A 56,282-nucleotide genomic window follows, 5' to 3' on the forward strand; every position below is an offset into this window, starting at 1 on the left:
GTGGGCCTCGCTGCCCTTCAGCCGCAGCCAGGTGTCGTGCAGCGCATCGCCGGCATCCTCCGCATTGCCCAGCTTTCGCGTCAGGCGCTGTTTGATGGATGTGTAGTGCTTGCCCAGGTAATTCAGCAAGAAGAGCTGCGTGCCGTCGGACATGGCTAGCCCGCCCCCGGTTGCCGCTCGCACTGCGGCCCGACATCCGGGGCATTCGGAGCAACCAGCATGGTCAAGCGCTGCCGCGTGATCGCCGCTGGCGGCAGGCGGCCGATGTGCACGGCGCGCAGCGTGTGCAGCAACGCGGCATCGCGGCGGGCATCGCCGCTGCTGCCGAGAAGACGCACGGCGCCGATGCGGCCATCCGGCTCCACGTAAAACTGCAGCAAGGAAGTATAGTTGCCCGGCCGGATACGCGCATCCGAGCACAGCGCTTGCCAGATACGCATCTGGACCAGTCCGGCGTAGCCATCCTCACGGAACAGCTCGGCCAAGCCATGGCGAGCCGATACGGATGCCGGCACAGCAGATGCCGCACCGGCCTCTTTCAGAATGAATGTCTGGCCCAGGCCAGAACTGCGCTTGTCCGCCGTCAGCCCCGTACCTTGCAGCAGGATGCGCAACGCTCCTTCGGCCGAGTGAAGGCCGTGTACCGGCGTGGAGATACGGGCATGAACGAGATCGCTGGGAAACAAGGCCGGTTGTCCGGTGGTGTCCGCATACTGGTTCAGTGCCGCATTCAGCGGCTGCGCCGGGATGTTGAAAGCAATCGCAGGCATAGCCGCATCAGCAACGGGATTGCCACGTGCAACTCCCGCGGGCGGCAGATCCGGAGAAGCGCCACGGGCGTCTGCCGCTGATCCGATAAGCCCACCCAGTACCCAGAAGAGCGCCATCGCGCTACAGCTCAACGCGCCGCTGTACACACGCCCGCAACGGTGCTGCAAGGGCCATGGCAGGAGGACGGAGCGAATCGGCAAGGTAGGCACACCATTCTGAAAAGGTGAATGGTGGCATTCAAATGTGACGGTGTCGTTACATCAATACCAATCAATCGCCGGGCTTGCAGAAGCATGTTGGGTTGACGGGGCAGATCACCAAGTCGATGGATGAGTTATCGGACTGACACGTCCCGGAATACGTTGACACTTTTTTGATGGAGAGAAAGAGTGCCAGATGTAGCAAGGGTGACGCTTTCCGCAACAGCATCGTTTTGACCTTGCCGGGGCTGCTGATAGCCGGCAGGGCGTCGGAGGACCATCCCGAAGTCATCGAACTGTGCGAGATGAGCCTGTGGTCCGAAAGCCAAGTCTGGCGGTGCCGCCCGGAGTGCCAGCACCTCCGTGATGAAAAACAAGATTGAGTCAGTATCGTTGGAGATGGGAGGGCTACCTTCGGAGATTTCGGAGCGTACGCTATAAAATCTTCTGTGAGCGATATCACCAATATCAGACTGGAGAGCATGCCAGGTGGTGCCGCCGGATCGGTACCGCGTTTGGCGGCACGGCACCCACCCAGTTCGCCAGCGACCCTGTGGGATCGCGATTCGCTGCGCGGCTTCTTCCAGCTTTAGCCCTTGGGCCAGCACCAGTTGATTGCCTAGGCCCGGAACTTCGGTGTATATGTCGTTGATTTCATGTTTTCACTCCCTTTCACAAGCCTATCAAATGACAGTGTCGACAATGCCAGGCTCGCTCAATAGTGAGGCGTCTCGCGGCCGGAGACGCCATGCGGTGTCTACATTGGCACAGTCTTTCAGAGGCGGTACAGACTGCCGGAGCCAACGCTGTCCACCGGCGTGCCGTCCGTGCAGCCGGCCATCGGCAAACCCTGCGCCCATCCTGCTGCCAGGGCATGCACGTCAAGCAAGGGATCGGACGCCTTGGCGCGCTCATTGCGAATGCGGCAGGTTTCAGGATCAGTGGCAAACAGACCGCGCGCGAAAACTCGACCCTGCTCGGCCAGCTTCGCGGTCTTCGGCCCGCGGATCTCCGCGAAGCGCAGCAAGGCATCATCGAGGCAGGCGTCCGTCCCAACCAGACACCCAGCCAGATGCCAGGCGTCTTCCAGCGCCTGACAGGCGCCCTGGCCAGATGTCGGCAACGGCGCGTGCGCCGCATCCCCAACGAGCAGCACATTCGCCCGGCTCCACGTGTGCAGCGGCTCCAGGTCGTGCACGGCAATCAGTCGGATGGCATGCTCCGGAGTCGCCTGGATGATGCGGGTGACAGGCTCCGGCCATCCCGCGAACAGACCCTCAATCTCCTTACGCATATCCGCTGCGGGCGTCGCCCCTGGCAATGGCCGTGCCTGCGCCGCCGCCCAGTAGACCAAATCCGGCCGGACCGGCACGCAACCGAAGCGATCACCCGCCCCCCAATAATCCTGAATCGCGATATCGCCCACTAATGCATTCTCCCCCTGCGCCACACCCACCCAGTTCACAAAGCCCTGATAAACTGGTGTGTTGTCCCCCGCGACGAACCTGCGTGCCACCGAGTCCATGCGACCATCGGCGCCGATCAGCAAATCTGGACGAATGCTTACCCCGTTTTCGAACCGCGCCACGGCTTTGCCGCTAGCATCAAGGTCGATCGCCACCGCCCGATGCCCGAATTCTACCGGGATCCCGGCCCGGGCCGCATGATCCAGCAGTACCGCCTGCAAGTCCCGGCGCAAAATTGTATGGGTCGGATGTCCCATGATCTGGTCTAGCAGCGCAATATCGATACCCCCCAAAGAATTGCCCGCGGCATCCCGACGGTGCATTGCCACCGGCCGGCCTCCCACTGCAGCTATGTCTTGCAGCAACCCTAGTTCCTCTAGCACAAAGCCAGCGTTGGGCCAGAGCGTCACGCCAGCCCCCATCGTCGCAGGCCCCGCCCGGCGCTCATATACCCGGGGACTGTACCCCTGCTTGCTCAAGGCAAGCGCCACGCTCAACCCTGCAATACCGCCGCCAAGTATTCCGATTTCCATGCTGAAGCTCTCCTATTCAATTCGTCCCGACGCGCCGCCGACGGCGATCCATCGGACGAGACGGCATCTTAAATTCCGCCACTGTGGAGTACTAGTATGTAAAAATGGGGAGCTTTCATACCTTAATCGGGATAATAATGCGCAATACCCTCGACCTCAATACAGTCCGTGTCTACGTGGCGGTCGTCGATGAACAAAGCTTTGCCGGCGCGGCACGCCTGCTGACCCTGCCATCTTCCAACGTCAGCCGCCACGTCGCCTCGCTGGAACGCATGCTGGGCGTCCGCTTGCTGGAACGCAGCACCCGCCACCTGCGCATGACGGAAGCTGGCAGGCTACTCTACGAACGCGCAAAACCCTTGCTCGACGCCTTACTCTCCACCGAGGAAGAGCTTGGCGCAGTGCAGCGTGAACTGCGTGGCCCCCTAAGAATGTGCATGCCAGGCGAAGCGCCAAGGCTGCTAGCTCCTATCCTGGCCGAATTCTGTAGCCTCCATCCCGGCATCGAACTGGAATGCGACACGCGCCTGACCGGTCTGGAAGCTCTCCGGGAAGACATGGACCTGTCCATCGTCTTCCATCGTGGGCGCCAGGATGACAGTACCTTCATCACCCGCGAACTCGCTACGCTGCCCAGCATCGTCGTCGCGGCGCCCGCCCTGCTAGCCAAAACTGGAACACCGCGCCACGTGCGCGAACTTAGGTCATTGCCTTGCATTACCACCTTGAGCGCGTTAAAGGGCCAGCCCTGGCAGTTTCTCGACGCCGCAGGCGAAATCGTGAAGGTATCTGTGCGTAGCCGCTATCGTGTTAACAGCGGAGAACTGGCATTGGCGGGCGCGCGGCAAGGCATCGGCTTCGCGATCGTGGCGGCCTATCCATGCCAGGAAGATCTTGCCGCGGGCCGATTGCAGGAAGTGCCGCTGGACATGTGCCCTGCGCCGCTGCAATTGCTTGGCGTGTACAGCCATCGGCATTCCGTGACTGCGCGGGTTCGGGCTTTACTGGAATTGATACAGGTGCGGTTGGAAGGAGTCGGGAGCGGCGCAAGATGAAAATCGCATTGAGGAACGCGCCCGAATAGCCGAATGTCTGCTCCGGGACTGCGATTTCCGTCGTTGGCATATTCCGCCCCAACGCTTGATCAGGCCTGCGCTCTTTGTAGTCAAGTCCTCGAATGAATGGCTAACTGTCAACTTTTGGCCGACAACCGAAGCACTACGAATCCCTCCAAACTGATTCGAACTCTCGATGGGAGATCGCAATGTATCCTGGCTCTGATAAATCGGGTGGAATTTCTGCTATCCCGCCAAATTCGTCACTCTCATGCTCGGCACTATAGCAAAGCAGCATGCCAGAAACATACTGCTCAATTTGTCGGGTAACCCATCCGGCGCTATCGACTTCAAAGTACCACCACGATGTTCCCCATGAATCGTACTGATCACCCCGATTCTCATTCCAGTGTCTCTTAGCGTACCCGCGCCCTGCGTCACACACATAAGCGATAGCAAACGATTCGTATGGCTGCAGGCTGAGGTGGTCGGTCCAGCTGTCACGCTGGGCATAGTTGCTGATCAAGCCTTGCCCGGCAATGCCGTGCAGCATTGCCGGCAGATCCAGTTCGACGTGTTCGCCGGAGAAGTTGTTGACGACAACCAGCTGTTGGCTCCCCAAGCTGCGCCGGTAGACGAATACCTGCGGGTGCTGCTCCAGCAATGGCAGGTATTGCCCGTAAACCATGACGTCCCAGTGCTTGCGCAGCTCGATCAGCTTCTGGTAGTGGAAGAAGATCGAATCGGGTTGTTCCAGCGCGGCCGCGACGTTGATCTCGGGGTAGTTCGGATTCAGCTTTAACCATGGCGTGCCACTACTGAAGCCGGCGTTGTATGTGCTGTTCCACTGCATTGGGGTGCGTGCATTGTCCCGCCCGTTGGCGTGGATGCCGGCCATCATCGTCTCCGGTGACACGCCGGCGGCCGTGCGTTCGTGGTAGAGGTTGAGCGATTCGATGTCGCGATAGTCGTCGATGGAATCGAAACGTACATTGGTCATGCCTATTTCCTCGCCTTGATAGACATAAGGGGTACCCTTGAGAAAATGTAGCGTGGTGGCCAGCATCTTGGCCGACTCAACCCGGTAACGGCCGGGGTCGCCGTATTTGGATACGGCGCGCGGCAGGTCGTGGTTATTCCAGAACAGCGAGTTCCAGCCGGCATCGGCCAGCTCGGTCTGCCACTTACTGATGATCTGCTTGAATTGGATCAGATCGAACGGCCGCGGCTTCCATTTCCCCTCCTTGGTATCGTGGGTCATAGTGATGTGCTCAAACTGGAAGACCATCGACAGCTCCTGACGCGCCGGGTCGGAATACAGCTTGGCGGTCTCCGGGGTGGCGCTCCACGTCTCGCCCACCGTCAATACATCGCGTGCCGCCAAGGTCGCTTGGTGCATTTGCTGCAGCAGCGGGTGCAATTGTGCGCCGTTGGCGATAACCTGCTGGTCGACCTGTTTGCCGATGAGATCGATCACATCCATGCGGAAGCCGCCGATGCCCTTGTCCAACCACCAGTTCATCATGCGATGCACCTCTTCCTGCACCTGGGGATTTTCCCAGTTCAGGTCCGGCTGTCGTTTCGAGAACAGATGGAAGTAATATTCACCGCTGGCGGCATCGTATTCCCATGCACTGCCGCCAAAAAACGAACGTTGCTGGTCGGGCGGGGAGCCATCGGCGCCTGCATTGCGCCAGATGTAGTAGTCACGGTAGGGGCTATCCTTGGATTTTTTCGCCTCGACGAACCAAGCGTGCTCGTCAGAGGTGTGGTTGACCACAAGATCCATCAGGATACGGATGTCGCGCTTGGCCGCCTCTGCGATCAACTGCTCCATCTCGGCCAATGTGCCGAATTCAGCGGCGATATCCTGATAGTCGGAGATGTCATAGCCGTTATCGTCCATCGGCGACCGGTACACCGGCGACAGCCAGATCAGGTTGATTCCCAGCTGTTGCAGGTAGTCCAGTCTGCCGATGATGCCGGCCAGATCACCGATCCCATCATGATTGCTGTCTTGAAAACTACGTGGGTAGATCTGATACACGACGGCGTTATGCCACCATTTCTTATCCAACATGATTATCTTTCTCGCTTATTGATTGGCGACACTGTCTTGCAACGTGCCTAGGGATCGCCGTCGGGTGCAAATAGGCAGCCAAGTTGGATCGCACTGTCGCTCCAACACCTGATTGACTGTTCCGCGCTAGCGTGGCGGAGTACCAGGCCCCTTGCATTCACGCTTGCATTTCTTTCGGGTAATGGTAAAAATCATGGTTTTAGACACGCTGGCTCTCAGGTAAAATTTAGCGCCTAACGGTGACAAGCGCGGACGGATCGAGCAAGCAGATACAATGATTTTGACGGACCGGGTTGAAAGATGATAGACGCCACGCAAATCCGACTCAATCCGAATCGCTGCTATAAAACCGTTAAAAATGCTAAAAAACATGGATTTATGGCCGAAAGCCGCCGGCCCCTTCATTCAAAACGCCCGAGCCGGATCAAGCGCAGTACATACGCCATCATCTGAAGGAATTTCTGGAACGTATGGTTAGCGGCAGAGTGGAATGATTTGAAGTTGAGCATCGGCCTGGTCACCCGCTTGATGGCGCGGTGATCCTGTTCGACGATGTTGTTGCGGTATTTGATTTGGCGCACCGGGATCGGCACGTCGCGACCGGCATTGACCGCGTCGATGGCCGCCTTGTTCGCACCACTCTTGTCCATCGAGACCTTTAGTCGGCCCCCCCCAAAAAAAACAGACGCTCGCCCGGGCCGCTTACTTCAGCGCGCTCTAAAAATGGAAGATTACCATGCCAACGGGGAAGGAATCGTCAGCGGGGATAAGCTGTTTCAAGCAATACCAAATGATTGCAAACAAGCCCATATTTTCGTAGGGGAAATGCAGGGGTGAAAACTCGCACCCAAGAAAAAGGCCACTCCGAAGAGTGGCCTAAGTCTTTAATTCTAATGGTCGGGACGGGAAGATTCGAACTTCCGACCCCATGCACCCCATGCTCGATGATACTTAGCCGGAACCCGCATGGATGCTACATTTAGGGGGTGAGTCGTATAATATACAGTACTTTTCGATAGGTACTCAAAGCCGCATGTTTCTGCGTTTTTTCTTCGAAAATTATACATTTTCTCGGCCGTTTTTCGCTCCTTCCCACATCATCCGCGCCGTACTCACTTCCGGGAAAAAGCCGCTGAAGCGGTGTAATGCAAACATCTAGGTTTTATGCGACTTCCACACACCTTGCAACAACCGTACCTACCAAGCTACCTACGCAAAAACGTCAGTACAAAAAAGTCCTAACCTACTCCTCCACAGGGACACCGCTCAACAAAACATCATGTTGCCAGTTGAGCAGGCAACTTTTTGATTTAGGTCAAATCATTGTCAAGCTTCAACCAAGATCAGCATCTACGTGAGAGACTGAGTTTGAGAACGGGAGTCCATGCCGTGCACGATAACAATACGCACCAACTAGACGGTTATACTTTTTCCATTACCACCGTCCGCCTGGTGGATGGGCGCTATCGAGGACAGATTTGGTTTTCGCAGCGAGGTGACAACGGAGTTGTCCTTGAACCAGCAGTATTTATCGAAACGCCAGGGGCGCTAAAATCAATCCAAGCAATAAGAGTCGAGGCTTCAGCCTATGCTAAGGAGCTGATACAGAGCGGCGCACTTGTCAGCATCCTGGGTACACAGATGGAAGACACAGCCAAAAATTATTACTCCTGAGCAACCTAACCCAAGTGAAAAAATTGATGTCGTCCATCATGATCAGTGAGGACTCCCGCACTTCTGTCAAAGTTAAAAAATAAAGCTATCAACTAAAGGCCGAAAGGCTTTCACTTGTCCCGTTCCCCCGAAAAGAAGACGCATAACAAACCTGATTCCTCCCTGATTCTTTCGCTTTGTACAATGCTTTATCGGCGGCCTCGACCAACTCAATAGGCTGGTTTTCTAAATGAATCGGAGAAAAAGCCTCCACACCGATACTTACCGTCACAACCCCAAGCGGATTTCCAGTATGTGCGATTTCCATCCCTTGAACAGCGCCACGAATGCTCTCGGCTACGGCCAATGTGCCGGCGAGATCAGTTCCTGGCAATAACACAACCATCTCCTCACCGCCATAGCGGGCCGCAAGATCCCCTGGACGGCGCATACTATAAGCCAGCACCTTGCCAATTTTTCTTAAACACTCATCGCCGGCCACATGACCGTAAATGTCGTTGTACTTTTTAAAGAAATCAACATCGATCATAATTAATCCAAGCGAGCTTTCTCCACGCTGCGCACGATTAAACTCCCCCATTAACGACTCGTCAAAATGACGCCGATTTGCCAGTCCCGTCAGACCATCCTGATTAGCAAGTCGAGATAAAGTTTCATTAATTAATTCCAACTCGATGCCGGCCAACATTAGCTTTTTCTCAGCTTTCGATCGTAGATTTATTTGCTTAACCATACGATATCCAAGGGAAGAAATTAGCAAAACCAATATTCCACCAACCATAAACTGTAGGTAAACATCACTGCGCCAATTTCTTAATATTTCATCTTGAGACAATGCGGCGGAAACGGCTAAAGGATACTCTTCTATCCTTCTATAGCTATTAATACGTGTAACACCGTCCAATCTTGACGTTATGGATGCCGTACCTACCGGCCCCTTGGAAAGATAATCCTTAAATAATGGATACTGCGATATATCTCGGCCGAGCATTTTTTCATCAAATGGCCTTCTTAGCAAAAGTATTCCTTTGCCATTTGCAATAAAAATCGCCCCTCGCTCGCCAATTGAAAACTTATCATAGAATACTCTAAAGTACTTCATGTCAATTGTAGCAAGAGCAACACCGCCAAAACTTCCATCAGGAAGATTAATGCGCCGCGACACAGTAATAATCCAGTCACCTGTTGACTTGCTGCGTACAGGGGGACCTATGTGAGGGCCACGTTCGGCATTATTTTTGTGATACTTAAAATATTCTCGATCAGCATTATTCAAACTCTTTAGCAACACTTTCTGAGAATTTACCAGCCAGCTACCATCTTTGGCATAAACGAACATTCCATGCAACTGGGGTAGCTCCGCCACACGCATAACCAGCAGGTCATGAATACGGGGCAGTTCAAGGTCAGAGGTTCCATCCTTTTCTATACGCTCTACCAACCCAATCAATGCGGTATCAGTTTCCTTGATCGTATCATAGGCATGCTGGGCTACCGACTGAGCCAGATTAGCACTTTCCCGGGCGGCCTCGCTTAGCTGCAAGTCTCTTGCACGCCATGCCATCCAGGCCTGAATTGCAAGAAGTGACATACAAACCACGACAACAAATGTGATCGCCAGCGGCAACAAGGAAAAGCGCTTGAAGCCCGAGCCCATCATCCGCGCCGGCAAGCTATTTGAATCAGCCATGGAACAACTCCCAGTTTTACGTGCATAAGAGTGTGCGCCGAATAGCGCTCCAAATACTCACGCATCGTAACAAATAAGATGTATAAAAGTTAAAAACAACACTACCACGTCACAATCTTCTCCATGCGGAGGCTTTTGTGTTTGATGAGCAAATTTTCGGGCTTGACGATAGATCGTCCATTCTGGTCACCTGCACCTCAAGAGGCAGGAATGGCGCTTGCACGACTTGGACAAAGGGTAGAGCAGCCCCTCTGGTGCGCAACGCCACAACGATCAGTCTCCGTGGGCGTGAGCCTCGCACGTATGGTGTACGACCGGTTCGAACGGTCCCCGGCGCGGTTGCGGTTCCGCCATTTCCTGATCGCCAGGCGGCTCACGTCGTAGCGCTCGGCCAATTCCCGCTGCGAGAGCGCCGAGTTGCGGATCTCTTCCCTTATCAGGTGTGTGTGGTGCTGGCTTACCTGTGAAGGGCTTGGATCATGCCGCTAGCGATGGGTGACAGGAATCAACCGTGTACCGTGTACTCAACTGGCGCCTGACCTTGAAGTAGGGCAAGTTGCGAATCGGAATACGATCACAAATTTCCAAAAAGTTAACATATTCCGCGTCAATGATTTATTTTCAAAAAAAATTATAAACGCGTGACAAAGTGCGCATTTATACGAAATTTTCAGGAGTATATTTTCCATTCTGAATTCCGATATAAAGTTTCACGAAATTTGTTTTTTCAAAAAAATTCTATTGGCAGAGCAGATTAATTATCTGACCTGATTTTTCAATTACGCCCCGGATTATTAAAAATTAATTTTAATTCCGTTTCCGTGAAATTAAATATCTATACTCAAATATGCAGCTAAGCATTGCCGCCCAATAGGCGGACAAAATGGAGCAATCCATGTATGACGAAGAGAGTACATGACATATTTCACTATCCCATAAATGATATTGTTAATATGATATGTATATATTGATTGTTATTTCAACCAAAGGAACATTGACATGGCTTCGACTAATTGGAATGATGGACGATTAATCACCCTCACCCCAGGTGATACCGCAACTTGCACAAATTTGAACAGTGGCCAGTTGTATGGCCTGATATTTTATAACTCGGCCTCTGCGGATACCGGCACTACTGTTTCTGTTGTCTGGAGTAACTCGCAACCGCCGGCTATCGTTCAGATTCCGGGCACTACCGGAAATCAGGGCTTGGCTTCGGTGTTATTCGTCAACGGCTCCGACACCACCACGATTTCGGCGGCCGTGCTGCAAAACAATCCCGGCGCGCAAGTACAATGCTATATCGCCAGCGTCAAAATGCCGACCAACACCGCCGGCATCAACAATCAGCAGCTGCCATCCGACGGTCAGGCGCACTCGTTCAATAAATTTACGCGCTACTACAATGTGATTGCTTCGCACTGGTATCAGGCCCAATTGCAAAGCAATATCAACCAATTTACTGTCATTCAATTCTCGGAACAATCCGCGAAGGTAACCGTGGTCAACAAGGTCGTCGACCCAACCATCTTGATACAAGCTGTCGGCATGGCCGTGAATCAATACAAGGTCACGCAGTCGGACTATCAAACCGTTGCGTGGTCACTGCAAGGTAACGGACAGCAAATGGTGTTCGTCAATACCAGTAGTGTCCAGGACGCTGCAAGCGCAACGATTTCACTGCAGTCGCTGAGCAGTATGTATCAGTAATCAGTAAGCTACTTTGACCACCTCGAAAAACCTGCTGCGCGTTGGGCCTTAGTCCTGCAGTGCTCGCCGTACAACAGTACGGCGGCACTTCTTGACCGTATCTGCCGCCGCTCGCTACGGTTATTCGAGGTTCCCATAGGCGGCCGCGCCGCTGGATAGCATCAGTTAATATATGCGCCATGCGGCTGCGTTACAGCCCCGCCAGGAAACAAAAAATACACTTCCCACGCCCATCACACCACCCGTACGAAAAACCGCTCAAAGTGCGTCAAAATGCGTCAAATCGCATGCCCCCTCTTCGCCCCGCCGCGCCAGTCCTCATGCGCCTTTGGCCATGGCGCAAATTTGAGTCAAAAGAGCCCTATATAGCGGGCAGGTGTGGAGGGGGGACAACTGCGCGCGCCGGGCCGAAATAGGCTTTTTTCTTGCTTTTGTAGCAATATCATTCGTCTGGACGTGAAAAAGCCGCCTCGTGGGCGGCTTGTGCGGTGGCTGGGGTGCTCTGGCGCGGCTAGGCTATCGCGTCCCCGCCCTGCCGGCTATCGCGGCGTGGTGCTCATCCTGGGCGGCCGGCTCGCGCCTTGGCCGCCTGCTCCTTGTCGTAGTCATCGCGGCAATCCACATCGCAGAACAGTAGCGCGGGCGCCAGCGCCTCGTCGCAGTAGTGGCAGCAGCCATGCGCCACCAGGGCGGGCCGGCCGCGCACGGCGGCCAGGCCGCGCGCCACTTCGGCAAAGATGATCTTGTCGGTGTTGTCGATGTGGTCGCTCATGCTGCGCCCTCCCCGCCCGTGGCCAGGTCATACGGGGCGAAGCGCACCACTTCCACGCCGGCCCACTCGTTGATGGCCATGAACTGCGCCTGCAGCGGCACCAGCTCGTTGCGCGCGAAGACGCGCGCGGCCGGTTCCACGGCGCCGAAGCCGCCGGCATTGTTCGGCAGGATGCCCATGAGCTGCGGCGGCACGCGGTGCGCGGCCAGTTGATCGTCGCGCGTGACGCTCTTGATGTTGAAAAATTCGTCCTTGGCGGCCACGTCCGACACGGGCAGGATCTGGATGCCGTCCTTCTTGCCGTTCGGCGCGTACATGAACAGATTCCGAAAATTGCCCGGCCCCTTGCTGTCGCGCATGGCCTGGCGCAGGTTGTCCACGTCCTGCGTGTTGGCGGCCGCGTCCGTCATGTAGAACACGAAGCCAGCGTGCGAGCCGTTCTTGTAGTACTTGCGGCGGAACAGCGTGGCCGCCTCGTTGAGCCAGGCCGATTGCAGGGCACTCAGGTACTGCGGCACGCCGTACAGCTCCTGATTGACGTCCGGCTCCATCAGGTGGAACACGCGGCCCTTGTCAAACTGGTGCACGGCCTGGTAGCCGTTGACGAAATAATAGGTATCCAGATCGACGCCGCGCCGCATGTATTTGGCCAGGGCGTGCTGGTACGCCAGCGCCTTGCCGCTGCGGCTGGGCCGATCTTCCAGGTAGGCATTGCCGAACGTCAGGAAATCCAGGGCCATGCGTTTAAACGCGTCGCGCGACAAATACTTGCTGGGAATCAGGGTGGACGCCAGCACGTTGGCCTTGAAGTGGATGGCGCTGCTGTGGTGCACGCCCGCATTGAAGGACTTGGCCAGGCCGGCCAGGTTGACGGGCGGCTCATACCAATGCCCGTTCTTCCAGCATTCGAAGCAGTCGAGGATATCGGCGTGCTCGAGCACGGGCGTCGGGTCGCCAAAGGAAAACGCCTCGATGCTGGCGGCGGCCGGCGCCGTGGCCGCTGGTGGTGCGCTCTCGGCCTGGCGGCCACGCGCGCGCATGTGTCGTGCTTTTCTCAAGAATAAATCTCCATGAAGGATTGGTGGTTGTCGGTGGTGCCTTCGAATGGCTCGTGATCGAGGGCGTGCATGCAGGCCCACGCCAGATCGGCGTGGCCGGTTTCGTCGCTGCGGCCTGCGACATAGGTCACGTGCCGCCCGCTTGGGGTGAGGGTTTTGTGGATGGCCATGAAGGACTGCGCGATGTCGGTCCAGCCGGCGTCAAACTCCAGCCGCCCCTTGCTGATGATGTTTTTGGCTTTTAGCACCATGCGGGTTTTGACTTCGGGCGAGTAATTCAGGGCCGTGACGGCCGGGAAGAAGCCGCGCACAATCGGCAGCACGCCGATGCCCATGCCGGTCGTGTCGATGCCGATGTACTCAACGTTGTAGCGCTGGGTCATCTGACGGATGGCGTCGGCGTGGTCCTCGAAGCTCTGCCCGCGCCACTGGTGGCGCTCCAGGATGCGGAACTTGCCGCCTGCCGTCATGGGCGGCGCCAGCACTACGCAGCCGGCGCTGTCTCCGTTCAAGGCCGGGTCGTAGCCGATCCACACGGGCCGGTTGCCGAATGGGCGCAGGCCCAGCAAGGGCTTGTAGTCGTCCCACTCCACCCAGGAATCGACCATGCAGCGTTGCAGCTCGGCCAGCGGGAAGACCGAGGCCGAGTCGTCGATAAAATTGCACATCAGCAAATTGTCGAACTGGTCCGGGCTGTATTCGAAGTTGCGCAGCTCGTCGATGTCGAACAGGTTGCAGCCGCCGCGCTCGGCGTCCAGGATGGTGACGATCTGGCGCCAGATCTTGTCCTCGCCGGTAAAACCCGACGAGAGGCGGCCGTGGCTCACATCGATGTTGACTTGATCCGCCTTGGCGCGGCGCTTGTTGAACAGCTCGCCCATCCAGAACGGGTAAGCCTGGTGCGTGGTCGAGGATGGCGTGGAGAAATAGGTCTTGCGCCACTTCTTGTGGATGGCCATGCCCGAGGCCACCTTGTTCAACTCCTGGAAGTTCTGCGTCCAGAAAAATTCATCGAAGTAGAAATTGCCGTGGTAGCCCTGCGCCGTGCGCGCATTGGTGCCCAGGAAATACAGGTGCGCGCCGTTCGGCAGCACGATGGGGTCGCCGGTCAGCTCGATGCCGGCCGCCTCGCGCGCGAATTGCACGATGTATTGCTTGAAGACGTGGGCCTGGCTCTTGGAAGCGGACAGGAAAATCTGGTTGCGCCCGGTTTCCATCGCGTCGGCCAGCGCCTCGCGGGCGAAGTACCAGGTGGCGCCGATCTGGCGAGACTTGAGGATGGCGCGCGTGCGCTGGTCGCCGTTGCGGTACCAGACCTTTTGATAGTCGAAGAGCGAATCCTGGAAGGCATCGAGCAGCTGGATTTTCTGCTCTTCGCTGAAGTCGTTGCGCGTCGGCTTCTTCTTCGGCCCGGCATTGCGGTTTGCCAGCTTGGGATTGAGATCGACCTCGTTGCCGCCCGGCTGCTCATAGCGGCGCACGCGCGCCATCTGCACGATGGTGCGGGCCAGCAAGTCGATTTCCTTGTAGTCGCTGCCGCTCTTGACCTCTTTTTCGATCAGTTTCACCAAGCGCAGCTCGGCCGACGCCTCGACGTGCTCGATGGCCTGCGCCTTGTCCCATTCATCGCGCTCTTTCCAGCTATTGATCGTGCTGCGCTTGATCCCCAGGTGGCGGGCGATGGACGAAATGCGCCAGCCCTTCCAGTACAGGGCGCGCGCGGCACGGCGCGGCTCGGATTCGGGCACGGTCAATTCGGCGATTTTCTCGTCGGGGGTTTGTTCGCTTGTTTTCTCGATTGTCAGCATGCCGCCAGCGTAGGCCGCGCGCGCGCGGAGCGGGGGAAGGCAAAAGTCGCTATTGGCCATAGCAACCCGCACCGCATTGAATCGCGGCGCCAAGACGTTGACCATGGCGTTATCCGATCAACCGAGAACGCCCACCATGTCCAAATCGAAATTCTTCCGCGTCGCCACCGAAGGCGCCACCACGGACGGCCGCAACATCGACCGCGCCACCATCGAGCAGATCGCCGCCACCTACAACCCGAAGACCTACGGCGCGCGCATCTGGCTCGAACACATTCGCGGCATCCTGCCCGACAGCCAGTTCAAAGCCTACGGCGACGTGATCGCAGTGAAAGCCGAGGAAGTGGACACCGACAGCGGCAAGAAACTGGCCCTGTTCGCGCAGATCGAACCCACGCCGGAACTGGCGGCCATCAACAAGGCGAAACAAAAGCTGTACACCAGCCTGGAAATTCAGCCCGACTTTGCCGACTCGTCGCAGCCCTACCTGGTCGGCCTGGGTGTCACCGACAGCCCCGCCAGCCTGGGCACCGAGGCGCTGAAATTTTCCGCCAGCCGCAAGCAGCAAAGCGCCAACCTGTTCACGTCCGCCGTCGAGGTGACGCTGGAATTTGACGAGCCACAGGGCATCAAGCTGGCCGACGCCGTGAAAAACCTGCTGTCGCGCTTTTCCAATAAATCCGGCGCCGACACCGCGCAGTTCGCCGACATCAGCGAAGCCGTGCAGGCGTTGGCCGGCCACGTCGTCACCGCCAACGACAACTACGCGGACGCCGCGAAGCGCATCGACGCGGCCGAAACGGCATTGAAGGCCACGCAGGAAGAGCTGGCCGCCTTCAAGGCGCAGATGGACGAGGCGCCCGGCAACGGCCCGCGCCGCCCGGCCGCCACCGGCAACGACGGCGCCGTGCAGACCGAGTTTTAAGCGCCCTCGCCCTTTCTTCCCCCATTCAACAACGGAGCACTGATTTATGAAAAAGCAAACGCGCCAGGTATTTGGCCAGTATGAAACCCGCCTGGGCCAACTGAACGACACGGACAACGTGGCCAAGACCTTCAGCGTCACGCCCAGCGTGCAACAAAAGCTGGAAACGAAGATGCAGGAATCGAGCGAGTTCCTCACGAAAGTGAACATCATCGGCGTGACCGAGCAGGAAGGCGAAAAGCTGGGCCTGGGCGTATCCGGCCCGATTGCCGGCCGCACCAACACCAAGGACAAGGAACGCAAGACGCGCGACCTGTCCACCCTGGACGGCACCAAGTACCGCTGCGAGCAAACCAACTTCGACACGCATTTGAACTATGCCAAGCTGGACGCCTGGGCCAAGTTCCCCGACTTTCAATCGCGCGTGGCCAATGCCATTTTGACGCGCCAGGCGCTGGATCGCATCGTCATCGGTTTTAATGGCGTGAAAGCCATGGCCGACACCGACCTGGACGCCAATCCGCTGCTGCAGGACGTCAATAAAGGCTGGCTGCAGCACCTGCGCGAGCTGGCGCCCGAGCGCGTGCTGGGCCTGGTAGCCAGCGGCATGCCGGGCAAGGTCGTCATCGGCGACGTGGACGGCGCCGACTATGCCAACCTCGACGCGGCCGTCACCGATGCAGTCAACCTGCTGGACCCGTGGTATCAGGAAGACACCAATCTGGTGGCCATCGTCGGGCGCAAGCTGTTGAACGACAAGTATTTTCCATTGGTCAACACCAAGCAGGCGCCCACGGAAACCCTGGCGGCCGACATCATCATCAGCCAGAAACGCATCGGCGGCTTGCCGGCGGCGCGCGTGCCCTTCTTCCCCGATAACGCGATCCTGATTACGCGCTTCGACAATCTGTCGATCTACTTCCAGGAAGGCGCGCGCCGCCGCCGCGTCGAGGACGTACCCAAGCGCGACCGCATCGAAAATTACGAGTCGTCGAATGACGCCTACGTGATCGAAGACCTGGGCCTGGCCGCCCTGGTGGAAAACATCGAGCTGAAAGACAAATGATGGCCAATCAATCCCCCGCCCTGCGCCACCGCGCGCGCATGCTGGCCGAGCGCACGGCCGGCGCCGCCGCGCCGCAGGGTGTCACCACCGGCACGGCCTACGAAATGATGCTCTACAAGCTGGCCGACGACCGGCGCCGCCTGAAAGCCATCCAGTCCGTCGAGCGCAAGATCGAGGTCAAGGCCACCTTGCTGCCGGACTATGCGCAGTGGATCGATGGCGTGCTGGCCGGCGGCAAGGGTGCACAGGATGACGTCTTTGCCACCTTGCTGGTGTGGCACATCGACACGGGCGAATACGAGCGCGCCCTGGTCATGGCCGCCTACGCTTTGGCGCACAAATTCACCCTGCCCGACACCTACAGCCGCGACATCGCCACCCTGATGCTGGACGAATTTTCCGAAGGCTACTTGCACGGCAAGCTGGCCTCCGATCCGCAGCACGCCGCGCAGGTACTGGGCACCGTGGAACAGTTGACGGCCGCCAGCGACGCGCCCGACCAGGCGCGCGCCAAGCTGCACAAGGCCATTGGCCTGGCCATGCTCGCCGTGCTCGATCAGGCCGACGACACGGACATCGCCCCGGCGCTGGTGGCGAAGGCAGAAACGGCCATGGCCCAGCTGAAACGCGCGCGCGCCCTGTCAGAGTCGTGCGGCGTCAAGAAAGATATGGAACGGCTGGAACGGCGCCTCAAGCGCGCGGCCGACTCCAAGTAAAGAGCATCCCCCGCAGCACGGCGGCACGGGGGGATTCTGGCTAATTCATTTGCCTGATGAACCCCGTCCACCGCCCCATTCTGAAAGCGTCCCGTATGTCCTTCATGGCCCTGCCCCCGTCAACCAAGCCTGGCACCGCCCCTGCGCCGCCAGCACCGGCCGTCGGCATCATCGAGAACGACGGCTGGTTTCCCGACATCCTGCTCACCGATATGCGCGATGCCATGCGCCTTGACGGCACCGTCACGGACGCGCGCCTGGTGCAAGCCGTGGTCGATGCCATCCTGCACGTCAACCGCGAGCTGGCCGACTGGCAGGGCAAGCAGGCCGCTGCAGGTATCGCCGCCCTGGTGGACGTGCCGGCCACGCGCATCAACCGCGAATCCCGCCTGCTGGCGCAGTACCGGCGCGCCGTCTACAGCACGGCCAAAGCGGATCTGATCGAGCGTTACCGCGACTACGACAGCACGGCCACCTCCGTCAGCGACAAGAAAAGCATGGAGTGGCTCGACGACGCCCCAGGCGCGCAGCGCCGCAACGCGCAATGGGCCATCGCCGATATCGTCGGCCGCACGCACCTCACCGTGGAATTGATCTGATGCAGGTGCGCACGCGGCAGCACGACACGGTAGACGCCCTGGTGTGGCGCTACCTGGGCGACGGCGCGGGATACGTCGAGCAAACCCTGGAAATCAATCCCGCGCTGGCGCGCCACGGCGCCGTGCTGCCGGCCGGCCTGGTGGTCACCCTGCCCGAACCTGCCGCCAACGTGGCAGCCGTTGCCGATCTTGTGCAGCTATGGGACTAATTTTTTTAACAACACCTCTACTTATCCTCATCATGGAGAAACAAGCAATGTCCGCAGAATCGTTTGGTGGTTTCGCCACCCTGGTCAAACTGTACGGCTTCAAGGCGGCGCTGGGCATGGTCGGCGCGGCCATGCTGTACATCGTTCTGCCGCCCTTAAATAGCGACGGCACCTTCAACAAGGGCGAATTCGTCGCCCGCCTCGCCTGTGCGGGCGTGTTCTCGTGCCTCCTGGGCGGCACCGCGTATCAACTGCTGTGCGCGCAACTTCCCAGCATCGGCGCCATGGTCAACGCTTCCGCCATCGACCTGATCGTCGGCGCACCCGGCTGGTGGGTATCGCGCGCAGTGGCCCTGTGGTTCCAGCGCCGCAGCGACAAGGACATCGCCGAGCTGGTCAAAGACGCGAAGGAACACTGATGGCCACCCCGGAAAATGCGCTGATCGCGCGCGTCATCGACGCCATCCTGCGCGCCGAAGGCGGCTACGTGAACGACCCGCAAGACAAGGGCGGCGAAACCAATTACGGCATCACCGTAGCGGTGGCGCGCGCGAATGGCTACCCGGGGCCCATGCGCGAGCTGCCCGTGGCCGTGGCGCGCGCCATCTACACGGCGCGCTACATCACGGAACCGAAGTTCGACCAGGTGCTGGCCCTTCATACCGGCATCGGCGCCGAAGTGATCGACACGGGCGTGAACATGGGGCCGCACCGGGCGGCCGAGTTCCTGCAGCGTTGGCTGAACGGTTTCAACGACACGGGCGTGCGCTATCCGGCCCTGTTCGTCGACGGCCGCCTGGGCGCGCAGTCGCTGGGCGCCCTGGCAGCCTTCCTCAAATGGCGCGGCCAGGACGGCGCCACCGTGCTACTGCGCGCCCTGAACGGCCTGCAGGCGGCGCGCTACCTGGAAATCACGGAAGCCAACAAGACCCAGCGCCGTTTTCTGTTCGGCTGGATCAAGGAACGGGTGGCCATGTGACCGCGACCACCTGGCGCCCGCTGGCCGCCTGCCTGCTGTATGGCGCCATCGCGGGCTGGACGACGCAGGGCTGGCGCAAGGATGCCAGCATCGCCGCCCTGCAGCGGGCGGCGGTCACCGACAAGACCACCGCCGCCACCGAATTGGCCCAAGCCACCACCCGCGTGCTCACGCTGGAGCGCGCCGCCGGCACCGCCCTGGCGCAGCGCGCCGACCACCTCACCCAGGAACAAACCCATGCGAAAACTGAACGCGACCGTTTCAATACTGACGTGCGCAGCGGCGCTGTGCGCCTGTCAATCCCCGTCTCCAGCGGCCAGTGCGCCGCAACTGCAGATTCCACCGCTGCCGCAAGCCATCGGCAGGAAACGCGCGCCGAACTTGACCCAGCGACTGCGGCAGCTCTTGACGCCATTGCCAGCGACGGCGACGACGCCACCCGGCAGCTAAACGCCTGCATCGACGCCTACAACACCGTGCGAGACACCTACCATGTACAAACCGAATAGCCTGCGCCAGCACCTGGCCGCCGCCATCCCCGACCTGCAGCGCGATCCCGACCGCCTGCTGGTCTTCGCCGACGAGGGTAACGTGGTGGCGTCGGCCACCGCCTCGCTCTCCTTCGAATACCGCTTCAAGCTCAACCTGATCGTGACCGATTACGCGGGCGACGCCGACGCCATCATGGTGGCCCTGATCGCCTGGCTAAAAGTCCACCAGCTCGACCTGATGGCCAACGAGGAAACCCGCAAGCATGGCATCGCCTTCGAAGTCGATTTTAATAACCATGAAACGGTCGATATTTCGATCAAGCTGGACCTGACCGAGCGCGTGGCCGTCAAGGCCGGCGAGGCGGGCCGCCTGGACATCAAGCATCTGGCCGAGATACAGCACATGCCCGCCTACGCAGACGAGTTCTGGAAGCTGTATGACGGCGACACCCTGCTGGCCGAATGGCGCACGCCCGAGGCGACGCCATGAGCGGCGACCTGCACGCGCTGGAAGCCTGGGCCGGCGCCCTGCTGGCCAAGCTGCAGCCAGCCCAGCGCCGCGCCATCAATCACAAGGTGGCCATCGATCTGCGCCGCAACCAGGCGCAGCGCATCAAGGCACAGCAGGGGCCGGATGGCACGGCATATCCAGCGCGCAAGCGGCGCAAGGAATTCAAGGGGAAGAATGGACGAATCAAACGGCAGAAGGCGGCGATGTTTGCCAAGATTCGCACAGCAAAACATCTGAAAGTGAAAGCGACCGGCGACCAGATCGAGGTCGGGTTCTTTGGCTGGGTGGCACGCGTGGCGCGGGTGCATCAGTTTGGCCGGCAAGACCGCTTGTCGAAAAAAGGCCCACTGTACAAGTACCCGGAGCGGCCGCTGCTGGGCTTGAGCGAACCGGATCGAACGTTGATGCGCGAGTCCCTGCTGCATCACATGGAGAGAAAGTAAGAAGTATCAATGTAAACTTTAACTGACATTAGTTATCAAATGAGTTAGAGTCGCCTACGATTTTTAACTATCGAACAGAGTCATATTTCAATCAACATTCTTCTGATGTAATTCAGATTTTTTGAAGGTTTGGACTTGCAGAAGGGTTCTTTTTTCGATACGAAATTTCCAGAGGAGGGAAAATGAATAAAAAGAAAAGTCAGAAAGAATTATACAAAGATATTTTCACAAAAAATCTAGGGCAACGTCTTGATGAAATGTCTAATTCTGAAAGAAAAGTGTATTGGGGTTTTGTAATAAGTGGAATTATTATAATGATTCTTATTGTTGTTTTTTTTAGGATGAGAATGACTTTTCATATTTTCAATATCTCGTGTTTTTTTGAATAATATATTGGACTATCTAAGTGTGCCATAGTCGCTAATCGGCTTATCAACCCGCCCCCGCGTGCATCCGCACGCGGACTTCGGCAACATGCATTGCATGAACGCCGACCTGTCCGACCTCCTCCGCTTGCTGCAAAACCTGATCCGCCTGGGCACCATCGCCGAGGTGAAGGGGGCCAAGGCGCGCGTACTACTCGGGCCAACCCTCACCACCGAATGGCTGAACTGCGCCACACGGCGCGCGGGCAGCACGCGCACCTGGTCCGCGCCGACTGTCGGCGAACAGGTCATCGTCTTTTCCCCCGGCGGCGACCTGACGCGCGGCATCATCGTGCCGGCGCTGTACTCGCAGGAATTTGACGCACCCGAAGCCAGCCCCACCATCCACACCACGCACTACCCCGACGGCGCCGTGGTGCAGTACGACCACGCGGCCCATGCCCTGACGGCCCTACTCCCCGGCGGCACGGCCACCATCACGGCCGACAAGGTGACGTCGAACGCTCCCAGCACTATCTGCACGGGCGACCTGACCGTCATGAAAAACCTGATCGTCATGCAAGCGGCCACCGTCAACGGCGCCACCGCCCTGAACGGCGGCGTGAACGCCAAGGCCGGCGCCGCTGGCGGCGTGGCCATGGCCGTGCAAGGGACGATCAAAGCCAGCGAGGACGTGCTGGCCGGCGCCATCAGCCTGGCCAAGCATCCGCACGGCGGCGTCAAAGCCGGCGGCGACCGGTCGGGCGGGCCGCAAGCATGATGGGCATGCACGCCGCCACCGGGCGCAGCCTGACGGGCCTGGCCCACCTGCGCCAGTCGGTCACCGACATTCTCACCACGCCGATGGGTTCGCGCATCCGGCGCCGCCGCTATGGTTCCGAAGTGCCCGAGCTGATCGACCAGCCCCTGAACAGCGCCACGCAGTTGCGCATCTACGCCGCTACCGCCTTTGCCCTGCGCCGCTGGGAGCCGCGTTTGCAGCTCGCCAGCGTGCAGCTCACGCGCGACACGGACGGCGCCATCGCGCTGCTGCTCGATGGCACGGCGAACGGCCAGGGCATCACCCTGGCCGTGCCCGTCAAGCAAGGGGGCGTCGTATGAGCACGCCCATCGACCTGACCCAGTTGCCGGCACCGAGCGTGGTCGAAGTGCTCGACTTCGAAGCCATCCTGGCCAAGCGCAAGGCGCACCTGGTCACCCTGCTGCCGGAATCCGAGCGCGCGGCCGTGACGGCCCTGCTGGAGCTGGAATCGGAACCGGTCACCAAGCTGCTGGAAGAGAACAGCTACCAAGAAACCATCCTGCGCAACCGCGTCAACGAGGCGGGCAAGGCCGTCATGCTGGCGTTTGCCCTCGACGGCGACCTGGACCAGCTGGGTGCCAACGTCAACGTGGCGCGCCTGGTCATCACGCCGGCCAATCCCAACGCCCTGCCGCCCGTGGCCGCCATCATGGAAGACAACGACGCCTACCGCCTGCGCATCCAGGAGGCGCCGGATGGCCTGTCCGTGGCCGGCCCAAAAGCTTCGTATGAATTCCACGCGCGCAGCAGCGATGGGCGCGTCAAGGACGCAAGCGCCACCAGCCCCGCGCCGGCCAGCGTCACCGTCACGGTGCTGGCCAACAACGACACCGGCATCGCCGACGCCGCGCTGCTGGCCACCGTGGCGCGCGCGCTCAACGCCGAGGACGTGCGCCCCCTCGGTGACCGCCTGACGGTGCAAGCCGCCCAGGTCATCGACTACCAGATCGAGGCCACCTTGTTTATCGGCGTCGGCCCGGAAGTGCCGATTCTGCTGGACGCCGCGCGCGCCAACGCCGTGCGCGTGTCGCAGCCGCGCCGCCCGCTGGGGCACAGCATCTACCGATCCGCCTGCAGCGCCGCCGTGCACGTCGAGGGCGTGCGCAAGGTCGTCTTGACCAGCCCGGCGGCGGATATCGAACTGAACGCCACCCAGGCCGCGCGCTGCACCGCCATCAATTTAAACGTGATGGTGCTCGATGAATAAGGTTGTGCCGACCCTGCCGCCCAACACCACGGCGCTGGAGCGCGCCATTGCCGTGGCCTGCGCCGAGCTGGTCAACGTGCCCGTGCCGCTGCGCGACCTGTGGAACGCCGACCGCTGCCCGGTCGCCCTGCTGCCGTTCCTGGCCTGGGCCTGTTCCGTCGACCGCTGGGACGACGCCTGGCCCGAATCGACCAAGCGCGGCAGCATCAAGGCGGCCTATTTCATCCACAAGCACAAGGGCACGATTGCCGCCGTGCGCCGCGTGGTGGAGTCCCTGGGCTATCTGATCCGCATCACCGAATGGTGGCAGACCACGCCACCGGGCGTACCGGGCACATTCCGCCTCGATGTCGGCGTGCTGGACTCTGGCATCACCGACGCCATGTTTCAGGAAATGGAGCGCCTGATTGCCGACGCCAAGCCCGTCAGCCGTCACATGACGGGCCTGGCCATTTATCTGGAAAGTCGCGGCAGCATTTACGCGGGCGCTTGCGCGTACCACGGCGACGCCATGACCGTGTATCCCTGGATCGCGGAAACCATCGAAGTGCGCGGCACGCTGTTGCAGGCCGGCGCATCCCATACCATCGACACCCTGACCATCTATCCATGAGCACATACTTTGCCATCCTGACCGAAGTGGGCGAGGCCAAGCTGGCCAACGCCATCGCCCTGGGCCAAACCCTGAAACTGAAAAGCCTGGCCGTGGGCGACGGCAACGGCAATCTCCCCATGCCAGTGCGCACGCAAAAGGCACTGGTGCACGAGGTGCGCCGCGCAGGCCTGAACCAGCTGACCATCGACCCGGCCAACACCAGCCAGATCATCGTCGAGCAAGTCTTGCCCGAGGACGTGGGCGGCTGGTGGATACGCGAAATCGGTATCTTTGACGAGGCCGGCGACCTGTGCGCGGTGGCCAACTGCCCGCCCAGCTACAAGCCCCTGATGGCCGAGGGCAGCGGCCGCACGCAAGTGGTGCGCATCGTGCTGATCGTCGCCAGCACGGCCGCCATCGAACTGAAAATCGACCCGTCCATCATCCTGGCCACCCGCAAGTATGTCGATGACCAGGGCATCATCGTGCGTGCCTACAGCGACGCGCAACTGGCCAAGCACCTGGCTGCTGCCGACCCGCATCCGTTGCTGGCGAAGGTCGCCTATGTCGATCAACAAGACGGCAAAGTCGCCGTTTACGCCGACCAGCAACTGGCCAAACATCAGGCGGCTCTTGATCCGCACCCGCTGCTGGCCAAGGTCGCTTATGTCGATCAGCAAGACACCAGCACACGCGCCTATGGCGACCAGCAACTGGCCAAGCACCAGGCTGCCGTCGATCCGCACCCGCTGCTGGCGAAGGTCACCTACGTCGATCAGGAAGACACCAACACGCGCGCCTATGGCGACCAGCAGCTGGGCAGGCATCAAGCTGCCGCAGACCCGCACCCGTTGCTGGCGAAGGTCGCCTATGTCGATCAGGAAGACACCAACACGCGCGCCTATGGCGACCAGCAGCTGGGCAGGCATCAAGCTGCCGCAGACCCGCACCCGTTGCTGGCGAAGGTCGCCTATGTCGATCAGCAGGACACCAGCGCACGGGCCTATGGCGATCAGCAACTGGCCAAGCACCTTTCCGCCGCCGACCCGCACCCGCTGCTGGCCAAGGTCGCCTATGTCGATCAGCAAGACGCCAGCGCGCGCACCTATGGCGATCAGCAGCTGGCCAAGCACCAGGCTGCTGCAGACCCGCATCCGCTGCTGGCCCAGCGTAGCCATGTGGATCAACAGGACAGCAGTATCGTTGCCTACGGTGAACAGCAACTGGCCAAGCACGCAGCGGCTGCCGATCCGCACCCGCAATACAGCATGAAAGAAGTGGCGACACTGCCGAGGTTTGACGCGTCGAAAAAGCTGGCCAATACCGAGTTTGTGCAGCAATCACAAGGCAATATTATTGCGCATGATGCTGTGGCAGGGTCCCGCAGTCTGACCCCTGTTGATATCGGCAAAGCACTGTACTTTTCGGAGCCAAACCTGATTTTTACATTGCCTAAGCCTAGCGATCTTGGCTTACAAACAAATTCAGGCAAGTGCATTCACTTCTTTGGCTTTGGCGGCAATACGGCAAAAATCGTCCCAGGTGAGGGTGCCAACATCAGCTTCACTGTCGGGGGCGTCCCCTTCATCGAATTTAAAACGGGACAATACCTCACGCTCACTGCCGCGTCTGATGTTACATGGCAAGTGATCGAATCGACCGCCGAGTTGTGGCGCAATGCCGATTTTTCGTCAAAGTTGGCTGCAAGTAGCGGCCATCAAAAATTGCCGGGTAATTTCATCATGCAATTTGGTGATGCCACAGCGACGCCAGCGGGCAATTCAATTGCATTCGATATCGCCTTCCCTGTGGAGTGCTTCGGCGTCTGCCTCACCGGAGCCAATAGCGATGCCGTAAATCGCTTGGGAACCGGCAAGCCATCCAGGACGGGCTTTACTGCGTACTCGTCCGATTCCACGCCAGCCACCCGTTATATCGCTATCGGAAAATAATATGACGATCTTCTATTCCAATACCACCCGTGGTTTCTATCCAGAGGATATGCGTGCCGACTACGAGCAGGCCGGCACCTGGCCGGCCGATGGCGTCGAGGTGACGCCCGACGACGAAGCCATGCTGCGCGAGGCAATCACCGCCGGCGCGACCATCCGCAAGAAATCCGGCGGCAAGTGGAGTATCACCGCACCGCCGCCGCCACCGTTTGCCGTGCTGGCCGCCCCGGTACTGGCCAGCGTGCGCCAGGCGCGCGACGCCATCCTCAACCGCCTGGCCGGTATCGGCTTTGCCGCCATGGCCAGCGGCGATGCGGCCACCGCGCAAGCAGTCGCCACGGCGCGCACCTACCTGCTCGACATTACCACCTGCCCGACAGTCGCCGCCGCGCAGGACATCGAGGCGCTGCAGGCGGCCGTCAGCGCCGAATTCCAGCGCATCGCCGAGGCCTTGCCGGATGAGGCACGGCGTGCCTTCGCCGATGCCGGTATGGCGCCGGCCGCCAGCACCCAGTAACACCCGACATTCACCACTCACCAGGAGAGCTCTATGGCAACCGACTACCACCATGGCGTGCGCGTCATTGAAATCAACGAGGGTTCGCGCCCCATCCGTACCGTGTCCACCGCCGTGCTGGGCCTGATCGCCACGGCCGACGATGCAGACCCGGCCGCCTTCCCGCTCGACACGCCCGTGCTCGTCACCAACGTGCTGGCCGCCATGGGCAAGGCAGGCAAGACGGGCACCTTGTATCGCAGCCTGGCGGCGATTGCCGCGCAGACCAAACCGCTGACCATCGTGGTGCGCGTGGCCCAGGGCGAGACGGAAGCGGAAACCACCAGCAACGCCGTGGGCGGCGTGTCGCCCGATGGCAAGTACCTGGGCGCCCAAGCGCTGCTGGCCGCGCAGAGCAAGTTGGGCGTGAAACCGCGCATCCTGGGCGCGCCTGGCCTCGACACCCAGGCCGTCACCAATGCCCTGGCCAGCGTGGCGCAGCGCCTGCGCGGCTTCGTCTACGCCTCGGCCTACGACTGCGCCACCGTCACGGCGGCCACCACGTATCGCGGCCAATTCGGCCAGCGCGAAATCATGATGATCTGGCCCGACTTCGTAAACTGGAATACCGCCACCGACGAAGAGGCCAGCATTTCGGCCGTGGCCTACGCCATGGGCCTGCGCGCCAAGATCGACGAGGAAACGGGCTGGCACAAAACCCTGTCCAATGTGGTCGTGAATGGCCCGACCGGCATCACCAAGGATGTGTTTTTCGATCTGCAAGACCCGGCCACCGACGCTGGCGTGCTCAATGCCAAGGAAGTGACCACCCTGATTAACATGGGCGGCTACCGCTTCTGGGGTTCGCGCACCTGCGAGGCGCCGGGCGGCTTCTTCTATTTCGAAAGCTACACGCGCACGGCCCAGGTGCTGGCCGACACCATCGCCGAAGCGCACTTCGCCTATGTCGACGTGCCCTTGCATCCGTCCCTGGTGCGCGACCTGCTGGAAAGCATCAATGCCAAATTCCGCGACTTGAAACTGCAGGGCTACATCATCGACGGCCACGCCTGGTATGACGAGCAATACAACGACAAGACGGCACTAAAAGACGGCAAGCTGGCCATCGACTACGACTACACGCCCGTGCCGCCGCTGGAAAACCTGCGTTTCCAGCAGCGCATTACCGACCGCTACCTGGCCGACTTCGCCTCGCGCATCGCCGCGTAATCGACCACATCACCACCCTGCCCGCGCCAGCGCGGGCGCATTGAAATACTGGAGAAATTATGGGCCTGCCCCGCAAACTGAAAAACTTCAACCTGTTCCAGAACGGCGTGTCCTTCATGGGCATGGTGCCCGAAGTCACCTTGCCGAAACTCAGCCGAAAAATGGAAGAGTACCGCGCCGGCGGCATGAGCGGCCCCGTGTCCGTGGATTTCGGCAACGAGGCGCTGTCGCTGGAATGGAGCGCTGGCGGCCTGATCGCCGAAGCGCTGAAACAGTACGGCGCGCACTCGCACGGCGCCGTGCAACTGCGCTTTGCCGGCGCCTACCAGGAAGACGATGACGGCACGGTCGCCGCCGTGGAGGTCGTCGTGCGCGGCCGTTACAAGGAAATCGATATGGGCGGCGCCAAGATGGGCGATGACACCACCCATAAATACACCATGGCTTGCAGCTATTACAAGCTGATGATCGACGGCGCCACCGTCATCGAACTGGACTTCATGAGCGGCACCGAGAACTTTGGCGGCGGCGACACCAACGCCGCCATCCGCAAGGCCATCGGCCTGTAATCCCCTTTTTTACTGACCACCCCACCACAAGGAACACAGCATGAACAACGAAAACACAAACCAAGCCGTCATCGAGCTGGACGAGCCGATCAAACGCGGCGACAGCTTCATCACCTCGCTCACCGTGCGTAAACCCAAGGCCGGCGCCCTGCGCGGCATTTCCCTGATCGAGCTGGCCAACCTGAACGTGTCGGCCCTGCAGATCGTACTGCCGCGCATCACCGAGCCGACCTTGACCGCGCACGACATCGCCAACATGGACCCGGCCGACCTGCTGGCCGTGGGCGCCGAGGTTGCCGGTTTTTTGGCGAGCAAAGCCGATCGCCTTTCGGTATCCCCGACGAAGTAGAAGACGCCATGGCCGACATTGCCGGCGTCTTCCACTGGACGCCGGCAGCGATGGACGGTTTTACGATTGATGAACTGATGGCCTGGCGCGAACGCGCCAGGCAACGAAGCGGAGCGGAATAGATGGCTGGTCGGGATTTGAAATTACAGGTAGTATTTGCGGCACTGGACAAGATCACCGGCCCGCTGAAAAAGATCATGGGCGGCTCCAGCGACACGGCCAAGGCATTGAAGGCCACCAGCGACCGCCTGCGCGACTTGAATGCCCAGCAAAAGAACATCAGCAAATTCCGCGAGCTGCATGGCGGCCTGGACGCCACGCGCACCAAGCTGGAAGCGGCGCAACAGAAAGTGGCCAGCCTGGCCGTCAAGATGAAACAGGCGGAGGCGCCCACGCGCGCCATGACGCGCGAATTTAACGCCGCCGTCAAAGCGGCTGGCGCATTGAAGACGGCCGGCCAGCAGCAGGCGCAGCAACTACAGGTCATGCGCGAGCGCCTGGCCGGGGCCGGCATAGGCACCAAAGACCTGGCCAACCACGAGCGCACCTTGCGCCGCGAGATCGAAGCCACCAACAAAACCATGACGCTGCAGCAGCAGAAGCTGGCCAACGCGGCCGCCAAGCAGCAGCGCGTCACCAACGCCACCCAGCATGCGGACAAGCTGCGCAGCAAGGCCGGCAGCATTGCCATGGCCGGCGCAGGCGCGACAGCGGCCGGCGCGGTCATGGCCATGCCCATCGCAAAGGAGCTGCACGAGGCAAAGCACTACCAGCTGGAAAAGGCCCGCGTGAATGCGCTGGGCCTCGGGCCTAAAACCAGCCAACAGGCAATCGCCTTTGCCAAGAACATGAAGACCTACGGCACCAGCCAGAACGAAAATTTGGAACTGGTGCGCGACGCGATGTCGATCTTTGGCGACTTACACCACGCGGAAATGGTCGCGCCCACCCTGGCCAAGATGAAGTTTGCCAACAAGGCATTTTTCGGCGCCGAGTCGGGCGAAGAGAACGAGCGCATCTTTATGGACCTGCTTAAGGTCATCGAGCAGCGCGGCGGCACGGCCAGTTCGGAAAAATTCCACACGCAGGCAAACATGATGCAAAAGGTCATCACCGCCACGGGCGGGCGCGTGGGACCGACCGAATGGCTGAACTTCATCAAGACGGGCGGCATCGCCGCCAAGATCATGGACGACAAGCAGTTCTATTACCAGATGGAACCGCTAGTGCAGGAGGTCGGAGGCCATCGTGCTGGCACTGCCTTGATGTCAGGGTACTCAAATCTTTATCAAGGACGCACCACCAAGCGGGCCGTGCACAATATGGAAAAGCTGGGATTGATCGGCGATCACAGCAAGGTTACGCATGATAAGGTTGGGCAAACTTCAACCATCGGCCCTGGTGCGCTGCTTGGAAGTGAGATTTTTCGCCGTAGTCAATTCGAATGGCTGGAAAAGGTATTGCTTCCACAATTGGCAAAAAAGGGGATCACTGATCCGAAAAAAATCGAAGATATCATTGGTGGTCTCTTCTCAACCCGTACGGCCGGTAATCAATTCTTGGATATGTTCAAGCAGCGTATTCAAATGCACAAAAATGCCAAGCTGAACGAGGGCGCGTATGACATCGAGCAGATTTATGACCTGGGCAAGCAGCAAGCCGGCGGCGCCGAATTGGAGGCGACGGCCAGGCTGGCCAACCTGAAACTGACCATGGGCGAAAAAATCCTGCCGCTGTACTCGCAGGGGCTGGAAATGGCGATCAGCGCCATTACACGCCTAAATGCCTTCATGGAACGCAACCCGACCGTGGCCAAGGTCATGATTACCGCCTTTGCCGTGCTGGCCGGCCTGCTGCTGGTGCTCGGCCCGCTGATGCTCGGCATTGCCGCCCTGATCGGCCCGTACGCCATGCTGCACGTCATGTTTGCCAAGATGGGCGTGAAGGGCGGCGTGCTCACGCCCATCTTGCGTGGCCTGGGCGGCGCCTTCATGTGGGCGGGACGCGCTGTGCTGTGGCTGGGCCGCGCCCTTCTGATGAACCCGATTGGCATTGCCATCACGGTCATTGCCGGCGCCGCCTATCTGATCTATAAATACTGGGAACCGATCAAGGCGTTTTTCACCGGCATCTGGTCGCACATCAAGACGGCCTTTGCTGGCGGCATTGGCGGCGTCAGCGCCTTGATCGCCAATTGGTCACCGCTGGGCCTGTTCTATCGTGCCTTCGCGGGTGTGCTGGGCTGGTTCGGCATCACGCTGCCGGCCACGTTCACCGACTTCGGCGCCAGCATCCGGGGCCGCCTCGCCAAGGGACTGGCTCCGCTGGCTGGCTTCTTTACTGGCATCTGGTCGCAGATCAAGACCGCGTTTGCCGGCGGCATCGGCGGCGTCAGCGCCCTGATCGCCAACTGGTCACCACTGGGCTTGTTCTATCGCGCCTTCGCTGGCGTGCTGGGCTGGTTCGGCATCACGCTGCCGGCCAGGTTCACCGACTTCGGCGCCAGCATCCTTCAGCGCATCACCGCGTCCTGGCAACCTATCGCCGTATTCTTCGCCGACATCTGGTCGCGCCTGCGCACCGTCTGCGCCGGCGGCATGGGCAGCATCACCGCCCTGATTATCAACTGGTCACCGGTCGGCGTGTTTTATCAGGCGTTCGCGGGCGTGTTGAGCTGGTTCGGCATCAAGCTGCCGGCCCAGTTCACCGAATTCGGCGCCAACATCCTGCGCGGGCTGGTCAACGGCATCACGGGGTCCATGGGCGCCGTCAAGGACGCCATCGGCAATGCCGGTTCCAGCACCATTGCCTGGTTCAAAGAAAAGCTGGGCATCCACAGCCCAAGCCGCGTGTTTGCCCAGCTGGGCGACTACACCATGCAGGGGCTGGCCGTGGGCCTGGACCGCAGCGAGGGCGCGCCCATTGCCAAGGTATCCGGCCTCGCGCAGCGCCTGACGCAACTGGGCGCCGGCATCGCCATCGGTACGGCAACCGCCCTGCCCGCCAGCGCCTTTGACACGCGCGCGCCGCTGTCCCAGGGCGGGTTCGGCGCCGGCATGACGATTCAAGGCGACAAGATCGAAATCACCATCCAGGCGCAAGCCGGTTCCGATCCCCAGGCCATCGCGCGCGCCGTGTATGCGGCAATGGAACAGCGCGACCGCGAAAAGGCGGCACGCATCCGCTCGTCCTTGCGCGACCACGATTAAGAAGGAATAACCACCATGATGATGATTTTAGGAATGTTCGTGTTCAGCCTGCCGACGCTGGCGTATCACGAGCTGCAGCGGCAAACGGAATGGAAGCACGCCAGCACGGCGCGCGTGGGCCTGCGCGATGCGCACCAGTACGTGGGGCCCGGCGACGATACCATCACCCTGTCGGGCTGGGTGGCGCCGGAACTGACCGGCTCGCTGTATTCACTCGATGCCCTGCGCATGATGGCCGATACGGGTAAATCGTGGATACTGATCCAGGGTACGGGCCGCATTCTCGGCTCCTACCGCATCACGAGCATGACGGAAGGCCGCACCATCCTGGACGGCAGCGGCGGCGCGCGCCGTGTCGAGTTCTCGATTGCACTCAAACGCGACGACGACGGCGTGCTGGCCATGCTTGGCCTGGGCGACATCGGCGACCTGAAAAACATGCTCAGCATCGACGGCATGACCAGCAGCATTGCCGGCGCGGCCAAGAATGCCGTGGGCAGCGTGGTGGGCAACGTGGTCGGCGGCATCACGTCGAAATACGGCGGCGTCGTCAGCGATATGAAAGACAAGATCGGCGGCAGCATCAGCGGCGCCATCGGCAGCGCAGCGGACAAGTTCAAATGAGCGAACACATCCCAGCCTTCAAGGTCAGCATCGAGGACAAGGATTTGACGGCCATCGTCTCGTCGCGGCTCATCAATCTGACCTTGACCCTGTGCCGTGGCGACGAGAGCGACCAGCTCGATATCTCCCTAGATGACAGTGACGGCAAACTGGCCCTGCCGCCGCGCGGCGCACAGATCGCCCTAGCGCTGGGCTGGCAAGCCACTGGCCTGGTGGATATGGGCAAGTTCACCGTGGACGAGGTGGAGCACAGCGGCGCGCCCGACACCATCACCCTGCGCGCCAGGTCGGCCAACCTGATCGACACCTTCAAACAGCAGCAGGAACACAGCTTTCACAAGACCACCCTGGGCGCCATCATCGAGGCGATTGCCTTTCGCAATGAGCTGGCGTCGGGCGTGTCGGCGCGTCTGCGCGATACCGCCATCGAACACATCGACCAGACCCATGAGAGCGATGCGGCCTTTCTGCGCCGGCTGGGCAAGAAATACGATGCGGTGGCCACCGTCAAGAACGACACTTTGCTCTTCATCCCCATCAACCAGAGCCGCACCGCCAGCGGCAAGGCGCTGCCCGTCATCCCCATCACGCGCGCCCTGGGCGACGGTCACCGCTACCACAGCGCCGAAAGCGACGCCTACACGGGCGTGCGCGCCTTCTGGCACGACGAGCGCTACGCGCGGCGCCGCAGCGTGGTCGCCGGCGTGCCCGGCAACAGCAAGCGCCTGCGTGCCACCTTCGCCAACGAAACTGACGCGCGCGCAGCGGCCGTGGCCGAATGGCAGCGCATCCTGCGCGGCCTGGCCACCTTTGAAATGAGCCTGGCCCTGGGCAACCCGGCCGTGTTCCCGCAATCGCCCGTGACTGTGACAGGCTTCAAGCCCGAGATCGACGCCACCGAATGGCTATCGGTCAAGGTCACGCATAGCCTGGGCGGCAACGGCTTTACCACGCGCGTGGAGTTTGAGACGAAGACGGAAGCGGTCGAGGCCGAGCGCGAGGAGGAGAAAGACCCGGACGAGGGCATCACGGGCGTGGTGGCAAAGTGGAAGGATGTAGCGGCGAAAAAGAAAAAGGCGGGGCAGGAACAGGCCGGCGCCACGGGCACGCTCAAAACGCTGGAGCATCTTTACAAGAGCAAGCAGGCAGCGAAGCGGGCGGCGCTGCATGCGTGGAAGAACATTGAGGAAGTGCGGGACATCATCCGCGAAAATGCGGAGGAACCTTGGAAGCCAACGCAAGCATAGACCGGAGACCGAAAGGAATCAGAAGGAACGCGACCCACTTACGTCTGCTAGAAGGCAACGTTCTCCAAAAAGTCGCTTGGTCGAGCCTAGTGAGGTCACCGGCCTCTTACTGCAAGAGGAGCGGAGATATTGCGCGTAAACTTGACAACCTAGAGCCTGAGACTCTTGATCCGTTGATGCTATGTTCGATCCAAGGATTACTGACCAAGCATTGTTCGGAGACAATCAGTCGTCATCCGACCCTGGCAGGTCAAGAAGATGCGAGAGATGGCCAAGCATTTCTTTGCTACTACTCGAAAATAGTCGCTCATACTTAACTTTAATGTCAGGGAATGCTTGTGGTGCATGCATCGAAAGCCCGAAATGGCTATTCCCAGACGCAACTCGATTCTCGCAGAATTTATGAATACCAATCTGGGCAATCGCTTGCCCCGCAGTCTCTAATTCCGCAACAGAGGTAACGATGAAGGGCGAGGAGCTCAACAGATGCTCAAGTCCAAGCTTAGATAGGCGCTCATGAACTAGACTATCCAACTGCTCAATAACATGAGGGGCGAATAAATACCAGTCCTCCAGGGTTACCACAAACAGGTAAACCGGTTTCTCATCCGGACGCCAGCGGGTTAAACCTTGAAGCGCATCTTGAAGATTTTTATAGTGTTGCACGACGATTACGGCAAGATCAACAATTGACTTCGTTAAATCCCCCCCGTCAGCTACAGCTTTAGCATCGACCCTAAGGCGGCGTGTCTTACATTCAAACATTATATGACCACTAGCATCGCTAACAATCCAATCAACGCCATGTTTTAGTAGTTTTTTTGTGGCATTATATGTTTGCTCTTCTAGCAATCGGTGTATCGGACCTTTAAACTGCGCTAGCAAAACATCGCCGACGTAGACTTGGAAAGCCATGCCGTATGGATTGACGAAATCTTCCTCACTTTTGGCGAGATCAAAGAACAAGCTATCGGTTGCGCGTCGCAAAAGAAATTGCGGAAATGGGCAAAGGTATTGATGGGGAAAGTCATCCGACAATTTAATTAGTGGAGTTCCTTCAAGGGGATTCCACGTAAAAGCCCATCGCTCATCATATTGTTGCCGCTGCTCGATTTCATCTCGAATGTTAGAAAGTGAGGCACCGAAAGCCGCGAAGTACGCGTCGCGCTCGTTCGCAGAAATATCCATGAAGGTATAGTCAATGTTCGAAAGGACTCCTGGGGATTTGGCTGCCCCACCAGCAATTGCAAAAGTCAGTGAGTAGATTGTACTAATGCGCATTCCAAGTTTATTCTCAAGCAGTGGACGCACGTCATCACGATTGTAGATACGGAAAGCGCGATGAAAGCGTTCCCATTCACGGCTATTCTGCCATCGTGCTTGCTGATGAATGAGAGGATGCAGTGACCGTAGTGCACTTTCAACTGAGTTGATCGTCTTTTTTGATGTATCGTTAGAGATACGACGTAAATGATTGACGAGTTTAAAGACATCATCCGTCTGAACCTGCTTACGTTTTTTGTCTGACACTAATTGCAGTACCGCTTCCCGCGCAAGGATATATATTTCCCACGGGAAAATATCGAAAACTCTTCCAAATTTGTTCTTCAACTTAATTACAGCCCCGTCAAGAGGTGCTTTGGCAGCATGCCAAAGGATAATCAAGAGTCCTTGCGTATCAATCTTTCGCAGCTCATTCCTCAAAGGCTTGTAAAGCTCGTAAATATCGAGTGTCGATCTAACGTTTTTAGTCATGTGGTGCTTTGGATTTTATCGGTAGGTGAATTCCATCTCACTTTTCTAAAAACCCGCTCCTGGTAGAAATTTTAAACGATCGACATATGTATGGTCCCAAATGACTACACAAAATTCGCCCTCTTCAAGTGCTCGCTCCGAATCAAACCGCTGAAATAATGCAGAGCAAACAAGTAGCAATTACAATAAGCATAAGAAGATCAAAAATTTGCAGACTATTTTTCCTTTTTTCGTCCGCTGCCGGCCACATTAAAAGTTTGTGGCCCAATGATATTTCCCACGAAATTTTGCCCAATCTTGCCGTGGGTTTCAACGTGTGGGGTATTCCCTGCTTGGGATGCTGGGGGCGTTGGCGAGCGCATGCCGCCAATCATCCCAAGCACGCCTGCTTTCCCTCGAACGTCCATACTTCTATAGCCATCCAACAATTCTCGCTCATCATAGGTAACGGCTGATTGCAATCTCTCACCCGTAAGTATGTAGTGGACATCGACCCCGATCCCAGCCAACGCTCGTAAGTAAAGCGCATCCGGGGCACGCTCGTCTTGTTCATACAGAGTTTGTGCGCGTCGCTTCAGCCCGCCGACGGCAGCAAAATCTTCTTGATTCATGCCCAACCGCTGACGCTCTTCTTTTAGTATTTCACCAATTGATCTCATTTGTGCGCAAATTCTTCTTTACAATGCTCTCATTTGAGAGCTATAGTTATGCCATACCATAGCGATTACAGATCATAACATTATGAAAAACGTATCCATAGCGAGGCGCACTGCCAAGGGCGTCACGACTAAGCCTCTTGGCGTTCGTCTGACGTCTGGCGAGGTAGACGAAGTCGAAGGCTACGCGGAGAAACTTGAGCGCTCCCGTGCCTGGTTCCTCCGCTTCCTGATCCTGCGCGGCCTCGCCGATTACAAACGCGAACTCGCTTCCAAATCCATTCACTAAGGACAACGTCATGTACCCCGATGCAAAACGTATCCGCAGCCACCGCGTCATGCTGCGCCTGGACGATTACGAGCACCAGCTTGTTTCCTCGATCGCCAATTACCAGGGCGAAGAGCTTGCGGTGCTGGTGCGCCAGATCGTGATGCGTGAAGCCTTGGCCGTGATCGCCTTGGATGACGCCACCATCGACAGCGTACAGCGTCGCAGCGTTTAAACCGAGTCACTTTTGAGCAACTCTAAAGTTACAGAAAATGCCAGACCATCAAATTAACCTCAATGACGAAGAGCGCGCGGTGCTGGAACTCGTGCGCCAGCGCCAGGGGCTGGCAAGTATCGATCAGGCGGCTGAATGGCTCGTCAAGTCGCGCTTACGCATACAGTCGAAAAACATGACGGGTCGCGGTCGCGCCCTGTACCAAGTGGAAAGAAAGCTGAAATGAGAGTCATCGGCCTGCCCTGCCCGCATTGCACCTACACCGTCCGCGCCGTCAAAAGCCGCATGATGTCCGCCATGTTCAAGGAGATCACCTATATGTGTCAGAACCCGGACTGTGGGCACGTCTTCGTGGCAGGCCTGGAAGTACTACGCACCCTCTCGCTGTCCGCCATACCCAAGCCGGATATCCGCATCCCAATGTCCCAGCATGCGCGCACGGCGGCCACCAGCCAGCTAGCCCTGGACCTGACTGCGGGCTGCTGATGACTATCTCGATCCTCGCGCCGCCGTAGCCCGGCCGCCGTAACTCCCCTCTTTTGCTGTGCCCTGCTGCGCTCCCTTTTGAGCGTGCGGGATTCGTTCAACCTGAAATAAGGAAAACCGATGGAAACCACGCTGCACGCCACCAGTCATGCCGACAAATCCATGGCATCAAGCACGATCCGCCCGACCTTGCAAAACTGTATTGTCCCCGTGGCACCAACGTGTTTTCTGCTGCAAGCCAGCGCGGGCATCGGCATCGCGGCGCTGACCGCCCACATCCATGAGATTGCCAAGACCTATCACGCCTACGGCGCCGCCAATCTGACGTTCATAGTCAGCGACGCGCAGGCACTGGAGCGTGACGGCTTTTTCGCGCCAGCCAAGCAACGCGCCCTGGTCGGCAAGCTGCCCATCGAGTTGAACTACATTTTCGCCAACGAAGCGGGTTCCCGCCACTGCTGCGGCGCATCGCACACGCTCCCGTACTGGGCAGAGCAATTTCTCAAGCCAGGGGCACGCTGATGCTGCGCCTGGCCAAAACCTGCGGCATCTGGCTGCTGACGCTCCTGATTGTCATTGCCCCCGGCGTGCTGCGGGCCATCGGCGCCATCAAGGACTGAACCATGCCGGCGTCCCTTATCGACAATCACCTGTCCTTCCAGCCTGCCGCCGAGATTCTGGCCGCGCGCGACAAGGACATGCCGACGCCACCAGGCGCCGGGCATGCGCTGGCCGCCATCGCCGAAGCCAAGGCCCAGCTGCGCAGCATCAAGCCGCGCAACCTTGCGCCCTTCATGGCCCAGGCGTGGGGATTGTCGCCGCGTGGCGCACGCCGTTCCGTGTTGATCGCCGCCGGCATGGACGCCGACCGCTGGGAATCGCCCATCCATTCATTTACCGAGGAAGAGCGCATCGAGCTGCGCGCCGCCACCTCTGCCGCTATCCGTGTGTACGAAAGACTGTTGAATGCAATCTAAACAAATCCTGTTGCCTGCCCCGCAACGTCACGAAGCCTTCTTGCGATCCGCCCAGTTCGCGCCCGAGCTGGCCCGCATCCCGTTCAAGTGGCGCAACCGCGTCATCACGGCCGCCATGGCCAAGATGGCCTGGTCGTCCTGGTACAAAATCTATGAGTCCATCGCCACCAGCTTTGTGCGCGAGTTCGCCGAGCAGTACGTGCCGGCCGGCGTCGACCTGTCGCAGAGCGATGCGGACATCGTGACCACCGCCGAACGCGCGGCGGCCGGCGTCACCAAAATGCTGTGGATGGCCGTGTCCGACACGCACGCCTTGCAGATCATGGAAGACGAATGCGCCTCGTATGGCATCGAGCTGCCCGAGTTCGACACGATGACCGACACCATCGCCCGCCTGGTGGACGCCCGCTGGTGGCGCCGCCAATTGCGCAAGCGCGTCAAGCGCGCCTTCGAGGCCGGCAATATCCGCCTGGGCTACGTGAACTATCGCGGCGAACCCTACGCCAGCAATGACGCCGTGCTGTCACGCCTGGCGCAAAACCGCCGCAACGCGGCAGCACTGGCGGCCACGCTGGTGCAAAACGAAAACGGCCAGCAATTCAGCATCGCCGAGCTGGCCGAGAAAACGACCGCCAACAAGGCCATCCGGCGTGGCGAGCTGATGTTGCGCATCAACGGCTTTGAGCAGATCGCCCGCGAGTGCGGCGACCAGGGTATTTTCATCACCTGGACGTGCCCATCGCGCTTCCACGCCATGCAGCACAGCGGCAAGGCAAACGACAAGTTCGACGGTTCCACGCCGCGCGAGGCGAATGCCTACCTGGGCAAGATGACGTCGCTGTGCCGCTCCGCGCTGGCGCGCCGGGGCATCGGCCTGTACGGCTTTCGCATCGCCGAACCCCATCACGATGGATGCCCGCATTGGCATCTGCTGCTGTTCGTGCGCCCCACCGCGAAATACAAGACGGCCCACTTGCAGGACGTGGCGGGCCGCGCCATCCGCATCATGAAACGCTACGCCTGGCGCGTGGACCGTGGAGAACCGGGCGCCTTTAAACGCCGCCTGGACGTGAAACGCATCGACTGGGCCAAGGGCAGCGCCGCCGGCTACATCGCCAAGTACGTGGCCAAGAACATCGATGGCGTGGCCGAGCACAAGACCAAGGAAGGCTATGTGGTCACGGCCGACACCGAAGGCGATGTCGAGCTGACGCCATCGGCGCGCGTCGAGTCTTGGGCCGCCTGCTGGGGCATCCGTCAATTCCAGCAATGGGGCGGCGCGCCGGTCACCGTATGGCGTGAGCTGCGCCGCATCGAGGCAAGCATGCTCAATGAAGCCCCGGCCGCCATGCGCCGCGCCTGGGACGCCGTGCAAAAGATCGACGGCGAAAAGCGCGCCTGCTGGGCCGAATACCTGCGCGCCCAGGGCGGCGCCCTGGTGCCGCGCAAGGAACTGATCGTCACCCTGGCCAAGGACGAAAAGACCGTCATCGGCCGCTATGGTGAAACGCTGCGCACCACACCCTACGGCGTGCGCTGCAGCGACCTCATCGGCGTGGTCTTCAAGTCCGTGCGCCATACGTGGACGCCGGTACAGGCCACAGGCGGGCGCGGGGTGGCTGTTGGGGTTGCCGTTCCTCGGACTCGTGTAAATAACTGTACGCACCCCGTTGGCCCTGCCCCGGCCGCGCCGCCAGCGGCGCCCATGCCTGACCTGCCCGACGAGGCAAAAACAGCACTGATTGCAGCCTGGGCGGCCGTCAACGCCTGCCCGTGGCCCCGGCTGATCGTCCCCGACAACCCACCCCATGAAGGAAATGGCACATGAGCACCTATGCCGTGATCGTTCGCACGCAAACCGAACGCTTTGAATTTTTTGAGGTTGCCGCGTCCAGCGGCGACGTGATCGACGCCGCCATCGACCGCTACGGCGTGTGCGGCGTTACCGCCAAACTGAAAGGAGCACCGCAATGCTGAACACCCTGACCAATTCGCCGCGGCAAATCGCCCTCGGCGACCGCGTGACATTCGATACCGACGAGGGCTACCAGGCCGGCACCGTCAACGACCTCCGCCGCGACGTGGGCAATGGGGAGCTGCATGCGTGGGTGGAGCTGGACCACCAGTGGCCGGGCATGTTCCGCGCCGTACCGCTGGCTGCTGTGCAGCCCCTCGCCGCGACAACACCATGACGAAATGCATCACAAGTGATAAATGGCGCGGCGAGCGCGCCGAGCCCTTAGACCCGGCGATGGTGCGCTTCAAAGCGCGGGAAACAGCGGCGGCGAACTGCGAAGGTTGCCTGTTTGAGCGATCGTTCGGTGTGTGCTCCACTGCCGCAGCACTTGCTATGGCCAACGGCCAACCAGTCTGCGAGGAGCGCGCACCAGGCGGCATGACCTATATCTACGTGCAGGACCAGAGCGACCCGCGCCAACTTGACCTGATAAGAACTATTTCATAGAGCAATAAGGAGAAATACCGACATGAATGAATTGGCATTAAGTGATCAAGAGGTTATCGACCTGACACATTACCGACGCGCGGCAGAACAGCTCCGCGCCTTGAAGGAAATGGGCGTGCCCGCCACCAGATTGCACGACAACACAGTTCGCGTGCTTCGCATGCATCTTATCCATCCCGCTACCATGCCGGTGGCCCCCGCCCCTGTAAGGAAATCTGCCAGAAAATGAATCGTCACCGCAAAACCAATCGCGGCCTGCCGCGCCGGGTCTACCTGAAAAACGGTGCGTATCGCTACCTGGCGGCCGCGCCCATGCGCAACCCGGCCAACGGCAAAATGCAAAGCTGGATTCACCTAGCCTATGAGGCCGAGGGGGAAAGCAAAATGCTGACGGCCCTGGCCGCACTCCTGGGTAGTCCGCACCTTGTCGAAGGCTCGATGCCTCATGCCTGCGTAGAATTCAAAGAAAATAAACTGGGCGGCTACGGCAAGGACACGCAAGATGCCTACCGTCGCTACCTGGACGTGATCGCCGACGAGTTCGAAGAATTCCACGCATCCCAGGTCACAACCAAGGACTGCGCCGGCTTCTTGCGTGACAACTTCAAAAATACGCCGAACACGGCGAAGAAATATGCTGCACTGATGAGCCGGCTGTTCAAGTTCATCATCGGTGAACTGGGCCTGCGCCAAGACAACCCCATAGATCAACTCGACATGTCCAGTTACAAGACCGGACGCCGCGAGGTGCTGGCCACACACGCGCAAGTGCAAGCGATACGCGAAGCCGGCATGATGAGTAAGGAGCGCAAGGGCACGGGCTTGAGCATCCCGACGGCCAGCGGCCCCATGTTCGCCTGCATCATCGACATGTCTTACCTGCTTTGGGCACGCGGCATCGATATCCGCATGCTGAAAGAATCACAGATCGAGGATGGACGGATCAGGATCAAGCCAAGCAAGACGCAAAAAACCAGCGGCAAGGCAGTCGATATTGTTGTCACGGCAGAGATTGCCGAAGTGATAGCCCGCGCCCGTGGACTGAAAATCAAGTATGGGCTGATCAGCCAGTTCGTGTTTCCGACGCAAAAAGGCGGCGCCTACACCCGCTCCGGCCTCAGTTCAATGTGGGACCGCGCAAAGGAGCGCATTGGCATGAAGGATGACGTGGTGTTCCGCGATATCCGAGCCCTGGCGGCCACGGATGCGGCACGGCGAGGCGAGAACCGCAGCGACATTCAAAAGCGCCTGGTGCACACGTCAGGCAAAACCACGGATATTTACATCAAGGAAGTGATTGCGGACATTTCCGAGATTCCGATGGAATTGCCCTGGCTTTAGTAAGCGCCAACGTCCCTTTGCCGCCGCCATCTTCAGTGCGTGGCAAAGCGTAGCAAAGAACTAAAACCGTAGGACACCAAGTCCTACGGTGTAACGTCAAGAGAACCGCGCCCCCAACGCCAAGCTTTAGGTGTCGTCGCGAATATCTTTGCTTGGACCATTTGCTTTTACCGAAGCGATACCACTATCTCGACCTGCTGCATTCGCATAGTTTTCGCTCCGTCCAATTACTTCGCCATTCGCAGCTTTCAGCACGAAGGAGTACGGCTGACTTGCGGTAGTCTCCTTACGAACATATCGCTCGTCAAACGGACTGTTCACCTGGCATGAAGCGATTCCAGTCTGGGCGCCTTGCTTGGAGGCATAGTTCTCACTCGTCAGAATTACCTCGTTATTGCCAGCACGCAACACGAAATGATACGGCTGGGCGGCGCTAGACTTCTTGATGATGTAATGACCTGACATTCGATTCTCCTAGATTGGAAGTGATATACACATGAGCCCATTTCTTATGCCGGGCTGTTGAAAAGCATATCATTCGCTATCAGGGGAATATGCGCGGATTGTAACCTCGACATCAGGAAACCAATTACGGCCACTATCAGCTTCACAGCACAAAGCACGCTATTTTAACTACTCACCCTCGGCCGATAAAAGTCACATGTGGGAGTAAGCAAATTTGATGTCACGTAAACGGAAAAACCCAGTACTGTATATTATACAAACGTATAATATACAGTACTGGGTTTCTATACAGCTTTCGCTGTAACTCCTTGAATCTAATGGTCGGGACGGGAAGATTCGAACTTCCGACCCCATGCACCCCATGCATGTACGCTACCAGGCTGCGCTACGCCCCGACGAGATGGGAATTATAGCAGAGGCTTTTAGGTTTTTGCCATGCTTTGCGCAGGATTCATAGCGAACTGCGCAAAGTTTTTTTTCAGCCTGGGGTACAGCGTTCTACTCGCCCAGCAGCAATGCCGTCAGAACGATGCGGAAACCGGCGATCAAGGGTTCGACCTTCATGTCCGGATTGTGCACCGCCCGCACGGGCAAGCCCTGGTACATGGCGATCATGGCGTTCAGGCGCCCTTCCAGCATCTCTTCGTCGGCCGGCAAGCCGCGCTTGATGCGCGCATCGCGTATGATCGACAGAAACAGCTTGCGCGAGCGCACGTCCGCGCAGTGCAACATTTCAGCAATAACGGCATTGCGCGACGCTTCGGCAAAAATTTCCAGCGGCATCACCCAGGTTTTCGGGTCCAGGCTTTCCAGCACATGCTCGCCAGCATTGTCGACCACGGCTTGCAGCGGGTCTTCGCGCTGCGCCAGGTCCTGCATCAGGTTGGTGACCCGCTCCATGTTCTTCAGGACGAAGGCGGCGATGATCGCATCCTTGCTGTCAAAATAATTATAGATGTGGCCCGCGCTCATGCCGGCCGCCTTGGAGATCTCGGCCATGCTGGCGCCGTGGAAGCCGCGGCGGCTGAAACAGCTTTCGGCCGCATCGAGCACCTGCTTGCGCCGCGTGTTGGCGCGCTCAGGATCCGGATGCTTCTTTTCAACTTGGTTCATGATTTTCCAGTAGCGCGCCGGCCCTGCCCCTGCGGACAAGGGCAAGGCCGGCGTCGGCGTCCCCGTGATTATTGGACGCTGCCAGCCGCCGCGACGGCTGTCTGCTCAGGCTGCCAACCGCCGCCCAGCACCTTGTACAAGGTCACCAGGTTGGTCGACTTGGCCAGGCGCGCCGTGATCAGGCTTTGCTGCGCCGTGTACAGCGCGCGCTGGGCCACCAGGGCGTTCAGGTAGGACTCGGCGCCCTGCTTGTAGCGCGCATCGTGGATGGTGTAGCTCTTCGTCGACGCCTCGACCAGCGAGACCTGCGATTGCAGGCGCTCGTCGATGGTGCCGCGCTGGGCCAGCGCATCGGACACTTCACGGAAGGCGACCTGGATCGCCTTTTCGTATTGCGCCACGGAGATTTCACGCTGCACCTTGGCGATATCGAGGTTGGCGCGGTTCACGCCGCCATCGAAGATCGGCAAGCTGATCTGCGGAATGAAACTCCACGTGCCGCTGCCCGCCTTGAACAGGCCGGACAGGTTGTCGCTGAGCGAACCGGCCGTGGCCGTCAGCGAAATGCGCGGGAAGAAGGCCGCGCGCGCCGCGCCGATGTTGGCGTTGGCCGCGCGCAGGGTGCGCTCGGCAGCCAGCACGTCGGGACGGCGTTGCAGCACCTCCGACGGCACGCCGGACGGAATGTCTGTCAGCGCCGTCACGGTGCCGAACTCGGCTGGCGGCAGCAGATCGGCCGGCACGGGGCCACCCACCAGCAGGACCAGCGCGTTTTGATCCAGCGCCACCTGGCTCGTGAAGACAGCCACGTCGGAACGGGCCGACTCGACGCTGGTTTGGGCATCGTACTTGTCCAGGCCGGAAGTAGCGCCGGCACTGAAGCGGCGCACGGCCAGGTCATACGACGACTGCTGGCTCTTCAGGGTGTCTTGCGCCACGCGCAGGCGCTGCTGATCGGCCACCAGGTTCAGATAAGTGCTGGCCACTTCGGCCACCAGGCTGATCTGCTGCGCACGGCGTGCTTCTTCCGTACCAAGATATTGCTCCAGCGCGCTGTCGGACAGGCTGCGCACGCGGCCGAAGAAGTCCAGCTCGTAGGCCGAGACGCCCAGGTTCGCCGTGTACTGGCGATTGATGGACGCTTCGCCGTTGGCGCTGGCATTCTTCGGCACGCGGCTGGCCGTCTGGCCACCCGACGCCGACAGGGTCGGGATCAGCGCGGCGCGTTCGATGCCATACGTGGCGCGCGCCTTCTCGATGTTGAGGATCGAGACGCGCAAGTCGCGGTTGTTGGCCAGCGCCAGTTCCAGTACCTGGCGCAGACGCGCATCGGCAAAGAACTCGCGCCAGGCGACGTCCGCCACCGGCTTGGCGTCGGCGGCGGCCGTATCGGCCTTGTAGGAAGGACCGGTCGGCCACGCCGTGGGCGCCGGCGCTGCCGGACGCTCATATGTGGGAGCCAGGCTGCAACCGGCCAGCAAGGCCAGCGCCGCCATGGAGAGTAGCGATTTTTTCATATTAATGTGCATCCTTGGAAAGCGTGACGGCGGGCGAGCCAGGCGTCGCCGGCGCGTCATTCTTCGAGAAGAAGCCGCGCACCAGCACGAAGAACACCGGCACGAAGAAGATACCGAGGAAAGTGGCCGTCAACATACCGCCCAGCACGCCGATACCGATGGCGTTCTGGCTGCCGGAACCGGCGCCGCTGGAGATAGCCAGTGGCAACACGCCCAGGCCGAAGGCAATCGAGGTCATCAGAATCGGACGCAGACGCAGACGCACCGCATGCAAGGTCGCGTCCAGCAGCGACATGCCCGATTCCTGCATTTCCTTGGCAAACTCGACAATCAGAATCGCGTTCTTCGCCGACAGGCCCACCACCGTGAGCAAGCCCACCTGGAAGTACACGTCGTTCGACAGGCCGAACATCCACGTACCGAGCACGGCGCCGATCACGCCCAGCGGTACCACCAGCAGCACGGAGAATGGAATCGACCAGCTTTCATACAGCGCTGCCAGGCACAGGAACACGATCAGCAGCGACAGCGCATACAGCTGCGGCGTCTGCGAACCGGATTCGCGCTCTTCCAGCGAGACGCCGGTCCAGCTGAAGCCTATGCCAGGCGGCAACTTGGCGACCATTTCTTCCATCGCGTTCATGGCCGCGCCCGTGCTCTGGCCCGGTGCCGGCGTACCGAGGATCTCTACCGACGGCAAGCCGTTGTAGCGTTCCAGGCGTGGCGACGCGTAAATCCACTTGCCGGTGGCAAAGGCGGAGAACGGCACCATCTGACCAGCCGTATTGCGCACGAACCACTTGTTCAAGTCTTCCGGCAGCATGCGCGATTCGGCATTACCTTGCATGAACACTTTCTTCACGCGACCACGGTCGAGGAAGTCGTTGACATACGAACTGCCCCAGCCGACGCTCAGCACGCGGTTGATTTCCGAGAGCTGCAAGCCCAGCGCGGTGGCTTTCTGCTGGTCGATGTCGATCTTGTACTGCGGCGTATCTTCCTGGCCGTTCGGGCGCACGCCCACCATGGCCGGATTCTGCGACGCCATGCCCAGCAACTGGTTACGCGCCGCCATCAGGGCGTCATGGCCGACACCGCCGATATCTTGCAGCTGCATGTCGAAACCGGTGGCGTTACCCAGTTCCAGCACAGCAGGCGGGGCGAACGTAAACACCATCGCATCCTTGATCTGCAACAGCTTGCCCATGGCGCGACCGGCCACGGCCGGCGCTTTTTGCGCCACGTCCTTGCGCAGCGACCAGTCTTTCAGGCGCACGAAGGCGATACCCGTGTTCTGGCCGTTACCGCCGAAGCTGAAACCGGCGACGGCAAACACGGAAGCGACGTTGTCTTTCTCGCTGTTCATGAAGTGGTCTTCGACCTGTTCGATCACTTTCAGGGTGCGCTCTTGCGTGGCGCCCGTCGGCAATTGAATCTGCGTAAACAGGATGCCCTGGTCTTCTTCCGGCAGGAAGGAGGTCGGCAGGCGCATGAAGACGAATACCAGACCGGCCAGCAAGATGACATACAACAGCATCGAACGGCCGCGGTGACGAATCATGCTGCCAACCACGCTCTGGTACTTGTTGCTGCTGCTGTCGAAGCTGCGGTTGAACCAGCCGAAGAAACCCTTGTTGCTGGCGTGATGGCCCTTCTCGACCGGCTTGAGCAAGGTGGCGCACAAGGCTGGCGTAAACACCAGCGCGACGACCACCGACAACACCATCGATGAGACGATCGTGATCGAAAACTGGCGGTAAATCACGCCCGTCGAACCGCCAAAGAAGGCCATCGGCACGAACACGGCCGACAGCACCATGGCGATACCGACCAGCGCGCCCGTGATCTGCGTCATGGACTTGCGCGTCGCTTCCAGCGGCGACAAGCCCTCTTCGCTCATCACGCGCTCGACGTTTTCCACCACCACGATGGCGTCATCGACCAGCAGACCGATGGCCAGCACCATGGCGAACATGGTGAGCGTGTTGATCGAATAGCCGAACGCGTTCAGGATGCCGAAGGTACCGAGCAGCACGACCGGCACGGCCATGGTCGGGATCAGGGTGGCGCGGAAGTTTTGCAGGAACAGATACATCACCAGGAACACCAGAATGACCGCTTCGACCAGCGTCTTGACCACTTCTTCGATCGACAGTTTCACGAACGGGGTGGTATCGAACGCCACCTGGTAGCTCATGCCTTCAGGGAATTGCTTGCTCAGGTTGCCCAGCATGGCTTTCGCCGCATTCGCCGTATCGAGCGCATTCGCGCCCGTCGCCAGCTTGATCGCCACGCCGGTGGCCGCATGGCCGTTGTAGCGGGCCACGGTGTTGTAGTTCTCACGGCCCAGTTCCATGCTGGCCACGTCCTTCAGGTACACCATGGCACCGTTGGTCGTGGTTTTCAGCAAGATGGCGCCGAACTGCTCCACCGTTTGCAAGCGGCTTTGCGCCGACACGGTGGCGTTCAGCTGCTGGCCCTTGACAGACGGCGTGCCGCCCAGTTCACCGGCCGACACTTCGGCATTCTGCGCCTGCACGGCCGTGATCACGTCCGCCGGGGTCAGGTTGAAGCTTTGCAGCTTGGCCGGATCGAGCCAGATACGCATGGCGTACTGCGAACCGAACAGTGTCACATCGCCCACACCGGCAACACGGCTGAGCGGATCGACGACGTTGGCGGCGACATAGTCGCTCAAGTCGGTCTGGTCCATCTTGCCGTTTTCGGAAATGAAGCCGAACACCATCAGGAAGTTCTTCGTCGCTTTCGACACGACCAGGCCTTGCTGCGTGACAGCCGTCGGCAGCAGTGGCGTGGCCAGCTGCAGCTTGTTCTGTACCTGCACCTGGGCGATGTCGGGATTGGTGCCGCTGCTAAACGTCAGCGTGATGCTGATGCCGCCAGTGGCATCGCTCGACGAGGCCATGTAGCGCAAGCCATCGATACCCTTCATCTTTTGTTCGATGACCTGGGTGACAGCATCTTCCACGGTCTTGGCGGAGGCGCCAGGGTAGGAGCCGCTGATCGAAATCGACGGCGGGGCGATGCTCGGGTACTGCGCGATCGGCAGGCTGAGGATCGAAATCACGCCGGCAAGCATGATGACGATCGCGACCACCCAGGCAAAAATCGGGCGGTCAATGAAAAAACGGGCCATTAATATTCTCCTGAATTAGTGGGCGCTGGCAGCCGATGCGGCGGCAGAAGCGGCGGCGGCAGGAGCAGCTTCAGCCTTGGCCGGTACGGCAACGGCGGGCGCGCCTGGCTTGACTTTTTGCAAGCCTTCCACGATCACGCGGTCGCCTGCGGCCAGGCCGGACGTCACCAGCCAGTTGGTGCCGACGGTACCGCTGGTGGTCAGCACGCGCTGCTCGACCTTGTTTTCCTTGTTCAGGATCAAGGCAGTTGCCTGGCCCTTCTGGTTGCGCGTCACGCCCACTTGCGGCACGGTGATGGCTTTTTCATCCACGCCCGTTTCCAGCTGCGCACGCACGTACATGCCTGGCAGCAATTCGCCTTTCGGGTTCGGGAACAGCGCACGCAAGATCACGTTGCCGGTGGTCGGATCGACCGTCACGCCGGCGAACTGCAGCTTGCCCGGTTCGCTGTATTTGCTGCCGTCCGGCAGGATCAGGTCGACCTTGGCCTGGCCTTCGCCCACTTTCTTCAGCGAGCCGTCAGCCATCTGGCGTTTCAGGCGCAGCAGGTCGGTGCTCGACTGGGTCACGTCGACATACATCGGGTCGAGTTGCTGCACCGTGGTCAGGGCTTCGGCCTGGCCTGCCGTCACCAGCGCGCCGGCCGTCACGGACGAGCGGCTGGTGCGGCCGCTGATCGGCGCCGTCACGGTGCTGTAGCGCAGGTTGATGTTGGCCGATTCCAGCGCCGCGGTAGCGGACTCGACGTCTGCCTTGGCTTGCTCGAACGCAGCGATGGCATCATCGTATTCCTGGCGGCTCACGCCTTCGATGGCAACCAGTTCCTTGTAGCGCGAGGCTTTCGGACCGGCCGTCAGCAGGTTGGCCTTGGCTTTCGACAAGGCGGCCTTGGCCGAATTGGCGGCCGCCTGGTAGGTGGCGGAATCGATCTGGTACAGGGCCGTGCCCGCTTTCACATCGCTACCCTCGACAAACAGGCGCTTCTGGATCAAACCGCCGACTTGCGGGCGCACATCGGCGACCTGGTAGGCATTCGTACGGCCGGGCAATTCGGCGCTCATCGGCAACGCGGCCGGATTAACAGTAAACACGACCACCTGTGGCGCTTGCTGCGCGTGAGGTGCTTCCTGTTTTTTACCGCAGCCGGCCATGATTACAGTGGCGCACAGAACGGCAATAGCGCCGCTCGTACGCGGCGACGTCAAGGAAAAGGTTGGTTGCATCTTGGACTTTCTGAAAAAGAAGCTGGCTAGTGTCGTTAGAAATGACTAAATTTATTAACGCAGATCAAAGAATGAACGATCATTCTAAAATCGTCAAGCATCGTTACAATTGAAACATAGCAACTATCAAACGAATTGAATTATCAATGAGGCAATAAAATGAGGACAACAACAGCGGCGGCGCACCAGCAAAGTTGAGCAGGAACCTGGCGGATGGTGGCCAAAACGGCACGGCGAAAAAGGTGGATTGAGTGAATACTGTAGCAGGGTCAAGATTTCTTTGCTGAACTGGCCAACAAGGACGCAACACTGGCCCTCACGCCAGGCGTGGAAAATAATTATTTACCAATGGTATCGAAAAGACATGCCACGGCAGACGCGCTAATATACTGGACACGGCGTGGCACAGCGGGGGCGCGATGATGACAGCACAGGCGCAAGGGCAGGTGCAAGGAGCGCAAGGAACGGCGCAGGGCGCGAGCGGCCCGGACGCGCCGCCACTGCTGTCGACGGGCGTTCCCGGCCTCGACACCGTACTCACGGGCGGCTTGCTGGCCGAGCGCCTGTACCTGGTCGAAGGCGTGCCAGGCACAGGCAAGACCACCCTGGCGCTGCAATTTCTGGCTGAAGGCGCGCGCAGCGGCGCGCCCGTGCTGTATCTCGCCCTGGCCGAATCCGAGATCGAGCTGCGCGCCGCCGCGCTGTCGCACGGCTGGGACCTGGCCGGCATCGCCATCGAAGAGGTGGCGCCCAGCGACGACATGCTCGACCCGGAGCGCCAGTACACCATCTTCCATCCGTCCGAAATCGAGCTCGCTTCGACCAACCAGCGCATCCTGGCCGCCATCGACAAGCACCGACCGGCGCGCCTGGTGCTCGATTCGCTGTCCGAACTGCAACTACTGGCGGAAAACCCCCTGCGCTACCGGCGCCAGGTGCTGGCGTTGAAGCGCTACCTGGCCAGCCGGCACTGCACTACCCTGCTGATCGATGACCGTTCCGCGCTCGACGACGGCTTGCAGGTGCGTAGCGTGGCCCATTGCGTCATTTCGCTGGAACTGCAAAACCAGGCGTATGGCAATGACCGGCGCCGCGTACGGGTGGTGAAATACCGGGGCGTGCCGTTTCGCAGCGGCACGCACGACTACAAGATCGCCCATGACGGCCTGGTCGTCTATCCGCGCCTGGTGGCGGCCGACACGCGGCGCGATGGCGACCATCGGCGCCTGTCGAGCGGCGTGCCCGAACTCGACACCATGACAGGCGGCGGCCTGGAAGAAGGCATGAGCACCCTCATTTCCGGCCCCGCAGGCAGCGGCAAGTCCACCCTGGCGGCGCAATTCGTGCACGCGGCAACAAAGCGCGGCGAACCGTGCGCCATGTTCCTGTTCGAAGAAGCGCGCAGCAAGCTGCTGAACCGGGCCGACAACGTGGGCATGCACCTGCAGGCGGCGCTCGACACAGGCTTGCTGAGCGCACAGCAGATCGATCCGGCCGAGCTGACACCGGGAGAATTCGCCCAGGCCGTGGTCGACGCGGCGGAACAGGGTGCCCGCGTGATCGTCATCGATAGCCTGAACGGCTACATGCATGCGGTGCCCGACGAACGCTTCCAGAGCACCTACCTGCATGAACTGCTCAATTACCTGGGCCAGCGCGGTGTGTCCACCCTGCTGGTCGGCGTGCAGCAAAACATGCTGGGCACCGCGATGACCACCTCGGCCGACGCCAGCTACCTGGCCGACGGCGTCATCATGCTGCGCTATTACGAAACGGAAGGCGAGGTGCGGCAAGCCATTTCCGTCTTCAAGAAACGTGGCAGTGCGCACGAACGCAGCATCCGCCGCTTCGAAATCAGCGCGCAGGGCATCCGCATCGGCCCGGCCCTGGTCGGTTTTCACGGCATCCTGTCGGGCTTGCCCACCATCGGCGGCACGCCCTTCCCCTAGGAATCGCCATGGAGCAGCGCATCCTGATCTACGCGCCTGCCGGCCAGGATGCCGCCCTGGCCGGCACCGTATTGGCAGGCAGCGCCATCGCCAGCCACGCCTGCCGCTCGCCCGGCGAGCTGGCCGAGCAGCTGGCGCTGGGCGCCGGCGGCGTGCTGACGGTGGACGAGGCGCTGCATGCGGACGTCTACTCCGTGCTCGACGCCTATGCCCGGCAGCAGCCGGACTGGTCCGACTTGCCCATCATCCTGCTGACGCACGCGGGACTCGATTCCCTGCCCTTGCGGCAAGCCATTGCCACCCTGGGCAATCTGACCCTGCTGGAACGCCCCGTGCACATATTGACCCTGATCACCTCGGCGCACGCCATGCTGCGCGCGCGCCAGCGCCAGTACCAGGTGCGCGAGACGCAGCGGCGCAAGGATGAATTCCTTGCCAGCCTCGGACATGAACTGCGCAACCCGCTGGCGCCCATCAAGTCCTCGGTGGCCCTGCTCAAGCACCTGTTCCCTGCATCGGAACAGGTCGGCAAGGTGAGCGATGTGATCGAGCGCCAGGTGACGCACCTGACGCGGCTGGTGGATGACTTGCTCGACGTGGCGCGCATCAGCAGCGGCAAGGTGTTGCTGCAACGCAAGGAGTTTGAGTTACAACAAGTGCTCGACCATGTAAGCGAACTGTGCCAGCCTGCGGCCAGCAAGCGGCACATCCGCGTCACCCGCGATCTGCCGCCGCATGCCGTGACCTTGCACGCAGACTACGCCAGGGTGGTGCAAATCTTTGCCAACATCGTGTCGAATGCCGTGAAGTTCACGCCGGACGGCGGGCATATCCACATCACGGCACGCCAGGCGCAGGGCCAGTTGCAGGTGGTCATCGAAGACAATGGCATCGGTATCGAGCCGGATGCCATCGCGCGCATCTTTTCCATGTTCGAACAGGGACGCACGGTGGCGGGCGAAATGACCAGCGGCCTGGGCATCGGCCTGAGCCTGGCGCGCCAATTTGCCGAAATGCACGGTGGCGGCATCGACGCCTGCAGCGACGGCCCCGGCCGCGGCAGCCGCTTCATCGTCACCTTGCCGGCCAGCGCCAGCGACATCCCGGCCGCCACGCCGGCAGCCGCCGGGAGCGAGTCGCCCGCCAGCGCGCACCAGCCGCTGCAAGTGCTGGTGGTGGACGACAACCGCGACGCGGCCGATACCTTGCAAAGCCTGTTCCAGCTGGAGGGCTATGCCGCCAGCGTCGCGTATGGCGGCGCGCAGGCGCTGGCAGCCGTCGACATGGCCTGGCCACAACTGGTCGTGATGGATCTGGGCATGCCGGACATGGATGGCTACGAAGCGGCGCGCCAGATCCGCCAGCGCGCGCAAGGGCGCGACGTGCTGCTGATCGCCCTGACGGGCTGGGGCCAGGGCGAAGCGCGCGCACGGACGGAGCAGGCCGGCTTCGACCATCACCTGACGAAACCGGTGGATTTCGCCGCCATCGCCGCCCTGCTGCACGCGCACCTGGCGCGGCGCGCAGGCTCAGTTACACGAGAGGAATGAGGTTTATTTCCACTTGCCGCGCAATTCCTGCACCTTTTGCTGCAGCAATTCCGGCGTGGCGGCCTCGGGCGCCACGGGCATGCCCACGGCCAGCGACAGACGCGAGCGCAAGCCTGCCTTGAAGGCGCGCTCGAACAAATGGCCATTGCGGTGGCTCAACAGATGGCCCCACAAGCCGCGCAGCGCCAGCGGAATCACGGGTACCTTGCTGCGTTCGACGATTTTGGCGATGCCGCCCTTGAATTCGCCGAGCTGCCCCGTGCGCGTCAGCTTGCCTTCGGGGAAGATGCACACCAGCTCGCCTTCATGCAGCGCTTGCGCGATATCGATGAAGGCCTTTTCCATCAGGAGAGGATCTTCCTTGGCCGGCGCGATGGGGATCGCCTTGGCCGTGCGGAAGATCCAGCCCATCAGCGGCATCTTGAAGATGCGGTGGTCCATGACGAAGCGGATAGGGCGCGGGCTGGCCGCCATGATGACGATGGCATCCACATAGCTGACGTGATTGCACACCAGCACGGCCGCCCCTTCCGTGGGGATGCGCTCGCCATCGACGACTTTCACGCGGTGCACGGTCTGGATGAGTATCCACGCCAGGAAACGCATGAGAAATTCCGGCACCAGCGAGAAGATGTAGGCCGCCACCAGCGCATTCAGAATAGCCGTGACGAGGAACAGCTGCGGAATCGTGAAACCCTGGCCCAGCAGCACGATGGCCACGCCGGCCGCCGCCACCATGAACAGGGCATTCAGGATATTCATGCCGGCGATCGTGCGTGAAATGTGTTTCGGGTCGCAGCGCGTCTGGATCAGGGCGAACAGGGGCACGATGAAGAAGCCGCCGAACACGCCGATCATGACGATGTCGAGCAAAATGCGCGGCACGCCCGCCTGGCTGACGAAAGCCAGTGCGTCGACCACTTGCGTGTTCACATACGCATTGCTGGCGAAATACAGGTCGATGCCGAACAGCGACAGGCCGATGGAGCCGAACGGCACCAGGCCGATCTCGATCTTGTGGCCAGACAAGCGTTCGCACAGCAAGGAGCCGGTGCCAATGCCCACGGAAAACACCGTCAGCAACAGCACGAAGACGCTGTGGTCGCCATGCAGGAAATCCTTCGAGTACACGGGGAACTGCGCCAGGATCAGGGCGCCGTAAAACCAGAACCAGGAATTGCCCAGCATGGCCAGGAAGACGGGACGGTTCTTGCGCGAAAAATTCAGGTTGCGGAACGATTCGGCGACAAAGTTCAGGCTCACCTTCAAGTCCGGCTCGGGCGCGGGGGTGCGCGGCACGCGGTAGCTGGCGATCAGCCCGAACACAGCCACGGCAATCGTCGCGCCGGCCACCAGTTCCACGCCCAGCGGCTTGTGCACGATCAAGACGGCGCCCAGGATTTCGCCCAATAAAATGCCGACAAAGGTACCCATCTCGATCAGGCCATTGCCGCCGACCAATTCCTCGGGTTTCAGCTGCTGCGGCAGATATGCATACTTGACGGGGCCGAACAGGGTCGAATGCACGCCCATGCCGACCACGGCCGCTACCAGCAGCCACAGGGTATGCGTCATCCAGCCGGTGGCGGCCACGGCCATGATGGCCAGTTCCATCCATTTGACGAAACGCGCCAGGCCCGCCTTTTCGAACTTGTCGGCCAGCTGGCCCGCCGTGGCCGAAAACACGACGTAGGGCAGGATGAACAGGCCGGGGATCAGGTTGGTGATGGTGGACGGGTCGAGCGTGGTCCAGCTCAGCGCGTCATAGGCGAGGATCACCATCAGGGCCGTCTTGAACAGATTGTCGTTGAAGGCGCCAAAGAACTGGGTCCAGAAGAAGGGCCCGAAACGGCGCTGCGACAATAAGGAAAACTGGCTGCTTTGACTCATGGCATGGGGAACTGGCAATTAAGGAATTGCTAAAATACAGCACTATCCCGCGCACGACAATCTGAATGTCATCATCTTGCTTGGCATCAATACGGAAAACAGCCTGCCGCGTCATGCTCGCCTTGCCGCCGCACACGTTTCCTGGCACTTGCCCTGGCACGACAAAAATCGCTTGTTTCTTGATAATAAGGTAATGTGCGCATATCGCTGGCGCCCCTGCCTGCCCCTCCCGGAAAGCTGCCTCCATGTTTGGATTGATATCGCTGATCATATTTGGCTTGCTGATCACCGCCTTCGTGCAGGTGCTGCAGTACCGCAGGAAAGTGGCCGATCTTGAATTGCTGACGGCGCGCCTGCGCAAGGAAGTCGATAGCATCCACAAGCGCCTGCAAACGCTGGAAGGCCAGGCCGAAGCACCAGCTGCCGCACCCGTCATGAAGAGTGCTGCGCCGGTGCCGGTGCAGGTGCCGGTATCGAAGGCGGCCCGGATCGAGCCGGTCGAGCTGGCAAAGGTCGCGCCGGCCGCGCCCCTGCCACCCAAGCCTGCCCCGCCCATCGCGTCGATTCCAGCCAAACCCGCCCCTGCCGCCCCCAACACCCCGTCCTGGATCGCCCACCCGGATGGCCTCGTTGCCAAGGCGAAGAACTGGTTATTTACCGGCAACCTGGTTGCCAAGCTGGGCTTGCTGATCCTCTTCCTCGGCGTCAGCTTCCTGCTCAAGTACGTATCGGCGCAGGTCACCGTGCCCATCGAGCTGCGTCTGGCCGGCATCGCGCTGGCCGACATCGCCCTGCTGGCCTGGGCCTGGCGCATCCGCACCAAACGCCCGGGCATCAGCCTGCCGCTGCAGGGCACGGCGCTGGCGATATTGATGCTGGTGACGTTCGGCGCCTTCCGCCTGTATGAACTGATCCCGGCGGGCCTGGCGTTTGCCGTGCTGTTCGTGCTGACAGCGTTCACGTGTTTGCTGGCCGTGTTGCAAAACGCCGTCTGGCTGGCCGTCTTCGGCATCGTCGGCGGTTTTGCCGTGCCCTTGCTCGTGTCGACGGGCAGCGGCAATCATATCGGCCTGTTCAGCTATTACGCGCTGCTCAATGCGGGCGTCTTCGCCATCGCCCTGAAACGCGCCTGGCGCGTGCTGAATGTGCTGAGCTTTGGCTTCACCTTCGTCGTCGCCACCACCTGGGGCCTGCTGCGCTATACGCCAGAGCACTACCTGTCGACGCAGCTGTTTTTGATCCTGTTCGTACTGTTCTATATCGGCATCGCGATTGCCTATTGCGCACGCCAGGCGCCGCGCCTCAGGCATTACGTGGATGGCACCCTCGTCTTCGGCACGCCGCTGGCGGCCATGGGCCTGCAATACGGCCTGGTGCGGCACTTTGACTTCGGCCTGGCGTTTTCCGCGCTGCTTGCCGGTTTGACCTACACGGGACTGGCCGTGGCGCTGTGGCGCAGGAACGGTTTCAAACTGCTGGCCGAAGCCTTCCTGGCGCTGGGCATCGTCTTCGGCACGCTGGCCATCCCGTTCGCCCTCGATGGCCGCTGGACGTCGGCCGCCTGGGCGCTGGAAGGCGCGGGCATCGTCTGGGTCGGCTTGCGCCAGCGCCAGACCCTGGCCTGGGCCTTCGGCCTGCTGGTGCAGGCGGCAGCCTGGATCGCCTTCCTCGTCGCCATGCAAGGACTCGATACGGCAGCGGCCCTGCAGGCCAACATCTGGCTCGGCTGCGCGCTGCTGGCCGCCGCCGCGCTGGTGATGGCCTACAATTTCCGCCGCCACGCCAGCCATTTGTACCCGGAATTCATGAGCAG

General features: G+C 60.1%; 58 protein-coding genes, 1 tRNA gene and 1 pseudogene (2 of these 60 only partly in view). 42 read left to right on the top strand and 18 right to left on the bottom strand.

Annotation, left to right across the window (positions count from 1 at the left end):
• The 3 genes from O0882_RS01865 to O0882_RS01875 all read right to left on the bottom strand — a co-directional run.
• Nucleotides 1-153: the beginning of an RNA polymerase sigma factor gene (locus tag O0882_RS01865; protein ID WP_289944881.1), read on the bottom strand. 363 nt of this gene lie to the left of the window's left edge; only the first 153 of its 516 coding nucleotides appear in the window; the start codon lies at nt 151-153; the stop codon falls past the left edge of the window.
• Nucleotides 154-155: 2 nt separating this feature from the next.
• Nucleotides 156-770: a TonB C-terminal domain-containing protein gene (locus tag O0882_RS01870; protein ID WP_289944882.1), complete on the bottom strand. Its 615-nt coding sequence runs from the start codon at nt 768-770 to the stop codon at nt 156-158.
• 976 nt (nt 771-1,746) lie between these two features.
• Nucleotides 1,747-2,970, bottom strand: a complete 1,224-nt coding sequence (locus O0882_RS01875; protein WP_289944883.1) for an FAD-dependent monooxygenase — start codon at nt 2,968-2,970, stop codon at nt 1,747-1,749.
• Nucleotides 2,971-3,107: 137 nt separating this feature from the next.
• On the opposite strand from O0882_RS01875, the gene O0882_RS01880 reads away from it, so the two are divergent.
• Complete coding sequence (locus O0882_RS01880; protein ID WP_289944884.1) at nt 3,108-4,025, top strand: LysR family transcriptional regulator; 918 nt, start codon at nt 3,108-3,110, stop codon at nt 4,023-4,025.
• Nucleotides 4,026-4,188: 163 nt separating this feature from the next.
• Here the strand turns inward: O0882_RS01880 and O0882_RS01885 are convergent, their stop codons facing one another.
• Both O0882_RS01885 and O0882_RS01890 read right to left on the bottom strand, forming a co-directional pair.
• Entirely contained in the window at nt 4,189-6,105 is a 1,917-nt protein-coding gene (locus O0882_RS01885) for an alpha-glucosidase (protein ID WP_289944885.1), read from the bottom strand.
• A 401-nt stretch (nt 6,106-6,506) separates the two neighbouring features.
• Nucleotides 6,507-6,761: pseudogene (locus O0882_RS01890) on the bottom strand (DDE-type integrase/transposase/recombinase); the annotation flags it as partial.
• A 733-nt stretch (nt 6,762-7,494) separates the two neighbouring features.
• On the opposite strand from O0882_RS01890, the gene O0882_RS01895 reads away from it, so the two are divergent.
• A complete protein-coding gene (locus tag O0882_RS01895; protein ID WP_289944886.1) occupies nt 7,495-7,779 on the top strand; it encodes a hypothetical protein in 285 nt (94 codons plus the stop codon).
• Nucleotides 7,780-7,867: 88 nt separating this feature from the next.
• Here O0882_RS01895 and O0882_RS01900 read toward each other — a convergent pair whose 3' ends face one another.
• A complete protein-coding gene (locus O0882_RS01900) occupies nt 7,868-9,469 on the bottom strand; it encodes a sensor domain-containing diguanylate cyclase (RefSeq protein ID WP_289944888.1) in 1,602 nt (533 codons plus the stop codon).
• 999 nt (nt 9,470-10,468) lie between these two features.
• Between O0882_RS01900 and O0882_RS01905 the strand changes: the two genes are divergently transcribed.
• Entirely contained in the window at nt 10,469-11,179 is a 711-nt protein-coding gene (locus tag O0882_RS01905; RefSeq protein ID WP_289944890.1) for a hypothetical protein, read from the top strand.
• Between the two features lie 556 nt (nt 11,180-11,735).
• Here O0882_RS01905 and O0882_RS01910 read toward each other — a convergent pair.
• From O0882_RS01910 to O0882_RS01920, 3 genes are read right to left on the bottom strand one after another with little or no spacing between them, the layout of a single operon-like run.
• Nucleotides 11,736-11,951, bottom strand: coding sequence for a hypothetical protein (locus O0882_RS01910; protein WP_287770852.1), 216 nt, complete (start codon nt 11,949-11,951; stop codon nt 11,736-11,738).
• Nucleotides 11,948-12,991, bottom strand: coding sequence for a phage portal protein (locus O0882_RS01915; RefSeq protein ID WP_289946780.1), 1,044 nt, complete (start codon nt 12,989-12,991; stop codon nt 11,948-11,950). The genes O0882_RS01910 and O0882_RS01915 overlap by 4 nt, the downstream gene beginning before the upstream one ends.
• A gap of 14 nt (nt 12,992-13,005) precedes the next feature.
• Nucleotides 13,006-14,817, bottom strand: coding sequence for a terminase ATPase subunit family protein (locus O0882_RS01920; protein WP_289944891.1), 1,812 nt, complete (start codon nt 14,815-14,817; stop codon nt 13,006-13,008).
• A gap of 136 nt (nt 14,818-14,953) precedes the next feature.
• On the opposite strand from O0882_RS01920, the gene O0882_RS01925 reads away from it, so the two are divergent.
• The 24 genes from O0882_RS01925 to O0882_RS02040 all read left to right on the top strand — a co-directional run bounded on the left by O0882_RS01925 (nt 14,954) and on the right by O0882_RS02040 (nt 33,422).
• On the top strand, nt 14,954-15,742 hold the full coding sequence (locus O0882_RS01925; protein ID WP_289944893.1) for a GPO family capsid scaffolding protein: 789 nt from the start codon (nt 14,954-14,956) through the stop codon (nt 15,740-15,742).
• Nucleotides 15,743-15,788: 46 nt separating this feature from the next.
• On the top strand, nt 15,789-16,808 hold the full coding sequence (locus O0882_RS01930) for a phage major capsid protein, P2 family (RefSeq protein WP_289944896.1): 1,020 nt from the start codon (nt 15,789-15,791) through the stop codon (nt 16,806-16,808).
• Entirely contained in the window at nt 16,808-17,524 is a 717-nt protein-coding gene (gene gpM / locus O0882_RS01935; RefSeq protein WP_289944898.1) for a phage terminase small subunit, read from the top strand. Before O0882_RS01930 ends, gpM begins: the two co-directional genes overlap by 1 nt.
• A gap of 95 nt (nt 17,525-17,619) precedes the next feature.
• Nucleotides 17,620-18,123 carry a head completion/stabilization protein gene (locus O0882_RS01940; protein ID WP_289944900.1) on the top strand — a complete coding sequence of 168 codons (504 nt, stop codon included), beginning with the start codon at nt 17,620-17,622 and terminating at the stop codon, nt 18,121-18,123.
• A complete protein-coding gene (locus tag O0882_RS01945) occupies nt 18,123-18,332 on the top strand; it encodes a tail protein X (RefSeq protein ID WP_289944903.1) in 210 nt (69 codons plus the stop codon). The genes O0882_RS01940 and O0882_RS01945 overlap by 1 nt, the downstream gene beginning before the upstream one ends.
• A 47-nt stretch (nt 18,333-18,379) precedes the next feature.
• Nucleotides 18,380-18,751 carry a hypothetical protein gene (locus tag O0882_RS01950; protein WP_289944905.1) on the top strand — a complete coding sequence of 124 codons (372 nt, stop codon included), beginning with the start codon at nt 18,380-18,382 and terminating at the stop codon, nt 18,749-18,751.
• On the top strand, nt 18,751-19,311 hold the full coding sequence (locus O0882_RS01955) for a glycosyl hydrolase 108 family protein (RefSeq protein ID WP_289944906.1): 561 nt from the start codon (nt 18,751-18,753) through the stop codon (nt 19,309-19,311). The genes O0882_RS01950 and O0882_RS01955 overlap by 1 nt, the downstream gene beginning before the upstream one ends.
• On the top strand, nt 19,308-19,820 hold the full coding sequence (locus tag O0882_RS01960) for a lysis system i-spanin subunit Rz (RefSeq protein WP_289944907.1): 513 nt from the start codon (nt 19,308-19,310) through the stop codon (nt 19,818-19,820). The genes O0882_RS01955 and O0882_RS01960 overlap by 4 nt, the downstream gene beginning before the upstream one ends.
• Nucleotides 19,804-20,292, top strand: a complete 489-nt coding sequence (locus O0882_RS01965) for a phage tail protein (protein WP_116743623.1) — start codon at nt 19,804-19,806, stop codon at nt 20,290-20,292. Before O0882_RS01960 ends, O0882_RS01965 begins: the two co-directional genes overlap by 17 nt.
• Entirely contained in the window at nt 20,289-20,756 is a 468-nt protein-coding gene (locus tag O0882_RS01970; RefSeq protein WP_289944913.1) for a phage virion morphogenesis protein, read from the top strand. The genes O0882_RS01965 and O0882_RS01970 overlap by 4 nt, the downstream gene beginning before the upstream one ends.
• Before the next feature lie 182 nt (nt 20,757-20,938).
• Nucleotides 20,939-21,145 carry a hypothetical protein gene (locus O0882_RS01975; RefSeq protein WP_289944915.1) on the top strand — a complete coding sequence of 69 codons (207 nt, stop codon included), beginning with the start codon at nt 20,939-20,941 and terminating at the stop codon, nt 21,143-21,145.
• A gap of 94 nt (nt 21,146-21,239) precedes the next feature.
• A complete protein-coding gene (locus O0882_RS01980) occupies nt 21,240-21,902 on the top strand; it encodes a phage baseplate assembly protein V (RefSeq protein ID WP_289944917.1) in 663 nt (220 codons plus the stop codon).
• Nucleotides 21,899-22,243, top strand: a complete 345-nt coding sequence (locus O0882_RS01985; RefSeq protein ID WP_289944919.1) for a GPW/gp25 family protein — start codon at nt 21,899-21,901, stop codon at nt 22,241-22,243. Before O0882_RS01980 ends, O0882_RS01985 begins: the two co-directional genes overlap by 4 nt.
• Nucleotides 22,240-23,151 (top strand): baseplate J/gp47 family protein, encoded by a 912-nt coding sequence (locus tag O0882_RS01990; protein WP_289944922.1) that lies wholly within the window; start codon nt 22,240-22,242, stop codon nt 23,149-23,151. Before O0882_RS01985 ends, O0882_RS01990 begins: the two co-directional genes overlap by 4 nt.
• Nucleotides 23,144-23,764, top strand: coding sequence for a phage tail protein I (locus O0882_RS01995; protein WP_289944923.1), 621 nt, complete (start codon nt 23,144-23,146; stop codon nt 23,762-23,764). Before O0882_RS01990 ends, O0882_RS01995 begins: the two co-directional genes overlap by 8 nt.
• Nucleotides 23,761-25,698 (top strand): phage tail protein, encoded by a 1,938-nt coding sequence (locus tag O0882_RS02000; RefSeq protein WP_289946782.1) that lies wholly within the window; start codon nt 23,761-23,763, stop codon nt 25,696-25,698. Before O0882_RS01995 ends, O0882_RS02000 begins: the two co-directional genes overlap by 4 nt.
• 1 nt (nt 25,699) lies before the next feature.
• Entirely contained in the window at nt 25,700-26,215 is a 516-nt protein-coding gene (locus tag O0882_RS02005) for a hypothetical protein (protein WP_289944924.1), read from the top strand.
• A 33-nt stretch (nt 26,216-26,248) separates the two neighbouring features.
• Nucleotides 26,249-27,424, top strand: a complete 1,176-nt coding sequence (locus O0882_RS02010; RefSeq protein ID WP_289944926.1) for a phage tail sheath protein — start codon at nt 26,249-26,251, stop codon at nt 27,422-27,424.
• A gap of 59 nt (nt 27,425-27,483) precedes the next feature.
• On the top strand, nt 27,484-27,993 hold the full coding sequence (locus O0882_RS02015; RefSeq protein WP_070346128.1) for a phage major tail tube protein: 510 nt from the start codon (nt 27,484-27,486) through the stop codon (nt 27,991-27,993).
• A gap of 40 nt (nt 27,994-28,033) precedes the next feature.
• Nucleotides 28,034-28,342, top strand: coding sequence for a phage tail assembly protein (locus tag O0882_RS02020; protein ID WP_289944930.1), 309 nt, complete (start codon nt 28,034-28,036; stop codon nt 28,340-28,342).
• Between the two features lie 8 nt (nt 28,343-28,350).
• Complete coding sequence (locus O0882_RS02025) at nt 28,351-28,464, top strand: GpE family phage tail protein (protein ID WP_071650284.1); 114 nt, start codon at nt 28,351-28,353, stop codon at nt 28,462-28,464.
• Between the two features lie 15 nt (nt 28,465-28,479).
• Nucleotides 28,480-31,551, top strand: a complete 3,072-nt coding sequence (locus tag O0882_RS02030) for a phage tail protein (protein WP_289944932.1) — start codon at nt 28,480-28,482, stop codon at nt 31,549-31,551.
• 15 nt (nt 31,552-31,566) lie between these two features.
• Nucleotides 31,567-32,175: a phage tail protein gene (locus O0882_RS02035; RefSeq protein WP_289944934.1), complete on the top strand. Its 609-nt coding sequence runs from the start codon at nt 31,567-31,569 to the stop codon at nt 32,173-32,175.
• Nucleotides 32,172-33,422 carry a phage late control D family protein gene (locus O0882_RS02040; RefSeq protein WP_289944936.1) on the top strand — a complete coding sequence of 417 codons (1,251 nt, stop codon included), beginning with the start codon at nt 32,172-32,174 and terminating at the stop codon, nt 33,420-33,422. The genes O0882_RS02035 and O0882_RS02040 overlap by 4 nt, the downstream gene beginning before the upstream one ends.
• A gap of 225 nt (nt 33,423-33,647) precedes the next feature.
• Here O0882_RS02040 and O0882_RS02045 read toward each other — a convergent pair whose 3' ends face one another.
• Together O0882_RS02045 and O0882_RS02050 are read right to left on the bottom strand one after the other, a co-directional pair.
• Nucleotides 33,648-35,177 carry a hypothetical protein gene (locus O0882_RS02045; protein ID WP_289944938.1) on the bottom strand — a complete coding sequence of 510 codons (1,530 nt, stop codon included), beginning with the start codon at nt 35,175-35,177 and terminating at the stop codon, nt 33,648-33,650.
• Nucleotides 35,178-35,392: 215 nt separating this feature from the next.
• Nucleotides 35,393-35,836, bottom strand: coding sequence for a helix-turn-helix domain-containing protein (locus O0882_RS02050; RefSeq protein WP_289944940.1), 444 nt, complete (start codon nt 35,834-35,836; stop codon nt 35,393-35,395).
• A gap of 82 nt (nt 35,837-35,918) precedes the next feature.
• Between O0882_RS02050 and O0882_RS02055 the strand changes: the two genes are divergently transcribed.
• The 12 genes from O0882_RS02055 to O0882_RS02110 all read left to right on the top strand — a co-directional run bounded on the left by O0882_RS02055 (nt 35,919) and on the right by O0882_RS02110 (nt 41,604).
• Entirely contained in the window at nt 35,919-36,122 is a 204-nt protein-coding gene (locus O0882_RS02055) for a hypothetical protein (protein ID WP_146012215.1), read from the top strand.
• A gap of 10 nt (nt 36,123-36,132) precedes the next feature.
• Nucleotides 36,133-36,336: a hypothetical protein gene (locus tag O0882_RS02060; protein ID WP_035820909.1), complete on the top strand. Its 204-nt coding sequence runs from the start codon at nt 36,133-36,135 to the stop codon at nt 36,334-36,336.
• A gap of 37 nt (nt 36,337-36,373) precedes the next feature.
• Nucleotides 36,374-36,562, top strand: a complete 189-nt coding sequence (locus O0882_RS02065) for a hypothetical protein (protein ID WP_046682347.1) — start codon at nt 36,374-36,376, stop codon at nt 36,560-36,562.
• Nucleotides 36,559-36,822 carry an ogr/Delta-like zinc finger family protein gene (locus O0882_RS02070; protein WP_289944945.1) on the top strand — a complete coding sequence of 88 codons (264 nt, stop codon included), beginning with the start codon at nt 36,559-36,561 and terminating at the stop codon, nt 36,820-36,822. The genes O0882_RS02065 and O0882_RS02070 overlap by 4 nt, the downstream gene beginning before the upstream one ends.
• Nucleotides 36,823-36,942: 120 nt before the next feature.
• The gene (locus O0882_RS02075) at nt 36,943-37,344 is read left to right on the top strand and encodes a hypothetical protein (RefSeq protein WP_289944947.1); all 402 of its coding nucleotides are present in this window, start codon (nt 36,943-36,945) and stop codon (nt 37,342-37,344) included.
• A gap of 101 nt (nt 37,345-37,445) precedes the next feature.
• Entirely contained in the window at nt 37,446-37,799 is a 354-nt protein-coding gene (locus O0882_RS02080; protein WP_034745810.1) for a hypothetical protein, read from the top strand.
• A complete protein-coding gene (locus tag O0882_RS02085; RefSeq protein ID WP_289944951.1) occupies nt 37,789-39,627 on the top strand; it encodes a replication endonuclease in 1,839 nt (612 codons plus the stop codon). The genes O0882_RS02080 and O0882_RS02085 overlap by 11 nt, the downstream gene beginning before the upstream one ends.
• Nucleotides 39,624-39,776, top strand: coding sequence for a hypothetical protein (locus O0882_RS02090; RefSeq protein ID WP_175539401.1), 153 nt, complete (start codon nt 39,624-39,626; stop codon nt 39,774-39,776). The genes O0882_RS02085 and O0882_RS02090 overlap by 4 nt, the downstream gene beginning before the upstream one ends.
• The gene (locus O0882_RS02095) at nt 39,770-39,991 is read left to right on the top strand and encodes a hypothetical protein (protein ID WP_289944955.1); all 222 of its coding nucleotides are present in this window, start codon (nt 39,770-39,772) and stop codon (nt 39,989-39,991) included. Before O0882_RS02090 ends, O0882_RS02095 begins: the two co-directional genes overlap by 7 nt.
• The gene (locus O0882_RS02100; RefSeq protein WP_289944957.1) at nt 39,988-40,263 is read left to right on the top strand and encodes a hypothetical protein; all 276 of its coding nucleotides are present in this window, start codon (nt 39,988-39,990) and stop codon (nt 40,261-40,263) included. Before O0882_RS02095 ends, O0882_RS02100 begins: the two co-directional genes overlap by 4 nt.
• A 22-nt stretch (nt 40,264-40,285) precedes the next feature.
• Entirely contained in the window at nt 40,286-40,492 is a 207-nt protein-coding gene (locus tag O0882_RS02105; RefSeq protein ID WP_289944959.1) for a DUF4224 domain-containing protein, read from the top strand.
• Nucleotides 40,489-41,604: a tyrosine-type recombinase/integrase gene (locus O0882_RS02110; RefSeq protein WP_289944961.1), complete on the top strand. Its 1,116-nt coding sequence runs from the start codon at nt 40,489-40,491 to the stop codon at nt 41,602-41,604. The genes O0882_RS02105 and O0882_RS02110 overlap by 4 nt, the downstream gene beginning before the upstream one ends.
• A 126-nt stretch (nt 41,605-41,730) precedes the next feature.
• Here O0882_RS02110 and O0882_RS02115 read toward each other — a convergent pair whose 3' ends face one another.
• From O0882_RS02115 to O0882_RS02140, 6 genes are all read right to left on the bottom strand, one after another.
• Nucleotides 41,731-42,069 (bottom strand): YegP family protein, encoded by a 339-nt coding sequence (locus tag O0882_RS02115; protein WP_289944963.1) that lies wholly within the window; start codon nt 42,067-42,069, stop codon nt 41,731-41,733.
• Between the two features lie 318 nt (nt 42,070-42,387).
• Nucleotides 42,388-42,464, bottom strand: a tRNA-Pro gene (locus O0882_RS02120).
• Between the two features lie 103 nt (nt 42,465-42,567).
• On the bottom strand, nt 42,568-43,182 hold the full coding sequence (locus O0882_RS02125) for a TetR/AcrR family transcriptional regulator (RefSeq protein ID WP_289944965.1): 615 nt from the start codon (nt 43,180-43,182) through the stop codon (nt 42,568-42,570).
• A gap of 68 nt (nt 43,183-43,250) precedes the next feature.
• Complete coding sequence (gene adeC / locus O0882_RS02130; RefSeq protein ID WP_289944967.1) at nt 43,251-44,699, bottom strand: AdeC/AdeK/OprM family multidrug efflux complex outer membrane factor; 1,449 nt, start codon at nt 44,697-44,699, stop codon at nt 43,251-43,253.
• A gap of 1 nt (nt 44,700) precedes the next feature.
• Nucleotides 44,701-47,856: an efflux RND transporter permease subunit gene (locus O0882_RS02135; RefSeq protein WP_289944969.1), complete on the bottom strand. Its 3,156-nt coding sequence runs from the start codon at nt 47,854-47,856 to the stop codon at nt 44,701-44,703.
• A 15-nt stretch (nt 47,857-47,871) separates the two neighbouring features.
• Nucleotides 47,872-49,080 (bottom strand): efflux RND transporter periplasmic adaptor subunit, encoded by a 1,209-nt coding sequence (locus O0882_RS02140; RefSeq protein ID WP_289944971.1) that lies wholly within the window; start codon nt 49,078-49,080, stop codon nt 47,872-47,874.
• 419 nt (nt 49,081-49,499) lie between these two features.
• Here O0882_RS02140 and O0882_RS02145 point away from each other — a divergent pair, with 419 nt between their 5' ends.
• Nucleotides 49,500-51,029, top strand: a complete 1,530-nt coding sequence (locus tag O0882_RS02145; protein ID WP_289944973.1) for an ATPase domain-containing protein — start codon at nt 49,500-49,502, stop codon at nt 51,027-51,029.
• A gap of 8 nt (nt 51,030-51,037) precedes the next feature.
• Nucleotides 51,038-52,579, top strand: a complete 1,542-nt coding sequence (locus O0882_RS02150; protein ID WP_289944974.1) for an ATP-binding protein — start codon at nt 51,038-51,040, stop codon at nt 52,577-52,579.
• A gap of 3 nt (nt 52,580-52,582) precedes the next feature.
• Here the strand turns inward: O0882_RS02150 and O0882_RS02155 are convergent, their stop codons facing one another.
• Nucleotides 52,583-54,469 (bottom strand): MFS transporter, encoded by a 1,887-nt coding sequence (locus O0882_RS02155; RefSeq protein WP_289944976.1) that lies wholly within the window; start codon nt 54,467-54,469, stop codon nt 52,583-52,585.
• 245 nt (nt 54,470-54,714) lie between these two features.
• Between O0882_RS02155 and O0882_RS02160 the strand changes: the two genes are divergently transcribed.
• Nucleotides 54,715-56,282, top strand: the 5' end (the start) of a protein-coding gene (locus O0882_RS02160; protein ID WP_289944978.1) for a DUF2339 domain-containing protein. It continues 1,591 nt past the right edge of the window; the window shows 1,568 of its 3,159 coding nt (coding positions 1-1,568); its start codon is at nt 54,715-54,717; its stop codon lies beyond the right edge, outside the window.

It is taken from the genome of Janthinobacterium sp. SUN073, assembly GCF_030397665.1.
Taxonomy (GTDB): Bacteria; Pseudomonadota; Gammaproteobacteria; order Burkholderiales; family Burkholderiaceae_D; genus Janthinobacterium.

What these genes read in the sequence shown, in the direction of transcription:
- O0882_RS01870 (WP_289944882.1), bottom strand. Translation starts at nt 770, where the DNA reads ATGCCTGCGATTGCTTTCAACATCCCGGCGCAGCCGCTGAATGCGGCA.
- O0882_RS01875 (WP_289944883.1), bottom strand. Translation starts at nt 2,970, where the DNA reads ATGGAAATCGGAATACTTGGCGGCGGTATTGCAGGGTTGAGCGTGGCG.
- O0882_RS01880 (WP_289944884.1), top strand. Translation starts at nt 3,108, where the DNA reads ATGCGCAATACCCTCGACCTCAATACAGTCCGTGTCTACGTGGCGGTC.
- O0882_RS01885 (WP_289944885.1), bottom strand. Translation starts at nt 6,105, where the DNA reads ATGTTGGATAAGAAATGGTGGCATAACGCCGTCGTGTATCAGATCTAC.
- O0882_RS01900 (WP_289944888.1), bottom strand. Translation starts at nt 9,469, where the DNA reads ATGGCTGATTCAAATAGCTTGCCGGCGCGGATGATGGGCTCGGGCTTC.
- O0882_RS01905 (WP_289944890.1), top strand. Translation starts at nt 10,469, where the DNA reads ATGGCTTCGACTAATTGGAATGATGGACGATTAATCACCCTCACCCCA.
- O0882_RS01910 (WP_287770852.1), bottom strand. Translation starts at nt 11,951, where the DNA reads ATGAGCGACCACATCGACAACACCGACAAGATCATCTTTGCCGAAGTG.
- O0882_RS01915 (WP_289946780.1), bottom strand. Translation starts at nt 12,991, where the DNA reads ATGCGCGCGCGTGGCCGCCAGGCCGAGAGCGCACCACCAGCGGCCACG.
- O0882_RS01920 (WP_289944891.1), bottom strand. Translation starts at nt 14,817, where the DNA reads ATGCTGACAATCGAGAAAACAAGCGAACAAACCCCCGACGAGAAAATC.
- O0882_RS01925 (WP_289944893.1), top strand. Translation starts at nt 14,954, where the DNA reads ATGTCCAAATCGAAATTCTTCCGCGTCGCCACCGAAGGCGCCACCACG.
- O0882_RS01930 (WP_289944896.1), top strand. Translation starts at nt 15,789, where the DNA reads ATGAAAAAGCAAACGCGCCAGGTATTTGGCCAGTATGAAACCCGCCTG.
- gpM (WP_289944898.1), top strand. Translation starts at nt 16,808, where the DNA reads ATGGCCAATCAATCCCCCGCCCTGCGCCACCGCGCGCGCATGCTGGCC.
- O0882_RS01940 (WP_289944900.1), top strand. Translation starts at nt 17,620, where the DNA reads ATGTCCTTCATGGCCCTGCCCCCGTCAACCAAGCCTGGCACCGCCCCT.
- O0882_RS01945 (WP_289944903.1), top strand. Translation starts at nt 18,123, where the DNA reads ATGCAGGTGCGCACGCGGCAGCACGACACGGTAGACGCCCTGGTGTGG.
- O0882_RS01950 (WP_289944905.1), top strand. Translation starts at nt 18,380, where the DNA reads ATGTCCGCAGAATCGTTTGGTGGTTTCGCCACCCTGGTCAAACTGTAC.
- O0882_RS01955 (WP_289944906.1), top strand. Translation starts at nt 18,751, where the DNA reads ATGGCCACCCCGGAAAATGCGCTGATCGCGCGCGTCATCGACGCCATC.
- O0882_RS01965 (WP_116743623.1), top strand. Translation starts at nt 19,804, where the DNA reads ATGTACAAACCGAATAGCCTGCGCCAGCACCTGGCCGCCGCCATCCCC.
- O0882_RS01970 (WP_289944913.1), top strand. Translation starts at nt 20,289, where the DNA reads ATGAGCGGCGACCTGCACGCGCTGGAAGCCTGGGCCGGCGCCCTGCTG.
- O0882_RS01975 (WP_289944915.1), top strand. Translation starts at nt 20,939, where the DNA reads ATGAATAAAAAGAAAAGTCAGAAAGAATTATACAAAGATATTTTCACA.
- O0882_RS01980 (WP_289944917.1), top strand. Translation starts at nt 21,240, where the DNA reads ATGAACGCCGACCTGTCCGACCTCCTCCGCTTGCTGCAAAACCTGATC.
- O0882_RS01985 (WP_289944919.1), top strand. Translation starts at nt 21,899, where the DNA reads ATGATGGGCATGCACGCCGCCACCGGGCGCAGCCTGACGGGCCTGGCC.
- O0882_RS01990 (WP_289944922.1), top strand. Translation starts at nt 22,240, where the DNA reads ATGAGCACGCCCATCGACCTGACCCAGTTGCCGGCACCGAGCGTGGTC.
- O0882_RS01995 (WP_289944923.1), top strand. Translation starts at nt 23,144, where the DNA reads ATGAATAAGGTTGTGCCGACCCTGCCGCCCAACACCACGGCGCTGGAG.
- O0882_RS02000 (WP_289946782.1), top strand. Translation starts at nt 23,761, where the DNA reads ATGAGCACATACTTTGCCATCCTGACCGAAGTGGGCGAGGCCAAGCTG.
- O0882_RS02005 (WP_289944924.1), top strand. Translation starts at nt 25,700, where the DNA reads ATGACGATCTTCTATTCCAATACCACCCGTGGTTTCTATCCAGAGGAT.
- O0882_RS02010 (WP_289944926.1), top strand. Translation starts at nt 26,249, where the DNA reads ATGGCAACCGACTACCACCATGGCGTGCGCGTCATTGAAATCAACGAG.
- O0882_RS02015 (WP_070346128.1), top strand. Translation starts at nt 27,484, where the DNA reads ATGGGCCTGCCCCGCAAACTGAAAAACTTCAACCTGTTCCAGAACGGC.
- O0882_RS02020 (WP_289944930.1), top strand. Translation starts at nt 28,034, where the DNA reads ATGAACAACGAAAACACAAACCAAGCCGTCATCGAGCTGGACGAGCCG.
- O0882_RS02025 (WP_071650284.1), top strand. Translation starts at nt 28,351, where the DNA reads ATGGCCGACATTGCCGGCGTCTTCCACTGGACGCCGGCAGCGATGGAC.
- O0882_RS02035 (WP_289944934.1), top strand. Translation starts at nt 31,567, where the DNA reads ATGATGATGATTTTAGGAATGTTCGTGTTCAGCCTGCCGACGCTGGCG.
- O0882_RS02040 (WP_289944936.1), top strand. Translation starts at nt 32,172, where the DNA reads ATGAGCGAACACATCCCAGCCTTCAAGGTCAGCATCGAGGACAAGGAT.
- O0882_RS02045 (WP_289944938.1), bottom strand. Translation starts at nt 35,177, where the DNA reads ATGACTAAAAACGTTAGATCGACACTCGATATTTACGAGCTTTACAAG.
- O0882_RS02050 (WP_289944940.1), bottom strand. Translation starts at nt 35,836, where the DNA reads ATGAGATCAATTGGTGAAATACTAAAAGAAGAGCGTCAGCGGTTGGGC.
- O0882_RS02055 (WP_146012215.1), top strand. Translation starts at nt 35,919, where the DNA reads ATGAAAAACGTATCCATAGCGAGGCGCACTGCCAAGGGCGTCACGACT.
- O0882_RS02060 (WP_035820909.1), top strand. Translation starts at nt 36,133, where the DNA reads ATGTACCCCGATGCAAAACGTATCCGCAGCCACCGCGTCATGCTGCGC.
- O0882_RS02065 (WP_046682347.1), top strand. Translation starts at nt 36,374, where the DNA reads ATGCCAGACCATCAAATTAACCTCAATGACGAAGAGCGCGCGGTGCTG.
- O0882_RS02070 (WP_289944945.1), top strand. Translation starts at nt 36,559, where the DNA reads ATGAGAGTCATCGGCCTGCCCTGCCCGCATTGCACCTACACCGTCCGC.
- O0882_RS02075 (WP_289944947.1), top strand. Translation starts at nt 36,943, where the DNA reads ATGGAAACCACGCTGCACGCCACCAGTCATGCCGACAAATCCATGGCA.
- O0882_RS02080 (WP_034745810.1), top strand. Translation starts at nt 37,446, where the DNA reads ATGCCGGCGTCCCTTATCGACAATCACCTGTCCTTCCAGCCTGCCGCC.
- O0882_RS02085 (WP_289944951.1), top strand. Translation starts at nt 37,789, where the DNA reads ATGCAATCTAAACAAATCCTGTTGCCTGCCCCGCAACGTCACGAAGCC.
- O0882_RS02090 (WP_175539401.1), top strand. Translation starts at nt 39,624, where the DNA reads ATGAGCACCTATGCCGTGATCGTTCGCACGCAAACCGAACGCTTTGAA.
- O0882_RS02095 (WP_289944955.1), top strand. Translation starts at nt 39,770, where the DNA reads ATGCTGAACACCCTGACCAATTCGCCGCGGCAAATCGCCCTCGGCGAC.
- O0882_RS02100 (WP_289944957.1), top strand. Translation starts at nt 39,988, where the DNA reads ATGACGAAATGCATCACAAGTGATAAATGGCGCGGCGAGCGCGCCGAG.
- O0882_RS02105 (WP_289944959.1), top strand. Translation starts at nt 40,286, where the DNA reads ATGAATGAATTGGCATTAAGTGATCAAGAGGTTATCGACCTGACACAT.
- O0882_RS02110 (WP_289944961.1), top strand. Translation starts at nt 40,489, where the DNA reads ATGAATCGTCACCGCAAAACCAATCGCGGCCTGCCGCGCCGGGTCTAC.
- O0882_RS02115 (WP_289944963.1), bottom strand. Translation starts at nt 42,069, where the DNA reads ATGTCAGGTCATTACATCATCAAGAAGTCTAGCGCCGCCCAGCCGTAT.
- O0882_RS02125 (WP_289944965.1), bottom strand. Translation starts at nt 43,182, where the DNA reads ATGAACCAAGTTGAAAAGAAGCATCCGGATCCTGAGCGCGCCAACACG.
- adeC (WP_289944967.1), bottom strand. Translation starts at nt 44,699, where the DNA reads ATGAAAAAATCGCTACTCTCCATGGCGGCGCTGGCCTTGCTGGCCGGT.
- O0882_RS02135 (WP_289944969.1), bottom strand. Translation starts at nt 47,856, where the DNA reads ATGGCCCGTTTTTTCATTGACCGCCCGATTTTTGCCTGGGTGGTCGCG.
- O0882_RS02140 (WP_289944971.1), bottom strand. Translation starts at nt 49,080, where the DNA reads ATGCAACCAACCTTTTCCTTGACGTCGCCGCGTACGAGCGGCGCTATT.
- O0882_RS02145 (WP_289944973.1), top strand. Translation starts at nt 49,500, where the DNA reads ATGATGACAGCACAGGCGCAAGGGCAGGTGCAAGGAGCGCAAGGAACG.
- O0882_RS02150 (WP_289944974.1), top strand. Translation starts at nt 51,038, where the DNA reads ATGGAGCAGCGCATCCTGATCTACGCGCCTGCCGGCCAGGATGCCGCC.
- O0882_RS02155 (WP_289944976.1), bottom strand. Translation starts at nt 54,469, where the DNA reads ATGAGTCAAAGCAGCCAGTTTTCCTTATTGTCGCAGCGCCGTTTCGGG.